The following is a 56,641-nucleotide window of genomic DNA, read 5'->3' on the forward strand; positions in this document are numbered from 1 at the left end:
CCACCGACAGCAACCCCGACAACGGCCGGCGGCAGAGAACACCCCGACCGCCGACCACCGACCGGGCAGGACAGGACCAGGGACGAAGAGACACCGACCGCAGGCCGGCGTCCTCACGCCCGACCAGGCCCGTGACGCACCGGCGTTCACCCAGGTCATGGCCCGATCACCGGTGCCCCGACGGATCGGCCGTCCCAGGACCACACCAGACGTGGTCCTGGCCGACAAGGCCCACTCGTCCCGGGCAATCCACCGACACCTGCGTCGGCGCCAGATCCGGGCGGTGATCCCGCAGCCCGCGCACCAGGCCGCGAACCGCAGGCGGCCCGGCCGACTCCGCGGCCGCCCTCCCACCTTCGACCCCGAGACCCACAAACAGCGGAACACCGTCGAGCGGTCCATCAACAAGCTCGAGCAATGGCGCGGCCCGGCCACCCGTTACGACAAGACCACCACCACCCACCTCGCAGAACTCCACCCCGCCGCCGTCTTCATCCGATCAGCGAGGATCCGAAGACAACGACCCGACCCCACACCACCCCACCATCACGCCACCCGCAACACACTCTTGCCACACGTGACACCCCCGGCCAACCGCCCCACCGCGGCGGCCACATCCCCCAACTCGAACTCCGCAGTCACATCCACACGCACACTCCCGTCCCCAACCAGACCCAACACACGCCGAACACTCCCCGCGAGACGCCCAGGACGAGTCCGCGCCAAAAGCTCACTGTTGTACGCCAACAACGACGCACCATTCATCAGGAGATCGCTGGAGTCGGCGGGAACAGGTCCGAAGCCGCCGAGTTCACCGAACACCACCAGACGCCCGTGCGCCGCCAACTGCCGCAGCGCGGCACGGCGGGTGGCGCCACCGACCGGGTCCAGGATCACGTCGAAGCGCTCCCCCTCGAGAGCGGCCGGAAAGTCCTCGCGCAGCACGACCCGGTCGTACCCGAACCCGGAGGCATAGTCGGCCCTCGCCGCGCTGCCCACCACACCGACCACCCGGCCGGCTCCGGCCAGGCGGGCGAACTGGGCGGCCAGAACACCGACCGACCCGGCCGCCGCATGCACGAGCACGCTCTCACCCGGCAAGACCCGCGCGACGGTGTTGACCAGGTCGTAGGCGGTCGGTGCGCCCCAGCCCAGGCCCGCCGCCGTCCGCAGCGGCAGGTCACCGACGTCCAGAGCGAGCTCGGCGGGCGCCAGGACCACCTCCGCGTAGGCGCCCCCCGTGGTCAGAGCGGTCACGGCGGTGCCGATGCGGGCGGCGTCGACGCCCTCACCGACGGCGGTGACGTACCCGGACGCCTCGAAACCGGGCACGAACGGACGCGGCACGGGGAAACGACCGTCACGGACCATGGTGTCCCCCCACTGGATCCCGGCATAGGCGACCCGGATCGCCACCTGGCCGGGGCCGGGAGCGGGCTCGTCGAGCTCGGCGAGACGGTAGTGGTTCTCGGCATCGAGAAGAACAGCCTTCATCTACACAACCCCTTGTGCTGACTCAGTATCCTTACAGTCGAGAACGGTAGGCATATAAGGTTCCTGAGTCAATCCATGAACCTGTTATTGGAGTGGGAGTGTGTGATGGAGACCCCGATCGAGGAGAGCCTCTGCACCCGGATCAGACGGTCGGAGCAGGCCCTGATGGCTCACCACGAAGCGGTGTTGCGCGGGTACGGGCTGACCATGACCCAATACACCGTGCTGCTGGCTCTCTCGCGTGAGGGCGGCATGTCCGGCGCCCAACTCGCCCGCTCCTGCGGCGTCACACAACAGAGCATGGGCAGTGTGCTGACCAACATGGAGGGCAAGGGGCTCATCCGACGCGAGACGTCCCCCGTCCATGCCAAGGTGCAGATCGCCACCCTGAGTGATGCGGGCCGGGCCCTTCTGGACCACGCTTACCAGGAGGTGGCCGTCCTCGAACAAGCACTGACCGAGGCGTTCACGCCCCACGAGCACGCCACCCTCTGTGAACTCCTCGACCGGGCCACCACCGTCCTGGTTGCCCAGACGCGCCAGACGAGAGCCTGAACTTCCCACCGGGGCGCGGGCACGGGCACGGGCACGTCCGCGAGTTGTTCACAGGGTTCCTACGGGAAGCTTCGCGGTGACCGAACGTGGCCGTGTACGAGAGAGGCAGTAGGGCACGCGGCCGAGGTCGAGGGCCTCGACCGCGGCTGCTGATTCCGCGGCGCGGGCGTCGGGCCTGCCCGCCGCATGGTCAGCGGGCCGCTTCGGCGGGCCCGGGTGCCTCATCGTCCGGGAAGGTGCCTGCGCCGTCGGCCTGGTCGGGGCTCGGGGGCCACGAGGCGACCAGCAGTTCGCCTGCGTCGTCGATGCCGTGGGCGGCCCGGTGGCGGGCGACGGCCTGGTCGCGGACGCCGACGGTCAGGGTGTGGGCCTTCTCGCCGAGTGCGGTGCCTTCCGTCACGGCGTCGCGGAGGCTGTGGCCGGGGCACATCGCGGCGGCGGGAATGACGATCTCGAAGTTGAGCGGTTCGGGGCCCGCTTGCAGTTCGCCGGCGAGCGACTCGGTTGCGAGTGTCACGGGCATGCTGTGGGCAGCCATCACGATGCCATCCGGGCCCTGGATCTCCACGCTTGGTCCTCTCCCGCCGAGAGGCTTGCCCAGGACCAGCGGTGTACTGCTTCCCGGGGCGATGGACAGGTTGATCGTGATCCGTCCCGGATCGGCGGCTCCTTCGCTGGAGTAGCCGTAGGCGAGCACCACCATCTGAGGGGTTGCGGCGCCCTTGGACGGGCGGGGGTCGGGGTCCAGAACGGGGCCACGTTTCCCGCACGCGCTCAGGGCGGCGCTCCGCCCCCGTCCAGGGGCCGGTCCTCCTGCTGCCCGGTCTCGGGCCGGGCGGTCGGCCCGGGGGCCGACGGGAGGCATCCTGTCGTGAGCAATAGCCCCGCGGCCCATGCCGCGGCCCGTCCGGTCCCTCGTCGTCCTGCCATGCCCCGCCCCCGTCGTGCTGCCGGCACCCAGTATCCGGGACCGGCCGGGACCGCCGGACGGCAGGTGGGGGCAGGTGCGAGTGTGGGGGGTAGGTGGGGGGCGGGCGCGTGGGGGTCGACCCCCGGAAGCAGGTGTGTCCCGTCGCCCTCGACGCGGAACGCGAGGAGTTGCCCGCGATACCCGACGAGGACACGGCGACAGCAAGGCCGAGTTCACCGCGGTGGCCCACGCGCCGGCGGACCTGTACCGCTCGCGCGAGATCCACCTCGCGTTGCCCGCACTGCTGACCGTCGTCGGCGACGACTCCGGCCTCCGCCGGCTTCTGACGGACAACCTGGTCGAGGGCCACAGGGCCCCCTCACCGAGGACACGGACATCTCTCCGGCCTGGATCGCCGGGCCGGAACGATCGTGTTCCGCGACCTCCACTTCGAGGGAAACCTCGACGACGACACCGTCCGACGGTTGGTCGAAGCCACCCTCGGCTCCGGCCCCGCCAACCCGCCGCCCCTCCAGCACCCCGGCGTGGGCCACCATCACGGCCCACCGGGTAAGGAACGGCGGCACGGTGGCGCCACGGGCCACCCGGTGAGACACGATCGGCCACCACAGCTACGGGGTGGCACCCGGTCGGCGGCCCCAGACCACGGCCTCCCCTCACGAGGTCACCCCGTTCGCCGACCACCTGGTCTACGCTCGGTCCGGTGATCGACCACGTGTACCAACTCGGCGCCGCCACAACTCGGAACGGGCCTGCGCCCACCCGCACTCCATGGCCCACGGGGACGTCACCCCGGTCCGGGATGGCCCGTCCCTGCTGCAGCGCATCCGCTTCCCCCAGCGACGACCTCGCCTCTCGCCCTCGCTGCCGGTGAGAGTCGGCGTGGACATCGGGACTCTATCTCCCTGCCCTGCCATCGCGGACCGACACCACAACCACCGCCGCTACCACCAGCAATGGGGACAAGAAACGTGATGATCACCGTGCCCGGCGGGCAGGTTACGCTCACCGACCGCCGCACCCAACACAGTTGGACCGTCGAAGTCGCCCCCTACCTCCTCGCCGCACACCCCCTCACCCAAGCCGCCCACACGGAGACAACCGCAACGCACCGGCAGGACAGCGAGCACGACGGCGGGCGGCTCCCGGCGCACAGCCTGTCCTGGTGGGACGCCGTCCGCTACTGCAACACCCTCTCGCAGCAGGAGGGGTTGACCCCCGCCTACCGCCTCCACGACGCCACGGACGACGGGACTGAGGCAGACGGAGCGGACGGCGGCATCACCTGGGATCGGACTGCGGACGGCTACCGCCTTCCCACCGAGGCCGAATGGGAACACGCGTGCCGCGCCGGCACCGAAGGCCCCCGCTACGGACCCCTCGACGACATCGCCTGGCACCGCGGCAACTCCCAGGAACGCATCCACGAAGTCGCCACCCGCCGCCCCAACTCCTGGGGCCTGTACGACATGCTCGGCAACATCTGGGAATGGTGCTGGGATCTCTACGACCCCGACGTGTACGGCTCCTACCGGGTCCTGAAGGGCGGCGGTTGGTACGACCCGCACTGGAGCTGCCGTACCTCGGTCCGCCGCCGCAGCCACCCCACGCTCCGCATCGAGGACATCGGTCTGCGCCTCGCCCGCACACCGCGCACCCACCCCTGACGCCGTAGGCCGTCGTGGGCCGTCCGTTCAGCTCGACGCAGTGTGCGCTGCTGTCAGCGGCGGCCCGTGGCCAGGATGACGAGGAACTGGCCGCCGCCCGCCTCGACGTGGGCGGCCACCGGCAGCCCCGGTGCCAGTCGGGCGAACCGGTCCACCAGCCAATCCGCCGCATCCTGGGCGCCCTGCCGGTCCGGGCAACGGCACACCACCTCGCGGCCCCCCTTGCGCTCCAGCCGCTCGGCAACAGTGATCAGCGGGGCGGGTTCAACCACGTACAGGCGGTCCGGCCAGGCGATGACCGCCTTGACGGCGCCCTTGCGGGTGTTGCACGCGCGGTGTGCGAGCCGCTCGGCGACCTTGGCCTTTCGGTCGGCGGTCCGGCTGTCAACGCTGGGCCCCTGCGGGTCGTTCACCGACTTGTCGGGGTCGACCGGTTCGTCGCACACCCAGCATCGCCAGCCATCGCGCTCAGCCACATCATCGAGGAGACTCATCCGAGCAAACTAACGCACCCGGCCGCCACCCCCGCCCACCGGACACCGCCGGCTCCTCACCGGACGTGCCTCGCCGGACGTGCCTCGCCGGAACACGTCATCCAGCCGTGAGCCGCTCGTACAGGTCCTGCCCGAAGCGCGTGCGGTACACGCCGTGGACGAGGGTGGCCGGGGACGCGTAGCCGGTGTGCTCCGGGCGGCGGACCTGGCCGTCCCACCACGTCACCTCCCCCATCAGGGACGAGGGGCGTCGCAGATACGCCTGCGCGGCGTCCGACAGGTCCCAGCTCCCCTCGATCGTCGAACGCCAGAACGCACGCCCCTGCCCGACCACCCACACGCAGAGGTCCTCGGTGCTGTCCTCGGACCAGACCTCTCCGTCGACCGTCACGCCTTCCGAGAAGTCGATCAGGGACTCGGCGGCCTCCAGGTACGCCACCGCGTAGGTCTCGAGAACGTCTCTCGGCTGTGCCTCCAGCCATGACTCCAAGGCGGACAGGCTGGGCCTGGCCGTGTCCAGGACCTCCCAGAACCAGCCGGGAACGACCTCCGGTTCCATCAACCCCTCCGGTGGGATCAAGGGCATTCGAGCCGTGCGCGCGCCTCCGCCTTCCGGCCGGTCGTACGCGGAAGGACAGCGTAGTCGTCCGTCGTCCGTCGTCCGTCGTCCGTCGTCCGTCGTCCGTCGACACTCGACCTCGACCTCGGCCTCGGCCTCGGCCTCGGCCTCGACGGACGATCCACGAACCAGGTGAAGCTCGCGTCACTCGGTGGCCCTGCGCCGGCCCCTTCTACGGCGGCGCGGGTACGGGAAGAGCCGCGGCGAGCGCTTGGCCGCGACGTCCTCGACCCAGCCGAAGGTCAGCACCAGCAGTCCGGTCAGCGGGATCGCCACCAGCAACATGAACCACTGGCTGGCCAGCAGCCACTGGAAGTTGTCGTAGAAGAAGGGGATGCTCCAGAGGGGGTCGATCAGCGGGACGGCGGCCACGAGCGCTGCCTGGTGCCAGAGATAGACGCTCACGGCTCGTGCGTTCAGCAGGCTCACCAGGCCGTTCCAGCGTTCCAGCGGTCTGGGCCGGCGCTCCCAGGACGGGCTGACGTGGAGGAGGATGGCGACGAAGCCGAAGGACCACAGGGCCTGAGCGATCGGCCAGGCCTCGATGTCCGTCGCCACGGTCGGATCGACCGGACGGGTCTGCAGGTACCAGAAGCCGGCCACCATGATCAGCGGTGCGATGGACGGCAGCACGTACTGAGGGATCTTCTTGAGCAGTCCCTCCTGGTGGGCCATGCCGAGGATCCAGCAGGCGCCGAACGTGGCGAAGTCGTTCGCGGTCTCCCAGACCCGGCTGTAGATGAACTCCTGGTCGACGAAGAACGCGTTCATGACGATCACCATCGCCGGCGGAGCGGACAGCGTCAGCACCGGGAAGCGTCGCAGTGCCCGGAGCAGCAGCGGCGAGAGCAGGACGTACCAGAGGTAGGCGCGGAGGTACCAGAGCGGGACGATGACCTGCGTGGCCCAGCCGGCTTCCACGTGCTGGAAGCCGGCCAGCTCCTCCGCGTACGGCGGGGTGCTCAGCGGCAGGATCCAGAAGGCCAGCTTGGACCACCACCAGGTGGGGTGGCCTTCGGAGTGAGGGCCCCAGCCGTCGAGGATCTGGAGGGCGATCAGGACGGCGCCGAACACCCACATCGGCGGCAGCAGACGGCGCAGCCGGCCGCGGATCACGGCGAGAGCGGGACGGCTGAGTGAACGAGCCATCAGCGAGCCGGCCAGGGCGAACATGACGCCCATCGACGGGAAGACGAGCGGCAGCCAGAACCAACCGAAGGTGTGGTAGAGCATCACTCGGCCCAGCGCCAGGGCGCGCAGCAGGTCGAGATAGCGGTCCCGGCCTCCCTTGCCGTCGGCCGGCGCTTGGGCCTGTGGTTCAGGAGTGGGCTGCCGATCCGGCTCCGGATCCGGATCCCACGACGGGTCCGATCGCAGAGCGGCCGGGACTCTCAGTTGCATGGTGTCCCGAGCGCGGCCGAGGTCGAAGGATGCGGTCACGGTCAGGCCTCCACCGGTACGGCGACCTCGCCGGTGCGCCGGAGCTTCTGCCAGCGCAGGCGGCCACCGGTCATCGCCGTGATCGCGGACTGCAACAGGACGATGTACATCAGCTGCCGGTAGACCAGTTGTTGGATCGGAAGGCTGATCAGATGCCAGGACTTCTCGCGGTCGAGTCGGAAGGCGTACCAGGACAGCGCGGCCTGGAGCAGGATGAAGCCGCCCCAGCTGGTGAGGGTGATCGGAGCGTCCCCGAACAGCACGCCGTAGAGCAGGAACAGGTCGACCAACGGCGCCAGCAGCGGGGCGATCACACCGAACAGCACGACGAGCGGAAGTCCGAGCCGGCCGAAACGCCCGGCCGGGCCACGTGAGGTCACGGCACCGCGGTGCTTCCACATGGCCTGCATGCTGCCGTAGCTCCAGCGGTACCGCTGGGACCAGAGCTGCTGGAGGCTGGCGGGCGCCTCGGTCCAGGCGCGGGCGTGCTCGGCGTAGACGATCCGCCAGCCGTCGCAGAGCATCGCGATGGTGATGTCGGTGTCCTCGGCGAGGGTGTCGTCGCTCATCCCGCCGACCCTCCGCAGGGCCTCCTTGCGGAACGCGCCGACGGCGCCGGGGATGGTCGGGATGACCCCCAGCATGTCGTACATCCGGCGGTCCAGGTTGTGGCCGAGGACGTACTCGATGTGTTGCCAGGCGCCGATCAGGCTCTCCCGGTTGCCTACCTTGGCGTTGCCCGCGACGGCGCCGATCGCCGGGTCGCCGAAGGGCTGGACCAGCTCCCGCACGGTGGACGGCTCGAAGACGGTGTCCCCGTCCATCATCACGATGATGTCGTACGAGGCGGCCGCGATGCCGGTGTTGAGCGCGCTGGATTTGCCGCCGTTGACCTGGCGGATCAGCCGGACGAACGGTAGGGCCATCTCCTCGACGATGTCCGCGGTGCCATCCGTGGAGCCGTCGTCGATGACGATGACCTCGATGGGATGGTCACTGGCGGCGAGCGAGTGGAGCGTGTTGGCTATGCACTCGCGTTCGTTGTAGGCCGGGACGAGCACGGTGACCGGCTCGGCGACGGGCGGTCCCCAGGCATCCCGCCGTTTGGAGCGGCGCGCGTGGATCGGTGCGAGCACGAGCATCAGCGCGAAGCGGCCGAAATTGAGGAAGCCGACGACGGCCAGCAGCCCGACCAGTACCGGCAGGGTGCGCACGGCGAGCTGGGTGGCCCAGCTGAATCCCTTGCCGGCCCACAGCTGGAATCCGTCCACGGGGACGGTCGCACTGGACGCGCCGAGGGCCTCGGAGATCGTGGTGAAGCGGTAGTCCTGTGCCTGCAGATCGTCGATGATCCGCACGAGCGCGGTGAGGGTCTGCGTACGGTCGCCACCCGCGTCGTGCAGCAGGATCAGCGCGCCCGCACCGGGCTTGGCGGGCATCGCGGCCTTGACGATCGAGTCCACGCCGGGGCGCTTCCAGTCGTCGGTGTCGCGGTCGATGAACGCGGTGAGGTAGCCGCGCGCCCCCACGTACTTGATCACCGGGTAGTTCCAGTCGTCCATCGCCGTGGCGTCCGAGGAGTACGGCGGACGGAACAACGCGGAGTGGACGCCCGCGACGCCGGCCAGCGCGAGCTGCGTCTGCGCCAGCTCCCAGCTGATCCGGGCGTGGGACTGGTACACCAGGTCGGCGTGGGTGAAGGTGTGTACGCCGAGCTCGTGGCCGCCCGCGACGATCTGCCGGATCAGTTCCGGGTTGCGCGTGGTCATCGCGCCGGTCACGAAGAAGTCCGCCCGCACGTTGCGGGCCGCGAGCACCTCGAGGACCTTCGGGGTCCACTCCGGTGAGGGGCCGTCGTCGAAGCTGAGCACCGCGGTGCGGTCGGGGATGTGGTAGCTCACGGGATGCTCGTTCTTGGCTCCCCGCGCGTCGATGACCGGACCGCCTTTGAGGAGGTCGACGGGCACGGTCGTCTTGTCGACCGATATCGCGATCCGGGAGTCGTGGAACGCCTCGTTGGTGGCGAGGCCCCGCAGGACCAGCAGAGCGAGCAGGCAGGCGAGCAGGGACAGCGGCATGAAGAAGCGCAGCGGCGGCGCCGCAAGTCGGCGCGGCCTCAGCGGGGACTGCCGGCGGCGCTGGTGGCGGGACAATGACGCTCCTGGAGACGGTGGTGCGGGTGATCAGGGTTGCTTGGCGGCCGGACGACCCGAAGGCTTCGCCCCGCGCTGCGCGGTGGCGGCGGGCTTCGGCGGGGTGGCGGCCGCCTTCGACGGGGCGGACGCGGTCTTCGCCGGGGTGGCCGAGGTCTTGGGCGTCGGGGCCTTCGTCCCGGGAGTCGCGGACCGTGCGACCGCCCGAGGTGACGATGTCGAGGGCGACGCCGACGAGGTCGGCCGGGACGACTGGCGCGGCGACGGGACGGGTGAGCGCGAGGCCTGCGCGGGTATGCCCATCGCGGGGGCGTCCGCCTGCACACCGATCAGGCTGCCGCCCATGGCGACCGCCAGGACCGCGCCGACCACGGAGACCGGCCAGCCGAAGCCACGCAGCAGACGGCCGCGCAGACCTGACTGGTCGACCTGGTCGGGCCGCCGGTGCCGGTTTCCCCGCCGACACGACAGCCCAGGGTGGCAGGGCTCTGCGACTGCAGTCCTCCACCGACGGCACCGAGCGGGGCACCCGTCAGGTCGAGATGCAGGGCACCGGCAAGAACCTCTTCACGGGGACCTACGCCGCTCGGGTCCACCTCAGCGACAAGCCCACGAGCGGCCGCAACGGGGACCACGTCGTCCAGACCTTCTTCCCGATCGCCCCCGCGGACGACTCGGCGAACTACAGCGAGCTCGACTTCGAGTACCTGCCGAACGGCGGCTGGGGTACGGCGGGTCCGCGACTCGACAACGTCAGCTGGTACACGGCCGATCCGCCGGACCGGGTCAGCCACACGGTCAAGCAGCGCGCCGAGGGCTGGCACGTCCTGATGGTCACCGCCATGAACGGAAAGGTCACCTACTCCCTCGACGGAAAGGAGCTGTTCACCAGCTCCGGCAAGTACGTCCCGCGCGAGAAGATGGACATCCACTTCAGCAACTGGTTCATCGACACACCGCCACCGGCGGCCCGCGCACCTGGGACATGAAGGTCAACTGGGTCTACTACAAGGCTGACGAGGTCGTGTCCCCGGCCGATGTGCAGAAGACCGTGGACGGCTTCTACAACTCGGGCACCGACTACGTGAACACCTTGCCCAAGGCCTGACCTGCGGAACGCGCAGGGCGCCGCGGGGGTATCGCACCGTCTCGGGATCGCTCGCGAGACGGTGCGTACGTGGCGGCGCCGGTTCCTCGACCGCGACGGCGAGGCACGCACGGCGAGCCACGATCAGGTGGCTCTCAGCAGATCACCGATGCGGATCCAGGTCCTCGGTCCTGGACCGTCCCGGCCGGTATCAGCCGGTCCCGGCGGGTCCGGACGCTGAGCAGGGCGACGTGGCTCACCTGGTGGAATGCCGGTACGCCGCGCTCACGCAGGAGAAGGTGGCGCCACTCACCTGTCGGAGCCTGCATTTCACCGGCGACGTGCGCAGGTCCAAGCGCCCATGCCCTGGATCTTGGCGAGTCTCTTCGCGGTCGCGATCTGCTCCGCCTTGGTGGCGAGGTCCGCGCGCGGTGCGTACCGGCGGCCACCTGCCGCGTTCCAGCTCGACTGCGTGAACTGCAGCCCACCGTAGTGTCCGTTGCCGGTGTTCGCCCGCCAGTTCCCGCCGGATTCACACCGTGCGATGGCGTCCCAGTCCCGGTTCGGTTTGGAATGCACCGCAGCGGCATTGGCTCCAGAGGCGTTGAGCAGGGATACGGTCAAAAAGACCGCAGAGAGGCAGAGTTGGCCGAGCAGGATCAGGCCTCGCCGGTCCTCGCGTTGAGGTGACATCGGTCCTCCTTCGCTGTGGACGCGGGCCTACCGGGAAGAACCGGCGGCCCACGTGACGACCCTCTTCGAGCCGTTGCCACAGCACAGCACGGACCGGCGCCCCTTCAGCAGCACTTGCCGTCGGCGAAGGAGTGACACCCCCCGAACGGACGCTCCGTAGCCCCTCGGGAGGCCTCTTCGCCCGGAAGGAACCCGCCTCGAAGCGTGACACCCCGGGGTGTCACTTCGACCGGTGCGTCCTGAGCGCCGAACGCGGCACTACCATCGCCGTCGTCGGCGAACGCCCCCCGGCCCCGCCCCGCGCCACGGGCGCTCGCCGAACTCCAGCTCCATCAGATCGACTTGGCCGACGGGGCCGGGCCTCGCTGCCGCTGGGCCGCCCGCTCCGGGGCGACTCTCCCCCCTTGGTCCAGGGCGATCGTGGCCCGTCCGTGGGCCCGGCCTCGGGTGGCGGTGTCCCCCGGGGCCGCAGGGGTCCCGTTCGGGAGGCTGGTGTCCGACCCGGTGGAGCCGAAAGGGGGCGGGGTCAGCACTCACGCAGGCCCGGCGCGGGGTCGACCGAGGTGTGGACGTCCACGGCCGCGACGTTGCCCCACTGGCCGTTGTCCAGCTGGGTCCAGTACCAGACGTTGTTGCCGCCGGCGTGCTGGTCACCGCGGCCCCAGCACTGGAACCAGCTGGGGCTCGTGTTCAGCGGCCCCCGCACCGCGGAGTTGTAGCGGCGGTGCTCGTATCCCTTGGCGCCGACCCGGTTGCCGCACCACAGCTTGCCGTCGGCGCGGACACCGCACTCGGCGGCTGCGCTCTTCCCCGTGGCGGGCGTCGCCTGGGCCGGGCCGGTCACGGTGGCCATACCACCGGCCAGTGCGGCGGCGGTGAGAGCGAGAGCGATCTTCCTGCTTGCGGACATGCTTCCTCCTCGAAGTGGCTCCCTGGGGAGCCGGATGACGGGGGGTCGATCATTGGTGGCACGAGTGCTCAGGGGCAGGTAGGGACGCCGTCCAGCCAGGCGGGGCCCTTGAGGTAGATGTTGGTGATCCACGCCCCGTACTCGGGCAGGTAGGACCAGGCGTCGTTGGTATAGCCCTCCGCCGTCACCGGTTCGGCGTGCTTCTGGCATGCGACGCGCACCATCGTCGGGCGGGGAAACCGGTGTACCCGCGGACTGCTGGTGGACGGCTCCTTGTGGGTCCACACGTCGGTACCCCACGTGCTGAACGTGCCGGGCGCAGTAGCCGGCGCGATGCGGACCGCCCCCGCGTAGTCCCCGCCCAGCCGTACGTCGCTGACGGTGATCCGGGTGCCGGACTCCCGAGCCTCGACCATCTTCCCCGCGCCCAGGTAGATCGCGATGTGGTGGATGGAGCCCTCCGACCCCCATGCCAGCAGGTCCCCGGGAAGCAGCGGTCCGGTTCCCTGGGCGGCCGTGAAACGCTGGTTCACCTGCGGCGAATGGAACTGGTGGTACGCGTTTCCGGACAGCGGATCGCCGCCGAGCGCGCGAGCGTAGGCATACCGGACCAGGCCCGAGCAGTCGAAGCCCAGCCGCTCCGGGTCGTGTGCGCTGTCCGGGTCACTCGGGTCGACCTGGCCGTACGTCGGCCCCGGCTGCTGCCCGTGGCCGCCGCCCCAGGTGTACCAGACGCCGATCTGTTCGCACGCGGCCGCCACGGCCTTCTCCGCCGCCGCGGAGGCACCCGGGGCGAGCACTCCGCACGCCTGCGCCGCCTTCCGCGTCGGGGCCGGCGCGGCCGCTGTGGCGCTGCCGGCACCTCCCCACGCGGCCAGGAGGGTGAGTGCCGCCACCGCCACCGCCGCCGATCTCCGCATCCCCATCTCCGGTCCCCCGTCCCGCCACGCGGTGTCCCGCGGGGCGTCATGCTCGTCGTGGTGTTCGCACGGTGCTCGTCGTACGGAGCCCGTACCGGCCGTCCGCCGGACACTCCGAGCCTGTGGCCCAGCACCCCGCCGTGTCGAGGAGGCGCGGGTCGCCCACTGGAACGGGAAACGGGAAACCCTCGGGAAACCCCCTCTCACCAGGCGCTTTGAGTATTCGTCAACACACCGCTCGGTTCCCGGCGCGCCCGCTCGGACACCCCTGGGGCGGGGCGAGTCCGGTTCAGCGGGTGCAGCCACCTTTCACGGCCACGCCCGGTCGCCGCCGACGCGGCCCACGGCGCGACCGAAAGCGGACCCGGACCCCCTACGCGCCGACCGACTCCCCCGTCTCCGAACGGAGATCGCGAATCGGGAACGTCACGGGTGAGGGATCTTCCTTGCACGCTTTGCCGTGCGGTTCTTCGGGCCGCAACACCCAGGCCATGGCCTCACCCGGACCGCAGAACGAGGGGTCGAGGTGGAATGTCATCCGGGACCCGAACGGCGTGTCGGGCGCCGGGAACTCTTCCGGCGCGCCTGTCGGACTCATCCCGACCAACTCCTGAACAATCTCGGTGGGAAGTTCGACGCTTCCCCGCTCCACCCGCAAGTACGTCGCCGGGCTGCGTCGAACGTGCTCCACGAAGTCATCCCTTCGAAGCGGCTCGACCCCGAACTTCTCCACGTTCCCTCGCCGTCCCTCTTCGCGCTGTCAGGTGGCGGCCGGGTTCGGGCCCCGTTCGGCGCTGGTGAGTGGGGCCAGCACACGCCAGCCCATGCTCTCGTAGAGCGCCCGGCCTTCGGTCGTCGCGCCCAGCACTCCCGCCGTGGCCCCTTGCTCCGAGGCGGCCTCGGTGAGCCTGTGCATCACCAGGTGTCCCAGGCCTCGGCGCCGGTGGGCCTGGTCGGTCTCCACCTGGTCGACGACGGCGGTGTGGCCGGTGACCGCGATCTGGCCGCGCGCGGCGAAGACGCCGTCGGCGGTACGCACCAGAGCGCGGGTGACGCCGTCCCGTGTCCACGTGTTCAGCCGGTAACCCGCGGGCATCGGGCCCGGGGCGCGGGTGGGGGCGACGGGCAGCGCTGCGCACATCAGATAGCCGGACCCACCGGCGAGATGCCAGCCGGGGGCGAGCCAGGGTTCGAGCGTTTCCGGTGGAACGAAGGCCTTCAACCAGACGCCGGGCGCGGTGACATGCTGGGTGATCTTGTGGACGGTCGCTTCGTCCGCGGAGTGCAGGACGTGGCGCATGACATGTCCGGGGAGGCCCACGTCGACGGTGAAACCCCAGGCAGAGGCCTCAGGTTCAGCTGCGCCCCGCGAGGCGGACCAACCGTGGACCCAAGCCCGCACGGCCTCGGCCGTGTGCGAGAAAGGCAAGACTTCCCCCCAGAAGTAATAGATGCAATCGTGGAATGAATCTTACATCCGAGGGGGCGGAGGATTGCGGAGCCACGTGTTGTCAGGATCGCGCCCGTCGCCCCGCGGCCCCGCGCTCATCGCTCCAGTCGTCGCACGGCCGTCACCACGGCTTCCTCTCCGTCCTCCGTGCCCATGTGCCGCGCGGCGGCCTCCGCCGCCTGCGCGTACGAGGGCTCCCGCACCACCGTAGTGAGCGCGTCGGCAAGGAGTTCCTCGGTCAGGGAACGGAAGGGGATCGGCTTCGGCGCCGCGCCGATCCCGGCGAGTCGCGCGGCCCAGAAGGGTTGGTCGGCGGCCACCGGAACGGTCACCGACGGTATCCCGGCGCGCAGAGCCGCCGCCGTGGTTCCGGCCCCGGCGTGGTGCACGACGGCGGCGAGGCGAGGGAACAGCAGGGCGTGCGGTACGTCGCCGACGGTAAGGACGTCGTCGCCCGCGTCGGCGGCGAGTCCGGCGCTGCCCGACTGGAGAATGCCGCGCAACCCTGCCTTTCGTAGGGCGCGTACGGTGATCTCGCTCAGACGTTCCCCTTCCCCGCCGGCCATGCTGCCGAAGCCGACGAGAATGGGTCGGGACCCGGCGGTCAGAAAGTCCTCCAGCTCCGCGGGGAGTTGTGCGGACGGGTCGAGGTAGGGCTGCCAGGCGCCGGTGACCGTGAGGTGGGGTGCCCAGTCGGCGGGGCGCGGTACCAACGCCGTGCTGAAACCGTGCAGGACGGGCCAGGCTGCCTCGCACTGCCGCCGGCGCATCGCTGCGGCGGTGAGCGGGGGCAGCAGCAGCCGCGCGCGCAACCGCTTCACCGCCGGCTCGTAGACCCCGTCGGCCATGCGCAGGGCGAAGTGGCCGAGGGCGCGGTTCCCTGCCCGGCCCAGCGAACGGGCTCCGGTGACGGTCGGGGCGAAGTCGCCGGTGGGTGCGGTGGGCTGGAGATAGGCACCCAGGCCGGGTATCCCCGTGGCCTGCGTCAGATGCCACCCGAGGGGCGCGGTGGTGGCCGACAGCAGGAGCAGATCCGTGTCTTCAGTGAGCACATCGGCGATTCCCTCGCCGATGTCGGTCATGAACGCCGAAGCGGCGCGGAGGAGGTCGCGTTTGCGCTGGACACCGCCGTGGGAGCGGTGGTCCGCGGGCAGTGGTCCGAAGTCCAGCCCGGCGCTTTCGGCGGAGGTCGCGAAGCCCTCCGTAGCGGCGAGTGCGACCTCGTGTCCGGCCTGCCGCAGTGCGGCGCCCAGGCCGGTGTAGGGAGCGACGTCGCCGCGCGAGCCGGCCGTGGCGATCAGAATTCTCATCTCTTCCTCGACTGTGATGAATCGTTCGGCGCGGCCGCCGACGTGGACAGGGACGTGGTCGCGGGCACGGCGCCGAGGTGGCGGGCTGCGTTGGCGTCCACGGACCGGCCGAGATAAGCGGCCAGGCCCGGGCGTTGCTGCGATGGCGGAACGAAAAGGGCGAAGGCGCGCGGGTCGGTGGTGATGTCGTCCGCGATGCGTCGGTGCATGCCGGGTGGGCAGGGTACGAACCAGCGGGTCAGGTGCAACCGGTGGGCTTCGGCTATGTCCATGGCCCGTTCGCCGTCGGCGGGTTCACCGTCGTCGAAGGCGGACAACAGGTCCCTCCGCCAGGCGGCGGCCTCTGCCATCAGCAGGCGCCAGTCCTCCTTCGAATGGGCGCCGGCTCGGGCCATCGCCTCCCGGTGCCCCGTCGAATCCCCCCACTTCCGCTGTGCGTCGACGGCGTAGCTGAGGTCGAAGGTGATCTCGCCGAACACCTCGAAGCGCTCCTCGGGGGTCATCACCACACCCGTCTGCTGCACCTCGATGGCTCGCTCGGCCTCCTCGGTCAGCCGCCGCAGCCGGCCGATCTCCTGCGTCAGCTGCCGCTGTCGGGCCCGCAGGTGATCCAGGGCGTTCGCCTGGGGATCCGCGAGGATCTCGGCGATCTCGTCCAGGGGAAAGCCCAGTTCCCGGTAGAAGAGGATCTGCTGGAGCCGCGCGAGGTCGATGTCCCCGTAGCGGCGGTAGCCGGCCGGGCTGCGCTCGCCGGGGGCGAGCAGTCCCGCCTTGTCGTAGTGGTGGAGCGTGCGTACGGTCACCCCGGCAACGGCCGCGACCTGACCAACGGTGTAGCTCATGGACCTGCCCTTTCGTTCGCTCACAGCCTCAACCCTGACGTAAGGGGGGAGTCAACCGGCCGGGGCTCTCGGTACGGGGACTCCTGCTCCCACGGGTCACCCGCCGCGATAACCGCCGGCGGGCCCCGGCGACCTCCTGCTACCTTTCGGGAGGCCGTGCGAGAGAACGAGGAGGTGGTACCCGTGAACGCAGTTTTGACATGGGTGCTCCCCTCCGGGGTCACGGTCGGACGATAGGCAGGTCGTCCGGGAGCGCCGATCACGAACACTCCCGAAAGGCACGACCATGCGTTTCACTTCCGAACACCGCCTCGACGACGGCGTCCTCGAACGCGAATTCACGCTCGGCGAGATCCCCGGCACCTTGTGGACTCCCGAAGCCGCCGCAGCACCGGTACCGCTGATCCTGATGGCCCACAACAACGGCCTGCCCAAGGGCGCGGCCCGGTTGGTGGCCCGGGCCCGGCACTCGGCGGCGTGCGGCTACGCGGTGGCCTGCATCGACGCCTCCGGGTGCGGGGACCGGCCCCGTTCCGCCGCCGACGAGGAGGCGCGTGCCGAACTCCGCCGGGCGATGCGGGCCGGCGAGCCGGTCGACGAGATCTTCGAGTCCTTCATCGGCCCACTGGTCGAGAACGCGGTCCCGGAATGGCGGACCACCCTGGACGCCCTCCTCGCGATGCCGGAGATCGGCGGCCCGGTCGGGTACTCGGGGTGGACCGCCCTCGGCATCCGCCTCGCGGTGGTCGAGCCACGCATCGCGGCGGCCGGCCTCTTCGCCGGGGGGTACGTGCCCCACGCCCAGCGTGAAGAGGCCCGGCAGGTCACCATTCCGCTGTTGTTCCTGCTCCAGTGGGACGACGAAGGGAACCCCCGGCAACGGGCCCTTGACCTGTTCGACGCCTTCGGCAGCACGGAGAAGACGCTGCACGCCAATCCGGGCGGGCACACCGGCACCCCGTGGTTCGAGGTGGAGGACGGGAACCGGTTCTTCGGGCGGCACCTGAACTGAGGCCGGGCCGCCGGAGCGCTGTGCGGTCGGCGTCGGCTCGGTGTCGGTTCGCCGTCGGCCGGCCGTGGGGGCTGTAGGTCGGCCGTCGGCGGCTCGTCGGCGTTTCGTCGGCGGGGCCCGGCACCGTTTTCGGAGACGGCCGGCCCACCATCGGGCGGCCAGTTCCCGAAGGAGCAACCACCATGGACACACCCGTCACGATCATCGGTGCCGGACTCGGCGGGCTCACCCTGGCCCGCGTGCTGCACGTCCACGGGATCCCGGTCACGGTCTACGAGGCCGAGACCTCCCCCTCGGCGCGCCGGCAGGGCGGGCTGCTCGACATCCACGACTACAACGGGCAGCTCGCCCTCAAGGCCGCCGGGCTGATGGACGAGTTCCACGCCATCGTCCTGGAGGGCCGTCAAGCGACGCGCGTCATCGATCCGGACGGGACCGTCCTGCTCGACGAGGCGGACGACGGCACGGGCGGTCGCCCCGAGGTGCAGCGCGGCGAGTTGCGGCGGATCCTGCTCGACTCGCTCCCGGCCGGAACTGTCCGGTGGGGACGCAAGGCCGGCCGTGTCCGCGCACTGGGCGAGGGCCGCCACGAGGTGGAGTTCGACGACGGCGGGAAGGTCGTCACCGGCCTCCTGGTCGGAGCGGACGGTGCATGGTCCCGGGTCCGGCCGCTGCTCTCCACCGCCACACCCGAGTACGCCGGCACGTCGTTCGTCGAGATGTACCTGTTCGACGCCGACACCCGTCACCAGGCCGCCGCGAAGGCGGTCGGCGGCGGGATGCTGATCGTGCCCTCGCCGGGCCGGGAGATCTTCGCCCACCGGGAAACCGGGGACACCCTCCACACCTACGTGGCGCTGGCCAGGCCGCTGGACTGGTTCGCCGCCATCGACTTCACCGATGCCGCCGCGGCCACCGCGCGTATCGCCCGGGAGTTCGACGGCTGGGCACCGGAACTCACCGCGCTGATCACCGACGGCGACACGGAGCCGGTCCTGCGCCCCCACTACACTCTGCCCGCCGAGCACCGGTGGGACCGGGTGCCGGGGGTGACTCTGGTCGGCGACGCCGCCCACCTCGCGGCCCCGAACGGTGAAGGCGCCAACCTCGCCATGCTGGACGGCGCCGAACTCGGCCAGGCCCTCGCCGCCCATCCCGCGGACATGGAGGCCGCGCTCACCGAATACGAGCGGGACATGTTCCCCCGCAGCAGCGAGGTCGTCACTTTCGAGGGTGCCGAGCTCCACGGGATCGACTCCGAGGGCAACACGGTCCACGCCCTGATCGACATGATCACCAAGAAGGATCGATGAGCCGCCGGCCGAGGTCGCGGCGGGTGGCGTCACCTCGCGCGAGGGCGCAGGATGCCCTGGCATCAGCTGCCTTCGGGTTCCCCGTCGAACGGCGCGGGATCGGCCGGGGCGCCGTCCCGCCGGACGTGCCCCACCCACGAATCCGGTGTCAGGACGGACCACGTAACGCCGATCTCGGCTCCGTGGAGGCTCCGTGCGAGCTCCGCCAGCGGCGTGAAGACCGCGGCCTGCACGTCCTCTACGGCCGCATCGCCCGGCATCGCGACCTTGCCGCATGCGCCACCGCCCCCATCGGCGACAAACGTGTAGGGCCACACGTCGCCCCGTCCCGTCAGCAGGATGAGCTCCCTCGGTATGCCGAGATGAGGCCTCTGCTTCTTCGTCCTGGGTGGTCTCGCCATGGCGCCATTCAACAGGCAACCCGGCAGCGCATCCAGGTCGCTGCCGCAGTGGAACCCGCCCTTGCCCTTGTCGCAGACCTTGCCCTCCAGCGCCGCGCGGTGCGGTCGGGCAGCGCGGGTCCGTCAAGATCCCTAAGAGACAGCTCGCACTCCTACGGGGTTCGGCCGGAGCGAGGCGCCGCGTCCAGAAGAGCCCACAGCCGGCGGCCGTCATCGGCCAGGTCGTCACCGCAGCTGTCGACGGTGGCCAGGACCTGAAGGGTGGCGAAGACCTCCCCCTCGGGCGCGGTGCCGGGCCGGTGGCTGAGGGCGACCACCAGGATCTTCTCCTCCTGGTCTGCGAGGTGCACGCTGACGCGGCGTCCGCCGTCCTTCACCGCCGCGGCGACCAAGAGCTTCACCGCGGTCTCCATGTCCTGCTCGTCCAAGCCGGGACAGCCCCACCCGCGCACGACGGCCAGGGCCTGGCGCGCGGCTTTCGCCGGCGCCCACTCGTCCGCGCGGAACGTCAGCGCCGCCGTCTGCCGGTTCCGGATCCGCATGCGCGGCCGGGGCAGACCCGGCAGGCGTGCTCCGGGCTCCCTGGCCGGCTGCGGTCGAGGCGATTCGGTCGGCCGCTTCTGCGGCACGGGCGACTTCGGCGGATACGTCGGCGACAGCTTGGGCCCGTTGGCCTCGGGACTGGTCAACTCGTTCTCCTCGCACCGTGCATCAGAGGCTCCACCATCCTGGCAGGCTCCTTCCACCATCGGGAGCGAATCATCCGGCCCTGCGCGGACCAGGACGCCCAGGGCGGAGACGACGTCAGCCGAAAGGGTGGATGACCGTACGGGAGGCGCAGGGCCACGCCACGCGCGCGACGACGCCGTGAACACGAAGGCGCCGACGCGGCGAAGCCTCGTCGGCATGGCGAAACCGCGCCGGCGGTGCACGTGGTCCGTGGGGTGGAACGAGGGCCCTCGGCGTTGCGGGGCAGGCGGGCGGGCGGTCGGCAGGACCGGAGTGCGTGACGTGGACGATCCTCAAGGGGATGGGTCGGGTGCGTCGGCACGAGTCGACGCATGCGTACGGCCAGCGGCAGAGGTTCCGGGCCGACTGTCGGGAGTGGCGTGGGGCGACGCCCGGACCAGTGCTTCCGCATTGCGCGATCTCGGTCTGTGGCTCGGTGAGTTGGCTGTCTTCGACGCGACCGTCGCGGCTGTTCCGTTCCTGTGGGATCTCGCGGTGACCGACTCCGTCACCGGTCGGTCCGGCGTGATCGAGTTGCTGCTGACCATCCTCGAACACGCCGACCCGCCAAGGATCGAGGTGCGGTACGAGGCTCACCATGCCGTGCTCGAAGGCAGGATCATGGCGGAGCGTCCGGCCCGTGACGGGGATGTCGCCGTTCGGGATGCGGCTCGTGAGCCGGTGACCGCGATCGACCGCCACGCTTGCGAGTCCTGCCGTCCGGCCTGACGGCAGGTCGGTCTTCGCTGCGCCCGGTCCCGCCCCCGCGTCGGGTCGCCGCACCGGCTGAGTACGATCGCCTACGCCGGTCCGGGTACGCGAGCGGTTGCCCGCCACGCACGGCACCGGAAAGGTGAAGACATGCGCCGACTCCTGTTCCTCGCACCGCTGTTGCTGTTCGCCGTCGGATGCGGGGTGGTGCAGTCCTCCGAGGGCGAGGCGACCGACGCCGCACGGGAAGCAGCGCGAAAAGTCGGCGAACGGCTCCACGGCCAGCGCCCGCGCACCGCCGAGGAGGTCGGGCGTACCGCTTCCGGCATCGACGGCGTGGAGGTCCTGCGGTTGACGGGTACGTCGACACATGACGGGGACGGCGTCGACGTGGTGGTCCGCACATCCGGGTCGGCCTACAACAGTTGGTTCGACCTCGAGGAAGTCACCGTGCTGCGCTGTTTCACGGTTCGGGCGTCGCCCAAGTCCGAATGGCGTGCGGATCCCCGTGACGTGGACTGCCCGGACAGCCCTCCGCTGACCTTCGCCCCGCCGCCCGAACCGCCCCGGCTGCCGGCCGAGGAGCTCCGCGCGAAACTCCCCCGGGTACCCGAGGGCGGGCAGGTCGATGAGGCCGAGGTGCACCGTACGCTCGCCACCCTTGGCCTGGATCCGGCGGTCCTCACCGAGGTGAAGACGGAGGGCGGCCGGATCGGCGTTCTCCTGGCGGTGAAGGGCAACCACTTCGACCCGCAGGAATGCCTGCTCGCCCGCGTCAGCCCCGGCGCCACCGAGGTATGGGTGCCACCCCGGATCCAGCGGATGCCGGGAGAGGGCGGCTGCACGGTCGGCAACGCCCTGAACCCGGCACCGCCACCGCACTGAACGAAGCCGGCCCCGGCCCGGCGAAACACCGGAGTGCACGGCGGTCCGCGCGGCCGATCGCCGCCGTGCTCACCAAGGGCTCCGCACCCGGACACCGAGGGCCCGAACGCGGTCCTGGGCCTGCGGGTCGAGCTTCGACAGCAGGTCCTCGCCCACCACTCCGTCGCGCCGCCAGATGGTGCAGAGGGTCTCCAGACCGGCTTCGGCCACCTCCGGCTCCGCGTCGGCCGAGGTCTGCACCAGGGCTTCGACGACCGGCCTGCCCTCCAGGCCCGCGACCGCCCGTGCCATCCGCGCCCGCTGTTCCGCGGGGACGGACGGGTCGGCGAGCGAGCGCAGCATGTCCGCCGTGTCGCGGGCGTCCTGACAGGGCAGCACCCACACCAGGTACACGAGCTGCGCGCCGAGCACGATCAGGTACTGCAGTGGCGCGAGCAGGGCCACGGGCATCAGCAGGAGCAGGGGCAGCACCATCAGCCAACCGCCCCGGATCCGCGAGGGACCACCGGTCGGCGGCTCGAACCGCCGACCGGCCAGCAGGACGAGTACGAACATGGTCACGAGCGTCAGGAGCGGCACCACGATCAGCCCCGCTCCCAGCCCCGCCCCGAACGACGACCAGAAGGGATCGTCGCCCAGGACGGGCAACACCAGGGCCGCGGCCGGCCAGCCGACAGCCATGGTCATGACGTAGCGCCGTAGGCAGACCCGGAGCCATGTGCCCGTACTCATGGCAGCTTCCTCATCTCAGCGACTCTTGGCCGGCGGTCGACAGTCGACGTGCGCCCGTCGACCACGCCGGGGACACACCGTGCCGATCAGCATCTCAGCCTCCCCCGCAGCGCGGGAACGCGCCCCGCGTCACACGTCCGCGGCCCGCCGTCAGAGCCCGTAGCGCATCCGCCCCAAGGCCGTCATCGGCCGGTCGTGCGCCGCGACCGGGGCCGGGAGGCAGGTGGACCCCGTCAGGTAGCGGTCCACGGCGGCGGCCGCCGCCCGGCCCTCGGCTATGGCCCACACCACCAGCGACTGACCCCGGCCCGCGTCACCCGCCACGAACACTCCCGGCACTCGTTCCTCACCCACCGCGAAGCCCGCGTCCCGCGCGAAGTTGCCCCGCTCGTCGAGCTCCAGCGCCAGCTGCTCGCGCAGACCGCCGGCCCGCTCGGGGCCCGAGAAGCCGAGGGCGAGCAGGACCAGGCCGGCCGGTATGACGTCCTCGGTCCCGGCGAGGGGGCTGCGGCCCACCGGCTCGACGGCGGTCAGGTGCAGCGCCCGTACCCGGCCCGCCTCGTCCCCCTCGAAGCGCAGGGTGGCGCAGGCGAACAGCCGGGGGTCCCGCCCCGCGCGCCCACGGGCCTCTTCGTGGGCGTGGGAGATCCGGTACGTCCGTGGGTACACCGGCCAGGGCTCGCCGTCGGGGCGGCCCGCGCCGGGCTCCGGGTTGATGTCGAGCTGGAGTACGGAGACCGCGCCCTGCCGCAGGGCCGTCCCGAGGCAGTCGGAGCCGGTGTCGCCGCCGCCCACGATGACCACATGTCTGCCTTCGGCGGTGACGGGCGACACGGCGTAGTCGCCCTCCCGTACCCGGTTCGCGCAGGTCAGGTAGTCCATGGCCTGGTGGATACCGTCCAGCGAACGGCCTGGGACCGGCAGCTCCCGGCGCTCGCCGGCCCCGATCGCGACGACGACGGCGTCGCACCGGCTCCGCAGCTCGTCCGCCGCGGTACCGGAGGCTCCGCCGATGTCCGCGCCCGTGAGGAACACCGTGCCCTCGCCCCGCATCTGCTCGATACGGCGGTCCAGGTGGGCCTTCTCCATCTTGAACTCGGGGATCCCGTAGCGCAGTAGTCCGCCGATCCGGTCGGCCCGCTCGTGGACGGTGACGCGGTGGCCGGCCCGGGTCAGCTGCTGCGCCGCGGCCAGTCCCGCGGGGCCGGAGCCGATGACGGCCACCGTCCTGCCGCTGTGCTTCTCCGGTGGTCTGGGTGTCATGTAGCCGCGCCGTCGGCCCTCGTCCGCGATCGCCTGCTCGACGTTCTTGATCGTCACCGGGTCCGCGTTGATCGTGAGGACGCACGCGTCCTCGCAGGGGGCCGGGCAGAGCCTGCCCGTGACCTCGGGGAAGTTGTTGGTGGCGTGGAGCCGCTCGTACGCCGCCTGCCAGTCGCCGTGGGCGGCGTACGCGTTCCACTCGGGGATGAGGTTTCCCAGGGGGCAGCCGGTGTGGCAGAACGGTATGCCGCAGTCCATGCAGCGGTCGGCCTGCCGTGAGACGAGCGGCAGCAGCGCCTGGCCCGCGTAGACCTCGTGCCAGTCGCCGAGTCGTTGCTCGACGGGGCGTGCGGGGACGGCCTCGCGGGGGACCCTGAGGAAGCCGAACGGATCGGTCACGCGCCGCCTCCCTCGATCGTGGGCGCGGCGAGGTGCACGGACCGCGCACCGTGCCACTCGCACGCGCATTCTGTGGCGGTTAAGTCAGATTACGCCGCCTTCGCCGCTCCGCCCTGGGCGACCGGAGCGGGTGCGGGACGAGTGACCGGGCGGGTGCGGAAGGTGACGGCCACACGATGATCCACCGCGACTGAGAGCGCTCTCGGATTCGGCCTGCGTTCATTTCATCCTCTGTCAATGGCTCGGCTGACACCCCCCGGTCCGCGAGCCGACCGGTCAGAACGGCGCGGGCGCGCGGGTGAACCGGTCCGAGATGTCCCCGACGAGGTCGATCCGGTCGGGGTCCAGCACCATGACCGGAGCGCCGGGCGACAGGTCGAAGCGGGTCGATCTCGGCCCACAGGAGGTTCGGGCTGGTGGAGAGTTCGAAGAAGTAGCGCTTGCCGGTGAGGTCGCAGACCGTGCGGTATTCGGTGTTGTAGGTGTGGAACCTCCCTTCGCGGTACGGCGCGCCGAAGGGCACCGAGGCGTTGCGGGTGACGGCCAGGATGCCGGCGACCGCCTGCCGGTCGTCCGCCGGCTCGGGCAGCAGTGAGCTGAAGTAGGCGGCGCGTTGGAAGCGGTCGACGGCGTTCACGTTTCCGGGCAGGGGTACCTCGCTGCTCGGCCGGTCATGGCCGAGCCCCTGCACGGCACGCACCTTCTCCCGCAGGAGGCGCAGTTGTTCCTCGTAGGAGGGTTCGTTCGTCATGATCGTGTAGCTGCGGTCGTGGTGCACCTGCCGTTGGCCCTCGATGTACTCGACGATCGCGGAGTCGCCCGACGCGTCCTCCAGGGCAACGTGCACGGAGGCCCGGAAGCCCCGGAGCTCCACCGGCACCAGCCGGCAGGTGTCGAGCAGGTCCAGGGCTTCCTGGACGGTGTGGGCGCGGTCCAGCAGGTACTGGATCCACAGGGCGATCTGGAGGCCCGGCCTGCCGGGGTCGCGGGGGCCGAGATCGGTGCTGTCCAGGTAGAGCATGTGGGCGGCGAGGCCGGCTTCGTTGAGGCCGTCGGCCGTGCCGGCACCGTAGACGGTGGTCACGATGCTGCCCAAGCGGCTCGTCCACAGCAGGGGGTTGTCGTCGACGACGGTGCCCGCCAGTGTGCCGCCGTCGCGCTCGATCCCCCGGGGGAACACCGTCAGGACCGGCTCGGTCGATTCCGGCCAGTCCATCGTCCGGCCGGCGAGAACGGCGTGGTCGTTGGTGTTCCACAGGATCCGTGTGCACACGAGTGATCCCTCATCCCTCTCTTCGTGGGCCGTACGCGTCGCTCGGCTCCCGTCCGGGGACCGAGCGGGCGCGGGCCCGGTCGCGGAACCACGCGCAGACGCCGACCAGCACCGCCACCCCGACTCCGTACACGGGCAGCCACAGGGTCGTCGTGGCCGCCAGGCACTCGGCGACCGCCTTGCGTGCCTGGTCCTGTTGCCAGAACGCCACGGCGGCGCCGTCACCGGCGGTCAGGTCCCCGAGGGCGGCCTCCACCTGGAGGGCCTGGTACCTGCCCGCCAGTACGCAGTCGGCGCGCGTGCCCGGCATCGGGAACAGCCAGGCCCGGCGCTGCAACAGCGGGGCGAGGGCGATCGCCACGCACAGTCCGACGACCAGCGCGTACGCGACCAGTCCGCGCAGGTACGGCGAGCGGATGTTCGGGGACCACTCCGCCCGTCGCTGGAAGGCGAGCAGTACCGCGAGCAGCGTCACCCCGATGAACGTGGCGAACCATTGCCACGAGCCCTGGGCCAGCGCGAACGTCAGCACCGCGGCGAGTCCGATGCCGATGACCCCGGGAGCGGGAATGCCGTCGGCCGCCGTGGCGGACGGCGGCTTCGTGACGGTCACTCGCGGTCCGGGATCACTCACAGGCCTCTCCTGCAGGGCGGGGAGACCCAGCATGCGCCGCGGGCCGCCGCGGCCCCGGGCGCCATGCCGGAGGCGGTCCGGGCCCCGCCCGGATGGCCCGCCCCGATGGCCCGCCCGGGCGGACGGCCCGTGGGCTGCCCGGCGCGTATCGGCCCGTACGGGGCAAGGGCGCCCGCGCCGGCCGTTCTCGGCTCGGCTACTCTCGGCGCCACCGACGTTCGCGCCGCGGTCCGGGCGCGTCGCGATCGAACCGCCCCTCGGGAGACGCAGACGTATGCGTAGTACGCCACCATCACCGCCTGCGACCGGGCGGTCTGACGGATCGTCCGTCCGGATCGGCGCCCTCGTTCCGCTGAGCAGGCCTGGCTGGGTCGAGGCGGGCCGGCATCTGCTCGCCGGACTCGAACGGGCCGTTCACGAGGTCAACGACGCCGGCGGGATCGCGGGCAGGCCGCTCGAACTGCTGGTCCGGGACACCGCGGCCGATCCGCACAGGGCCGCGGCGGCCGTGGACGAGTTGGCCCGTCTCGGGGTGGCCGCTCTGGCGGGTGAGTACCACAGCGTCGTCGCGCGCGCCGCCGCGGCCCGGGCCGACGCCCTCGGTCTGCCGTTCCTCTGCTCGTCGGCGGTTCTCGACGCGCTCACCGAACAGCCGACGCGGTGGGTCGCGCGCCTCGCCCCGGCGCAGTCCCACGGCTGGCGGATCTACGCGGACTTCCTCCTCGGCGCGGGCCACCGCCGTATCGCCGTGGCGACGCAGTCGAGCGTCTACTGGGCCTCCGGGACCCGTGTCCTGAGGGAGTACCTGGCTCCGCGCGGCGGTTCGGTCGTCGAGCTCGACATGAACATCTTCTCCCCCGGCTCGGTGTGCGACGAACTCGTCGATCGGCGCGCGACTGCTCTCCTTCTTCTGGTCGGCACCCCGGAGCCGGCGGTACCGCTCGTGCGGGCCGTCCGCCGCGACCGACGACTCGCCGAGATCATGATCGGTGCTCCGGCCGGGCAACCGGAGTTCCCGGAATGGGCGACGCTGCTGGGCGAGGACGGTGCCGGCGTCCCGTTCCTGCGCTACCTGCCGGAACGTCTCGGCCCGCTCGGTGCACGGGTCGAGACGGCCCTGCGCGAGCGGCTGGGCGTCGCGCCGTCCTTCGTGGCCTTCGAGGGGTACGACACGGTGGTCGTCCTGGCCGATGTGCTGCGTTCGCGTGGCGCGGACGAGGCGCGCGCGGCGGATCCCTGGCCGCGGGTCGCGGTCGAGGGCACCCGCGGCCGGATCCGGTTCTCCCGTGTGCCGGGCATCGGCGTTCCGCAGTGGGCCTGGGCCCCCACCCAGGTCGTCGATCGGGACCCGGCGCGACCCGATCGCTTCCGCATCCTGCACACCGGCTGAGCGGACGGGGCCGGTCGCGGTCTAACCGGTGGTGGCCGTTCCGGCGGCCTGTTCCAGGACTTCCAGGACGGTGTTGCGGAACAGCTTCGCCTTGTAGCCGGTCTGCGGCAGTGGCCGGCAGCGGGCGAGGACCGTCTCCGCGGCTGCGGCGAGGACGTCGGGGGTTGCCTCGCGGCCGATCAGGGCGGCCTCCACTTCCGTGAGCCGCAGCGGTACGCGGGCCACCCCGCCCGCCGCGACGGCGGCGTGCGTGACGGTGGAGCCGTCGAGCACCAGCCGGGCGGTGGCCTCGACCAAGGGCCATTCGGCGTGGGCCCGGCTGATGGCGCGGTGGTGGGCGGCACGTTCGCCGGCCAGGGGTGCGGGCAGGTGGACCGCGGTGAGGATGCGGTCCGGCGGCAGCAGGTGGTCGGCGTGGAAGAGGCGGTCGCCGTCCCCGTAGAGGTCGGCGACGGCGCGCGGGGAGTCGCCGTGGACATGGACCTCGGCGTCGTAGGTGAGCAGGGCCGTCGCGAGGGTGGAGGGGTGCGGGGCCACGCACGGGCCGTCTCCGGCGACCACGCCGAAGAGGTGGTCGCCCTGGCGTGCGGGGCAGCCGGTGCCGCCCTTCTGGAGGCAGCTGACGTGTGGATTGCGGTAGTACCAACAGCGGTTGCGTTGGAGCAGGTTGCCGCCCACGGTGCCGGCGGCCCGGATCTGCGGGGTGGCCGCGGTCCCGGCCGCCAGGGCCAGGGCCGGCCAGCCCGCCCGTACCCGCGGATCGGTGGCCAGCTCGGTGAGGGTCGTCAGGGCACCGATCCGCAGCCCGCCGTTGGGCAGGGGGCCGCAGCCGCGCAGGTGATCGACTCCGCCGAGGTCGGTGAAGGGTCCGGCGGATACGCCGCTGCGCTGCCGGGCGGTGGTGTCGGTGCCACCGGCGCGCAGCTCCCCGCCGCGGGCCAGGACGGCGGCCGAGAGGTCGGTGAGGGCGGTCTCGGTGCTCACGTACCCAGTCCTTCCAGGAGCCGGTCGGGGCGGATGGGCATGTCGTACGGGCGCCAGCCGGTGGCGTCGTGCACCGCGTTGGCCAGGCAGGCCGCGGTGGGCAGGGTCGCGATCTCGCCGAGGCCGACTCCGCCACCGGGCACGTGGTCGAAGCCCTCCTGGTGGAAGTGGATGGTGATCTCGGGGGTGTCGCCGATGCCGGGGATGCGGTAGTCCTCCAGGTTCTCGGTCAGCACCCGCCCGGTGACGGGGTCGGTGCGCCGCTCCTCGTAGAGGGCGTAGCCGAGGCCCTGTACGACGGCTCCTTGGCACTGGCCGCGGGCGAGGCGGTCCTCGTGGATGCGGCCCGCCGCGATGCCGCTCCACACGCTCAGCGGGCGCACGCGGCCGAGGCGGGTGTCCACCTCGACCTCGGCGACCTGGACCGATCCGGTGAATCCTCGGCCGATCGCGATACCGGCCATGGTGAAAGGGGTCACGAAGCCCCGGCGGTCGCGGGGGCGCCGGCCGGTCACCCGTACGCCGTTCGCGGTGTCCAGTCGGGCGGCGACGTCACCGCCGCCGAGCGCGTCGCGCAGCCGGGCGGCGGCGTCGGCGGCGGCGGGCACGAGGGAGGGTGTGGTGCGGCTGCCGCCGGAGGTGGGCCCGTGCACCGTGTCGCTCCGGCCGACGTCGGCGCGCACCCTCGTCTCGGGCAGGCCGAGCCCCGCGGCGACGGCTCGGCGCAGCACGGTGCGCGAGCCGGTTCCCATGTCCTGGACGGCGCAGCGGGCGACGACGATCCCGTCCTCGACGGTGAGTTCGACCTCGGTGACGGGGTCGAGGAAGTACATCCAGTTGGCCGCCGCGACGCCGACGCCGCGGCGGAACCGGCCGGTGCCGCCGCGGGGGCCCGACCAGACCGGGAGCGCGGCGGCCCGTTCGTACAGGGCGTGCCGCTTGGGGTTGCCGTCCCAGCGGCGGCGCAGGGCGATCGGGTCCTGGCCGAGCCGGTGGGCCATCTCGTCGACGGCCTGTTCCAGGGCCCAGCACATCGTGGGTCCGCCGGGGCCGCGGAACGGTGCGCCCGGAGGCCGGTGGGTGACCGTGTCGAAGTCGCGGAGCCGGCGGGGGGCCTTGCCGTACATGAACCGGGCCAGCGCGGCCACGGTGCCCCCGATCGCGACGCCCCCGTCGTTGTCCACGTCCATGGCCAGCGCGCTCAGATCGCCGGCTTCGTCCGCGACCATCGCCAGCCGGATCCGGGTGCCGGGCCGGTATCCGCCGTCGGTGAGTTCCTCGTCCCGGTCGAGCACCACCCGTACGGGGGCGCCGTGCAGCCGGGACAGCTCGACGGCGGCGACGACGTCGGAGGTCAGTCCCATCTTGCAGCCGAAGCCGCCGCCCACGTGAACGGCCCGCGCCACCACCCGGTCGACGGGCAGGCCGAAGCGTTCGGCGGCCAACTCGGCCGTGTGTTTCACCGACTGGGTGGACACGTCCAGATGGAGGGTGCCGTCGATCCATCGGGCGAGGCAGGCGTGCGGTTCGAGCGGTGTGTGCGTCTGCGCGGCGGTGGTGAAGACGCCCTCCACCACCCGTTCGGGGGCGCGGCCGCGCGCCTCGGTGATCCGGCGTACGGCCGTGGCGGGACGCTTGCTCATGGCGGACGGGCCCCGGAGGTTGCCGCGCCAGCGGGCCGGTACCAGTTGGGGGGTCTCGCCGGAACCGGGCGCCCGCTTGCGTGCCGCCTTGTCCTCGTAGACCGGCGGACCCTCGCCGGTTCGGGCCTGGCGCGCGTCCAGCGCCGCCGGCAGCACCTCGTAGTCCACCCTGACGCGCGCTGCCGCGGCTCGTGCGGAGGCCCGGTCCGGCGCCGCGACCGCGGCGACCGGCTGTCCGACGTAGCGCACCACACCGTCCGGGGGCAGCAGCGGTACCAGGGGCAGGTCCCCGGCTTCGAGGGAGCGTACGTGCGCATGCGCGTGGGGCGAGCGGATGATCACCCCCACCAGCAGTCCCTCGGGGCGCAGGTCGGTGGTGTACCGGGCCGATCCGTCGGCCTTCTCCGGGGCTTCGGTGCGCGGGACCGCCGGCGCCTGGCCGTCGGTCGGGGCGGTGTCGTAGTCGCCCGCGCAGGCGGCGGCCACCGCGGTGAAGATGCCCTCGTAGGCACCGCACCGGCACAGGTGGCCCGCGAGTGCGTCGGCGATCGACTCCCGTCCGGGCCGGGTGCGGCCGTGGGCGGCCCGCCACCGCTCGTAGAACGCCGCAGCCTCGACCACGAACCCGGGCGTGCAGTAGCCGCATTGGAGGGCGTCCTCACCGGCGAAGGCACGCCCGACCGGGTGGTCGGCGAGGCCTTCCACGGTCGTCACGAGCCGGCCGGCCAGCCCGACCGCCGGTGTCAGGCACGACACCCGGGGTTCACCGTCGACCTGGATCGTGCAGGCGCCGCACACCCCTCCCGCGCAGACGAGCTTGGTGCCGGTCAGACCCAGTCGGTCCCGGACCACCTCGACGGCGGCCGGGTCGTCGTCCACGTCCACCGCGTGCCGGGTGCCATTGACCTCGAACTCCACGAGACGTTCTCCTCACCGCGGGGTGGCGCCTGTCAGACCTCGCTCCGGCCTTCACGCTCCTTGATATCCCGCTCGCGGCTCGCGCGCAGTTCGGCGTCCGGCGGGCCGGGCCGTCCGATGGCGGTGGCAGGGGTCAGGCAGGGCCGGTCGGGCGGGGGGCGAGGCAGGGCGGTGCCAGGAGCCGTCGGCGCTCAGCGGGAGTCGTCGGGTGTGGCGGTCGCGGCGGTCGCGGCGGTCGCGGCGCGGCGGAACTCCGCGTTGATGCGCTGGGCCTCTTCGAGCTGGTCCTCGAGGATGACGATGCGGCAGGCGGCCTCGACCGGGGTGCCCTGGTCCACGAGTTCGCGGGCGCGGGCCGCGATGCGGAGCTGGTAGCGCGAGTACCGGCGGTGTCCGCCCGGGGAGCGCAAGGGTGTGATCAGACGGGCCTCGCCGATGGCGCGCAGGAAGCCGGGGGTCGCGCCGAGGAGTTCGGCGGCCCGGCCCATCGTGTAGGCGGGGTAGTCATCGTCGTCCAGCCGACTGCCGAGCGAGTCATCCGCTGTCATCTGCACCTCTTCTCAGAACGCGTCGAAGGGCCTTGGTGCCGTACGGCACCAAGGCCCTGAAGGGAATTCAACACCATCTGTCGGCCTCAGCGCTGCGCCGACCTTCTGTTTCCGCGGTCGCGCCCGGGAGACGGGCGGGAGTGCGGGGATCGTGGATGCCTGACCGGGGACCACCTGCCGTTCGGGGTCGTGCGGTACCCGAGCGGTGTACTCCTCGCTCGGGCGATCCTGATGGTGTCTGCTTCCTCCCTTCCTTGGATCTTGGCTACGGAAGAAACCCTAGGCACTTCGGAACCGGATGTCTACTGTGGCGGCGATAGATTTTCTTGTGTTCGGCCGCAAGAGATCTTCTTTCCATCGATACAGCACCGAGGGCCCGACCGGATGTGCCGGTCGGGCCCTCGAGGGTGGTGCGGGTGATGGTGCGGGTGGTGGTGCGGGGGTGCTGCGCGGTCAGCCCGCGGCCGAGACGCGCGCGGGCTCGCCGAGCATCGCCGACGCCCGCTGCACTGCGGTGAGGCCGGGCGTGCTCGCGGGCGCGGCGGCGGCCTGTGGCAGGCCGCGGCATGTGAAACCGAGCAGGGTCATGGCCCGTACGACCTCCGCGGCGCTGAAGTCCCGGCGGTCCTGACGGGTGACGACCTGGCCGACCTGCTTGACCGGGTAGTGCCGGCGTCCGATGATCACGGACTCACCGTCGACGGGCTCGGGCTTGACGCCCTTCATCGACTCCAGCACCCCGCCCTTGGTCAGGTCGAAGGGGAATCGGGCGATGACGACGCGCATGATGCCTCACAAGGGGAGAAGAAGGGTTGACGCTACGGCGTCGCCGCCGGACCGCCGTGCCGGCCCGCGCAGGGCGGCCGCCGCCGCGGGGCGTCGCCGGTTGCGCGAGGCGGGACCGCCGCGCCCGCGCCGCTCGGCCGCCGGGGCCGTGATGACGACCGGGATGCCGGAGGGGGCCTGAGCACCGGTGATCCGGCTCAGGGCCTCTTCGCCGGAGCGGACCTGGGTGGTCTGCGGAGTGATCCCGGCGGCTGCCATCAGCCGCGCCATGCCACGGCGCTGGTTCGGGGTGACCAGGGTGACGACGCTGCCGGATTCCCCGGCACGGGCGGTACGTCCGCCGCGGTGCAGGTAATCCTTGTGGTCGGTGGGCGGATCCACGTTGACGACCAGGTCGAGGTTGTCGACGTGGATGCCGCGGGCGGCGACGTTGGTGGCGACGAGCACGCTGACGTGCCCGGTCTTGAACTGCGCCAGGGTGCGCGTGCGCTGCGGCTGTGACTTGCCGCCGTGCAGGGCGGCGGCCCGCACCCCGCTGTTCAGCAGGTGGCTGGTGAGCTGGTCCACGGCGTGCTTGGTGTCCAGGAACATGATGACGCGGCCGTCGCGCGCCGCGATCTCGGTGGTGGCGGCGTGCTTGTCGCCACCGTGGACGTGCAGCACGTGGTGCTCCATCGTCGTGACGGCGCCCGCGGACGGGTCGACGGAGTGGACGACCGGGTCGGTCAGGTATCGGCGCACCAGCAGGTCGACGTTGCGGTCGAGGGTGGCGGAGAACAGCATCCGCTGGCCCTCGGGGCGCACCTGGTCGAGCAGCGCGGTGACCTGCGGCATGAAGCCCATGTCGGCCATCTGGTCGGCCTCGTCCAGGACCGTGACGGCCACCTGGTCGAGCCGGCAGTCGCCGCGGTCGATGAGGTCCTTCAGCCTGCCCGGCGTGGCGACGACGACTTCGGCGCCGCCGCGCAGCGCGCCGGCCTGCCGCCCGATGGGCATCCCGCCGACGACCGTGGCCAGCCGCAGCGCGACCGAGCGGGCGTACGGGGAGAGGGCATCGGTGACCTGCTGGGCCAGCTCACGGGTCGGTACGAGGATCAGCGCGAGCGGCCGGCGGGGCTCGGCGCGTCGGCCGGCCGTACGGGCGAGCAGCGCCAGTCCGAAGGCCAGGGTCTTGCCGGAGCCGGTGCGGCCGCGGCCGAGCACGTCACGACCGGCCAGGGTGTTCGGCAGGGTGGCGCCCTGGATCGGGAACGGTACGGTCACGCCCTGCGCGGTGAGCGCGGCGAGCAGTTCCCCGGGCATGGCGAGGTCGGCGAAGGCCTCGACGGCGGGCAGCGCGGGAGTGATCGTCTTGGGCGGGGCGAACTCGCCCTGCACCGCGGCGGGCCGGCGACCGTACCCGCCGGGGCGGCTCGGGCCGCCCGAGCGGCCGGGGGCCCCGGAACGGCCGGGGGCCCCGGAACGGCTGGGGGCCGAACCGCCGAAGCGGCCGCCGCTCGTGCCGGATCCGGCGGTGCCGTTACGCGTGCGGGCGAATCGGTCGTTCGTGCGTGTGCGGTTCATGCGGAACCTTCCTCGATGCGGCGCATATCAAGGAATTCCCGCCGACATGCACGGAGCGGAGAATTGCAAGAAACAGGCCGAATGAAAAATATGAAGCGGGCCTGCCCGGCCGGATATCCCTGGCGGGTGCAGGTACTGGAAAAATAGACGACGCCGTCCGTCGGGGTGCGCGACCAGACGTATCGACCGTGATGCGATCCGCGTACGAAGGACTGCGGATCCCTCGGCGCCGCACCCGGACCCGATATCAGGGCGGGGGTGGGCAGTGACAGGACGGGGCGAAAATGCGTGCAGCTGGGGCCCGCACCCCGAAGGATGCGGGCCCCAGCTACGAAGTGCGCGTCAGCGTCAGGCGGGAACGATGTTCTCGGCCGTCGGACCCTTCTGGCCCTGCGCGATGTCGAAGCTGACCTTCTGGCCCTCGAGCAGCTCGCGGAAGCCCTGGGCGGCGATGTTCGAGTAGTGGGCGAAGACGTCGGCGCCGCCACCGTCCTGCTCGATGAAGCCGAAGCCCTTTTCCGCGTTGAACCACTTCACGGTTCCAGTAGCCATGTCATATCTCCTTCGGGGCAGTACATCGGGATCCACGAGGTGAGGATTCCGTGTCGCCGCGATGATTACCCCGACCAATCATGACTGACCGGAAAGTTAAAGCACTCCTAGGGGCGTTGACACCGGCTGGGAGGGCTTGAAATTTTGGGAACCACAACTGCAACTGAGATCGACAGTAGCACGAATCGACATCCCTTGTACGGTGAAACATTTCACGTACATCGCTGCGGAGAAAAAGCTCATGGCGCGGTTCGTCCGATTCTCATCGCGCGGGCACAGATATTGACCCGATCCGCGCGGCGGGTGGCCCGCGCCCTGCTGTCGGGCCCGCTCGCGCGGCTCGCCGTACGGCCGTGACCGTCCGTCTTTCGTGTCAGGTGGGTTACGGTCCGTTACCTGATCTTCGCGTCACGTGGACGTCGGACCCGCTTCCCCCGGAGACCATCGTGTCCCAACTCCCCCGCCCCGCCCGCGCCCGGCGACGCAGGGTGGCCGCCGTGGCCCTGGCCTTGCTGGGCCTGTTGCTCACCCCGGCCACCCCGCCCTCGGCCGCGGCCCCCCGGTTCCCGGCCGATCCGCGTTCCGCGCCCGCCGCGACGACCGCAACAATCGCGACGACCGCGACGACGGTGGCGCCGGGCGGGACCGCCGCGCTGACGGGGTACGCGATCCGGTCGGCGGCCGAGGTGACCGACACGGCGGCCGCCGTGTCCACGCCCGGGTATGCGACGTCCGGCTGGCACCGGGCCGGGCCCCGCTCCACCGTGCTCGCCGCCCTGGTCGCCGACCGCACGCACCCGGACCCGTTCTACTCCACCGACCAGCAGCGCATCCCGCGCCGTGACTTCGCCGATCCGTGGTGGTACCGCAGCGACTTCACACTCCCCGGCACCTCGGAGCGCACCTCGCTTGACTTCAGCGGGGTGGTCTCCGCGGCGGATGTGTACGTCAACGGCCGGCAGGTCGCCTCGGCGGCCGAGGTGGCCGGTGTGTACACGCGGCACGAGATCGACATCACCCGCCTCGTACGGGCCGGCACCAATACGGTCGCCTTCCGGATCCGGCCCAACGATCCGCGCAAGCACCTCACACTGGGCTGGTTGGACTGGCTGCAGCCGCCGCCCGACGCCAACATGGGCATCGTCCGTGACGTGCTGGTGCACCGCCGGGGACCTGTCTCGCTGCACGACGCGCACGTCGTGACCGACCTGCGCGTGCCGGCCCCGGCGACGGCCGCGGGGCCGGCCACGCAGCCGCCCTCGGAGCCGCCCTCGGAGCCGCCCTCGGATGCGGCCACCGTATCGGCCCCGGCCGAACTGACCGTGAAGGCGCGGATCCGCAACGACTCCCCTGAGACCACCACCGCGACCGTCACCGCCGCCATCAGCGGCACCAAGATCGTGCTGCGTGAGGACGTCACCCTGCGCCCGCGGGAGATTCGTACGCTCGTCTTCGCCCCGGACCGCCACCCTCAGCTGCGCCTGAAGCGGCCCGCCCTGTGGTGGCCCGCCGGTATGGGACCCCAGCACCTGTACGGACTCCAGGTGACGGCCACGGTGACCGGCCGCCGCTCGGACTTTGTAGGCCACCCCTTCGGCATCCGCGACGTGAAGGCACCCCTCAATTCCGCCGGCGCCCGCCGGTACACGATCAACGGCCGCCCCCTCCTGATCCGGGGCGCCGGTTGGTCGGCCGACGAACTGCTGCGCTGGGACAGCACGGCCGCGGAGGATCGGATCAAGGCCGCGCTCGACGCCGGTCTGAACGCGTTCCGCCTCGAAGGGCACATCGAGCCGGACGAGTTCTTCGACCTCGCCGACCGGCACGGCATCCTGGTGCTGCCCGGCTGGGAGTGTTGCGACAAATGGGAGGGGCAGGTCAACCCCACCGGTACGGGCGAGAAGTGGAACGCCGCCGACCGTGTCACCGCGCGTGCCTCCATGGCCGCCGAGGCCGCCCGGCTGCGCGATCATCCCAGCGTGCTGTCCTTCCTCATCGGAAGCGACTTCGCACCCGACGCGCGGACCGAGCGGGACTACCTCGACGCCTTGCGCGCCGCCGACTGGCCCACCCCGGTGATTCCGGCCGCCTCCGCCGTCACGACGGCGCTGAGCGGCCCGTCGGGCATGCGGATGACCGGGCCCTACGACTGGGTCCCGCCCTCGTACTGGTACGACAAGCGCGAGGGCGGCGCGACGGGCTTCAACTCCGAGACGAGCGCCGGGCCCTCGATCCCCACCCTCGACACCCTGCGCCGCACGCTCTCGCCGGCCGAGCTCGACACGCTGTGGCGGTCGCCTTCCGCCCCGCAGTACCACCGCTCCCCCTCCCGCACCTTCAACACGCTGAAGCTGTTCGACGACGCCCTCACGCACCGCTACGGCGCGCCGCGCAGCCTGTCGGACTACGTGGCCAAGGCTCAGCTCGGCCAGTACGAGAACGTCCGCGCGCAGTTCGAGGCCTACGCCCGCAACGCCACGGACTCCACCGACCCGTCGACCGGGCTGGTCTACTGGATGTTCAACAGCGGCTGGACCTCACTGCACTGGCAGCTCGTCGACCGTTACCTCGACCAGGGTGGCGCCTACTACGGCGCGAAGAAGGCCAACGAGCCCCTGCACATCCAGTACTCGTACGACGACCGGACGGTGGCCGTCGTCAACCGTCGGGCAGCCGCCGTGTCCGGGCTCACCGCCCGGGTCACCCTGTTCGACACCGCCGGGGCCTCCCTCTACGACCGCACCGTGCGCGGGGTGCGGGTCGGCGGCAACGGCGCGTCGACCACCGCGGCCACCGTTCCCGCCGTCGTCGCCGCCGCGGACGGACCGGATTCCACGTATCTGGCCCGACTCGTCCTCACCGACGGCGCCGGCCACGAGGTGAGCCGCAACGTCTACTGGCTCTCCACCCTCCCGGATGTCCTGGACTACGAGGCCACCGACTGGTACCACACCCCCACGACCACCTACGGCGACCTCACCGGGCTGAACTCCCTCCCGGCCGCCACCGTGACCGCGACCGCCCGAACGACGCGCCACCCCGGCTCGGTCTCCACCACCACGGTCACCCTCCGCAACACCGGCCGCGGGAACACGCCCACGCTGCTGACCGATCTGCATCTCGTCGACAGCCGTGACGCACCCCTGCTTCCGGTGCGCTGGAACGACAACCAGATCAGCCTCTGGCCCGGTGAGAGTGCCGTCCTGACGGCCGAGCACCGGACGGCCGGCCCGGCCGGCGGGGAGTTGCGGGTCCGGATCTCGGGCTGGAACACCCCCACCACCCACATCACGCCGAGCTCTCACTGACACCGGTGGCCCGCACCCACGTGACCGCCCTGCCCGATATTCACTTGCGTACCGCCCACCACGACCGCCAACGTCGGGTGACACCGCACGAAGGCAGAGACGATGACCACCGCACTCCCCCACCCCGTCGACCACGAACTCATCGCGGCCGCGACCCATGTCGCGCGCACCCGCTGCCGCGGCGACAACCACACCGTGGCCGCCGCGGCCCGCGCCCGGGACGGCCGGATCATCACCGCGGTGAACGCGTACCACTTCACCGGCGGCCCCTGTGCCGAACTGGTCCTCATCGGCGCCGCTGCCTCCCAGGGCGCGTACGAACTGGACACGATCGTCGCCGTCGGCGACAGGGACCGGGGCATCGTTCCCCCGTGCGGCCGGTGCCGCCAGGTGCTGCTCGACTACTTCCCCACGATCGAGGTCATCGTCGGCACGGCCGACCTGCCCCGGGCGTTCTCCGTGGGCGACCTGCTCCCGGAGAGTTACGTCTGGGCGGACCAGCAGCTCGACACGGCCTGAACCGCCCTACGCGACCCAGCGGTACACGGCCCGGCCCTGGGCGTCGGGCACGGCTGACAAGGTCGGCCAGACCACCGACGACGGCGCCGGCGGTGTCCGTGTCGACGGCCTCGCCGTCCTGGCCGGCCAGCGTGCTGCTTCGGTCGGTCCCGCTCCTGGAAGGGCGAGTTGAGCGTGCACGGCGGCCGACCGTCACCGGGCCGCGCCGCCGTCCGGCAGAATCTGGATCATGACTGATGCACCGTACGACGCCGTGCTCTGCGACTTCGACGGGGTTCTGCGCCTGTGGGATCCCGATGGGATGGCCGGGCTCGATCGGAAGGCCGGACTGACGCCGGGGACTCTCGCGTCGGCCGCGTTCCGCCCCGGGCTGCTGGACGCCGCCGTCACCGGTCGGATCAGCGACGAGCAGTGGCGGCGGCGAGTCGCGGAGGACCTAGCCGAGGCATGCGGGTCACTGGCCGGTGCCCTGGATCTCGTCAGCGGCTGGACGGCGCTGAGCGGCCGTGTCGACACGGCTGTCCTGGAGCTGCTGACCGCGATCCGCAGCCGGGTGCCGGTGGTTCTGGTGTCCAACGCAACCACGCGGCTGGAGGACGATCTCGGCGCACTGGGACTGGCCGACGCGTTCGACGCGGTGGTCAACACCGCCCGCATAGGCGTGGCCAAACCCGATCGGCGGGTCTTCGAGGCCGCAGCGCAGGCGGTGGGAGCGGTACCGCAGCGATGCCTGTTCGTCGACGACACGCCGGGGCATGTCGCCGCGGCACAGGCGGCCGGGCTGACCGCGATCCACTACCGGAACGTCGATCAACTGAGGGTGGCGACCGCGCCGTTGCAATCGGGTGGACGCACACCCCGACCTGGTCGAGAATGACCGGCATGACGACTTGAAGAGCACCGGCCGGGCGGCAGCACTGGCGTAAGGTCGGCACCTGGGACACCCTCCCCGACGGGGACGGACGTGTCTGCGCCGCGTGCGGGAGACCCGTCCGCTCGTACCAGTACCGCCACTACCCTCCGGACTCCTCACTGTTCGAGCGGTGCATCGGATTCGCCTGGTGTTCGGAGTGCCGGATCTACAGCGCCAACATGGTGTACGTCCACCGGGAGCGCGTCCTCGTCGATGCCTTCGCTTCGCTCCCCTGCGATCAACGCGAGCGGATCTACCGTTCGGAAACACGGTTGGTCGAGTTCCTGGATCGACGCGTCCGCGACGGCGAGTCTCGTACAGTGCGGCCATGTCGACCGTACGAATGATGACCGAGGCCGATGTCGCGGCCGTGTCGGAGATACGAGTGACCGGCTGGCAGGCCGCGTATGTCGGGATCGTCCCCCAGTCCTACCTCGATGGGATGACGATCGAGGCGGATGCGCGCCGGCGCCGGCAGTACGTGACGGCGCCGGACAAGGTCTCCCTCGACCTGGTGGCCGTGGACACCCGGGGCACGGTGGTGGGTTGGGCTTGCCTCGGGCCCTCTCGTACGGCCGGGGGTGGTGGTGAGCTGTACGCCCTGTACGTGCGGCCCTCGCTCATCGGGGCCGGCGTCGGTCGCACGCTCCTTCACGCCGTGCACGCCCACGCTCGGGACCGTGACTTCGACTCGGTCCTGTTGTGGGTGCTCACCGACAACGCCAGGGCGCGTCGCTTCTACGAACGAGCCGGCTATGTCGCCGACGGTGCCGTCCAGTCGGACGACTACGACGGGGTGTCCCTCACCGAGGTGCGCTACCGCCTCGCCCTGTAGCGAGGTGGGGCCGGTGGAGACGGTGCGCCGGGCACCGTGGCGCCGGCCGGAATGCGGCTGGACAGTTCGCCCGCGCCATCGGAGCATGGCGCGCAGGTGCGAGGCCTTTCCAGCGGAAGGACCGTCAGGATGAACGCGGACGATGGGGAATCGGGCGGCCGGCGCCCCTGGGAGCGCTCGCGCGCGCACGGCAACCCAGGACCGATGGAACCGACCGGACCTGTGGGTCCTGTGGGACCTGTGGGACCTGCCGGCCCCGGAGCGCCAGGAGGACTCCCCCAGGGGCCGATCCCACCCGGCGCGCGGATGCCGGACGCCGTACGGAACCTTCGTGTGCTGATGATGGTCCTGGGCGGCATGCAGGCCCTCCTCGGACTCGCCCTGGTGACCAACAGCGTGGCCGTGGCCACCTCCATCTGGGGCGAGGGCGACGCCGACACCCCGTGCTGCACCACGCCGGGCGAGGATCACGCCGGGATGGTCGTGTTCGCCGGCCTGCTCATCCTCGGGGTGGCCGCATGGGGTGTCACCACCGCGCTCAAATTCCCCACACGTCATGAGACCCTGCGCGTCTCCGCCTTCGTCTACGGATGGACGGCCCTGCCCTTCAGCTGGGCGTTCTTCCAGGTGATACCCCTGCTGGGATTCGCCTGGCTCGTGCCGGCGATCCTGGCGATCGTCCGCCCGAACCAGCCGGAGAGCCGCGCCTGGTTCAACCACCGGCCGACGTGACCCCGGGCGGCGGACGGCGGACGGCCCGGCCGGGCGTACCGGCGTACGGCGGGAGCCTCCGAGGGTTCCTGCCGGCAGGAACGATCCTCTGCGGGGCCTCCCGGGTGACACCGGGCGGCGCCCGGCCCGGCATACCGACATGCGGCGGTCCGCTTCACCACCATGTGCCCGTGATCCCATCCCACTTGATCGGTGCGCTCTCCGCCCTCGCCCTGCTCGCGCCCGCCTCCGCGTACGCGGCCTCCTCCCCCACCGTGGCTCCGGCCCCCGGCCCCGACCGGCCGGGGGAGTTCTTCGCCGACCTCCCCAAGGGCGGTGATCTGCACAACCACCTGTCCGGAGCGGTCACCACCGAGTTCCTGATCGAACTCGCCGCGGAGGACGGCCTGTGCATCACCACCGACACCACCACGGCGGTACCCCCGCCGTGCGGTGCGGGGACCCGGCCCGCCGCCGACGCGGTCACCGACGCGGCTTTCCGGCGGCAGGTCATCCAGGCCTGGTCGATGCAGGACTTCCCGGCGGACGGCAACGGCCACGACCACTTCTTCGCGACCTTCGGCAAGTTCGGCGAGGTGACCTGGCGGCACCCCGGCCGGATGCTCGCGGAAGTCGCCAACTCCGCCGCCCGGCAGCACCAGTTCTACCTGGAGACGATGATCTCCCCGGCCTCGGGGCAGGCCCGTACCCTCGCCGACCGGGTCGGCTACGACGCCGATCTCGACCGCATGCACGACAAGCTCCTCGCCGACGGGGGCCTGGACGCGGTGGTCCGGCAGGCCCGCGCCGACGCCGACAGCACCGACGTGGAGTTCCGCGGCGCTGCGCACTGTGACACACCGCGGCCCGACGAGGCGTGCTCCCTGCCCTACCGGTGGATCTCGCAGGTCGCCCGCGCCGGCACCCCGGAGCGGGTGTTCACCCAGATGGCACTCGGCATGCGGCTGGCCGAGCGCGACCCGCGCTTCGTCGCCGTCAACCTGGTGCAGCCGGAGGACGACCCGGTCGCCCTACGCGACTACCGCCTGCACATGCGGATGCTGAACTACCTGAAGACCCAGTACCCGAAGGCGCACATCACCCTGCACGCGGGTGAGCTCGTGCCGGGTCTGGTCAAGCCGGAGGACCTCACCTTCCACATCAGGGAGGCCGCCCAGACCGGTCGCGCCGAGCGGATCGGGCACGGCGTGTCCGTCCTGCACGAGGACCGCTGGGAGTCACTCATGCGGTACATGGCGGAGCGGCGCATCGCGGTCGAGGTCCCCTTCCACAGCAACGAGCAGATCCTGCGCGTATCCGGTGACGCGCACCCCTTCGCCACCTACCGCCGCCACGGCGTGCCGGTCGTCCTCGCCACCGACGACCCGGGCGTGTCCCGGATCGAGATCACCGACGAGTACCGCCGTGCCGCGGAAATGTACGGACTCGGCTACCCGGAATTGAAGGACCTGGCCCGGGCTTCCCTGGAGCACTCGTTCCTGCCCGGCCGGGGCCTGTGGAACCGTGACGTCCGCACCGGATACCGGCCGACCGGCGCGTGTGCCCGCGAGGTCCAGGGCGCCGAGCACCCGAGCGAGCGGTGCGCCCGATTCCTGAAGGCCAGCCCGAAGGCGCAGGTCGAGTGGCGGCAGGAGGCGGCCTTCCAGCGCTTCGAGACCCACCACGCCCGCTCCACCCGTCCCGGCTCCCACTGATCGCGGAGTTCGGTGGGACCGGCCCGCGCTCCTCAGGGGCGCGGGCCGGCCTGCACCGCTCGTGCGATCAGGTCGTGGATCAGGAACTCTCCGGGGAGCCGGTTCTCCTTGAGGCGGTCGAGGTCGTCGGGCCCGAACCATCCGTAGGCGGAGTGCTTGGTCCACTCCAGCAGAGGATGATCCAGGTCGCCCTCGACGTCGACGAGGCAGTCGGCCTCATGACGGAGCCCGGCGCCGTCGTCCCCGGTCCAGGTGGTGGTGCCGAGGAAGCGCCGTACGCGGCGCAGGCGCCAACCGGTCTCTTCCTCGATCTCGCGTGCGAGGGCCTCCAGCAGGGTTTCGCCGTCCTCGACGTGGCCGCCCACGATGTCCCAGCTGTCGGGGAAGAGACGGCGATCCGGGCTCCTCTTCTGGGCGAAGGCTTCGCCGTCGCCGTTGAGGATCACGGCGCCGACGGTCCAGAGCTCGCCGGGGGCGGGTACGGGCAGCTCGACGTCGGGGTCCACCAGAAGCCGGTGATGTGTCGTCATGGTCGCGAGCCTAGGCAGCACTTGTCGGTCCAACCCCCGCGGGGTTGTGTCGTGCTCCCGGTCCGGCCGTGACGACCTCGATTTCCGCTTCGTTCTTCAGGGCAGTTGTACGGGCGGGCGTCCCCTTGCGTCCACTCGCGTCCCGCCGCGCTCCCGTCGCGCCCCGTCCCCCGAAGGAACCTTCGATGACCGAATCCGTCGAACCGCACGGCACCGCCGCGCTGCTGGTCGACTCTCAGGGCCGGTACCTGTTGCACCTGCGCGACGCGAACAAACGGATCTGCGATCCGGGCACGTGGTCGATCCCGGGCGGAGGCCGGGAAGGCGAGGAGACGCCGGCGCAGGCGGTCGAGCGGGAACTCCTCGAAGAGACCGGTCTGACGGTCGCGTTGGAACCCTTCACCGTCGTCGACGCCCACGGGCCCGCGCCGCGGGAACCGGGCGAGCCCGACCAGGACCGCATCCAGGTGTACCTGGGGGCCTGGGACGGCGACGCCGATGAACTCCCCTGTCCCGAAGGCATCATGTTCCGCCACTTCGACGCGGCCACGATCCCCTTCCTGACGATGTGCGCGTGGACGAAGGAGGTCATCGACCTCCACCAGGCCCGTGGCCTCGCCCCGGCAGGCGTCCCGGCCCAGGCCCGGCCCGTCGGTGGCCGGGCCCGCCGGAACATCGTCGGCGTGCACCTCTACCTCGAACGGAACGGGCAGGTCCTGCTCGGGCTGCGTCATCCGGACTCCGCCTTCGCCGCGTCCACCCACCACTTCCTCGCCGGACACTGCGAGCAGGAATCCGCCGTCGCCTGTCTGGTGCGGGAAGCCTCGGAGGAAGCCGGGCTGGTCATCGACCCGGGTGAGGTGGAACTGGTCCACGTCGTGCACCAGGTGAACGAGCCCGGCGGCCGGCCCCGTATGCAGCTCGTCTTCCGCGCCCGGCGCTGGCAGGGCACGCCCGAGGTACGCGAGCCCGACCGCTGCCTGTCCTGGAGTTGGTGGCCCGCCGACGACCTTCCCGAGCCCGTCGTCCCGTACACCCGGGCCGCGATCGAGGGCATCCGAACCGGACGCCTCTACACCGAGCTCGGCTGGGCATGAGTCACCCATGACCACCGAGGCTTCCTTGAACACGATCCCCCCGTCCGCGCCGTGAGCGGCGGCCCCCGGCACACGGTGCCGGTCGACGTCCACCTCGTCCTGCGCCGCGACGGCGGCCGCGGCCCGGAGGTACTGCTGTCGCGCAGGGCCGGGCCCGTGTACGCGACCGGGCTCTGGCACCTGCCCTCCGGGCACCTCGACCCGGGCGAGGACATGGTCGAAGGGGTGATCCGGGAGGCCCGGGAGGAGACCGGAGTCCTCATCGCGGCGGCGGACGTGACCGCGGCGGTCACCGTCCACCACCGCCCTCCCCGGGGCGGCGCATCCCGGATCGGCGTCTTCTTCGAGGTCCGACGGTGGGAGGGCCGGCCCGGCGTGAGGGAGCCGGACCGGTGCGACGGCATGGGCTGGTACCCGCTCGACGCCCTGCCGGATCCGATGGTGGCGTACTGCCGGGCCGGGCTGGACGCCTACCGGGCCGGTATGCCGGCCGCCGTGCACTTCCAGCGGCTCGGAGACCTCGTCGAGTACGCGGCGGACGGCGTCGACCGCACCCGCCTCCTGCCCGGCCCGCCCCCTCCCCCGCCGCCGCGCCCGAGCGACGGGGCGGTCCTTCCCGACCCGCTGCGGGTGTTCGCCGAGCGGGCCGTCGGCCGGATCACGCGGACGGACGACGTCTCCTGGGCGCGCGCCGGTGGCCGGGTCTGGCGGCTCACCGGAGCCGGTGGCGGCACCTGGTACCTCAAGCGGCACAGCGGGGTACGGCTCCACGAGCGGGAAGTGGCCGCGTACCGGACGTGGGTTCCGGAACTCGGGCGCCAGGCTCCGCGCCTCGTCGCCCGCGACCCGGTCGCGCGAGCCGTCGTCATCACCGCGCTGGCGGGGCGATCACCGCACGGCAGGGACCTGGACCCGGCGACCGAGGTCCGCGTGCAGCGGGGGCTGGGTCGGCTCGCCGCCGCCCTGCACCGCGCCTGCCCGGAGCGGCCCGCCGGGCCGTTCTCGGCCGTGGACATCGTGAAGCGGCGACTGGAGGAGGCCCGACCGTATCTGGCCGCCGGGGACGCGGAGCTGGTCCGCGCCCTGGCCCACGCCCACGAGGACCTGCCGCCGCCGGTTCTGGTACCCACGCACGGGGACCTCCAGTACCGCAACGTGCTCCTGACGGACGACGGCGAGGTGCGGGTCTTCGACTTCGAGCGGTCGGAGTACGCCACCGCCACCCGGGACCTGGTGCGTCTCGGCGACACCTGGACCGGGCGGCCGGACCTGCGCGCCGCCTTCCTCGACGGCTACGGCAGACCGCTCACCTCGGTCGAGGAGCTCCGGCTGGACTGCGAGGCCGCGCTCGACGCGGTCTCCGGGATCGCCTACGGAGTGGCCCACGACGACCCGGAGGTCGCCGAGCGGGGCCACCGCACCCTGTACCGGCTCCATGCCGCGCGAAGGCGGTGACCCCGGAGCGTCAGAGTGTCTCGCTGAGCGAGTCGGCCGGCCGCCGCCGTGCCGCCCGTGCCGCGGGCAGTGCCGCCGCCACCACCGCGCCCAGCACCGCTCCGACGATCACGGTCGCGAGTACGGCCGGTGAGGGCGGTTGGGCGACGCCCGCGCCGATCCCGCTGGAAGCCCCCTGGGTGTCCACCAGCCATCTGCCGAGCAGTGCCCCCACAGCCGTGCCCACCACGGCGGAGGCCAGTGCCGTCAGTCCGGCGGCCGTCACGATCATCGAGCCGATCTGCCGGGGGGTCAGCCCGATCGCCTTCAGCGCGAGCAGGTCCCGGCCCCGGTCCCGTACGCCCGTACCGATCAGCGTCAGCAGCTCGATCAGCCCGATCAACGCGAGGACCGCGATCAGGGCGGCGATCACCGCGCGCGCCGGTTCCAGCCGGTCGACCGGGTTCGGCGTCTGCCGGACCTCCAGGCTGCCGCCCGCGGTCGCGGCGAGCGCGGCGCTGACGGCCACGGGGTCGGCGCCCTCGCGCAGGACGAGGGCGTGGAAGTCGGGACGCAGCTCCGGATCGCGCTCCCGCAGTGCGTCGATGGTCGTGGTGATCACCCGGCCCCCGGAGTCGGGTTCGATGGTGCGGCCGACGACGTGCAGGATCTGCGGCCGTCCCTCGACGGTCATCCGTACCCAGGCGCCGACGCGGACCCCGAGGAGGTCGAGCAGCCCTTGCCCGGCGACCGCCTCGTCCGGGCCGGCGGCCGCGCGGCCTTCGACCACCTTGGAGGGGTACGGGTGCTGGGCGGTGCCCAGGCCTCGGAGCGTGATCGTGCCGGTCTGTCCCGGGACGAGCGCGGCCATCTCGGCGCCGGGGTGGACCGCGGCGACGCCCTGGACGGCCGCGAGGGCCCGCTCCTGCTCCGCGTCGTTCGCCCCGGCCGACTGTCCGGCCCGTACGGTCAGCGCCGCGGGCAGTCCCATCTGCGCGGGCCGGGTGCGGAACTGGTCGAGGGTCGACCAGGCGACGAGTGCGACGCTGATGAGGACCAGCGGCAGGGCGAGCCGGGCCACGGCGGCGAGCGTCCGGCCGCGCCGGGGGAAGGCGGCTCGCCATCCCAGGACCAGGGCGGGGGGCACGCGGACGCCGAGGGCTCGTCTGCCGAGCGCGGTCATCGGCGCGGCGGTCGGCAGCGCCGCGCGGGCCACCGGCACCGGGGGGACGCGGCCGGCCCGCCAGGCCGAGATCCCGGTCGCGGCGGCGATGAGCAGGACCGCGCCGCAGGGGATGCCGATCATGAGCGCGGTGTGGCCGGGCAGGTCCTGCCATACCGTGGTCGCTTCCCCGATGCGCCCGGGTATCCGGGAGCCGAGCAGGGCGATCGCGACCGTGCCGAGGGTCACGCCGAGCAGGGCGAAGGCCAGGTGCTGTACGAGGAAGCCGCGGGTCACCTGGCCGGGGGTGAAGCCGACGGCCTTGAGGACGGCGATGTCGCGGAGCTGGCCGCGGACGCGGGCGCCGACCGCTCCGGCGGCGGCGAGCGCCGCCGCGAGCAGTGCGCCGAGCCCGAAGACGGCGAACATCTGCCCGAGCAGCCGGTCGTCGCCGCCTGCCTCGTCGCGTGCCTGCTGCCACTTGGTGACCTGGGCGACCCGGTCGGCTCCGAGGAGTGTCACGGCCCGCTGGACCGTGAAGTCGGTGTCGTCCGGGTCGCTCAGGCGCAGGCCCACGCTCTGCCCGGTGTCGCCGTGGGCGACCTCGTCGAGGGTGCCGTCGAGCACCCAGCCGATGCCGGGTCCGCCGCCCGGGTGGTAGCGGGGCTCGGCCACCTCGGCGATCCCGGCGACCTCCAGCGCGTGCGGCGCGCCGTCCGGGCCGGTGACCCGTACGGTGTCGCCCGGTTCGGCCCAGAGGGCTCGTGCGACGGAGGCCTCCAGTACGACGGCGCCGTTGCCGGCACCGGGGCCGCCGGTGGCGGTGTCCGGTGCGGTGAGCCAGCTGCCGTCGGTGACGAGCGGCCGTCCGGTCTCGGGGGGCGTCGCTCCGGCCGCGCGCAGCGTCACGCCGACGCGGGCGCCGCGCGACTCGACCGTCGTCGCCGTCGTGCGGTAGGGCCCGGAGAGGGCGGCGACTCCGTCCACGCGGGACAGGGCGGCGGTGTCCGCTCCGGCGCGGGTGTGCAGCCAGATGTGTGCGCCGTGGGACTGGTTGAAGACGCGCTGCCAGGGGTTGGCGGCGTAGCCGAACAGCGCGCCGGCCAGCAGGAGCGAGGCGATGATCCCGGCGCTGGCCAGGACGACGAAGAGGGCTTCGCCGCGGTGTGCGCGGAAGTCGGCGTGCGCCCAGCGCAGCGTGGCCCGCACGGTCACTCCTTGCGTTCCAGGTCCAGGTCCAGCACGCCGGAGACACCGCGGGCCGGCTCGCGGCGGCCGCCGCCGAGCTGGGCGTCGTCGGCTATGCGCCCGTCGAAGAAGCTGATGACGCGGTCGGCTGCGCTGGCCATCCGGGCGTCGTGGGTGACCATCACGATCGTCTGGCCGCGCTGGTGGAACCGGGAGAGCAGCCGCAGCACCTCGCGGGTGCCCTTGCTGTCGAGACTGCCGGCCGGTTCGTCGGCGAGCAGCAGTGCCGGGTGGTTGACCAGGGCGCGGGCGAGTGCGACCCGCTGCTGTTCGCCGCCGGACAGCTCGCCGGGCATCGCGCGTTCTCGGCCTTCGAGGCCGAGTTCGGAGAGCAGTTCGGCACGGGAGGCGCGGGCGGCCTTCGGGGAGGCTCCGGCGAGCAGGGCGGGGAGTTCGACGTTGTCGGCGACGGTGAGGTTGGAGACCAGGTTGAAGAACTGGAAGACGACGCCGATGCTGCGGCGCCGCAGGACCGCCCAGCGAGCCTCGCGGTACTCGTCGACCCGCTCTCCGCCGATCCACAGCTTTCCGCTGTCGGGGCGCTGGAGGCCGCCGATGAGGTGCAGCAGTGTGGATTTTCCGGCCCCGGAGGGCCCGGTGACGGCGACGAACTCGCCGGGTCGGACGGCCAGGTCCACCCCGCGTACGGCGTGCACCGGTACGCCCTCGCCGTGGTGTGTCTTGGTCAGGCCCTCGGCGCGCACGATGGGCTCGGCGGGGGCGCCGGACTCGCCGGGAGCGGCGGTGGTGGCGTCGTCGCTCATTCCAGCTCCTCCTGGCAGCGTTCCAGCCAGTCGAGGTCGGCCTGTAGGTGCAGCATGGCGCCCTCGATCAGCAGTTGGGAGATCTTGTTGTCGCGGTCCTCCGCCGCGGCCAGCTTGGACAGGTCCCGCATGGTGTTGAGGTACTGCCGTCGCTGCTTGTTGATCAGCGCGACCGGGTCGGCCAGACCCGATCGGGGTGCGAGGGCGAGTTTCATGAAGAACTCGTCCCGTACCCGGGGTTCCTCGGCGGTGTCCTCGAACCAGGCCTGCACGGCCTCGCGTCCGGCGTCCGTCAGCCGGTAGGTGCGCTTGTTGGGGCGTCCCGACTGTTCGACGTCCTCGCCTTCGATCAGGCCGCTCTTCTCGAGCCGTCCGAGGGTGACGTAGATCTGGCCGACGTTGGGCTGAGGGTACGCGGCGCCCAGGAGCTTCTCAAGGTCCTGCTTCAGCTCGTAACCGTGCGCAGGGCTACGGGTGAGGAGCGCAAGGAGCGCCAGCCGCACTCGCTCCCCCTCCTTCCCGCTCCGTAGTCAACGGTTCACTCGGCAGCGGGCCGAGTTGCGCCGCCGTCCGTCTCGTCTGCCTGGGCGTCTAGTATCGCCCATGCCTAACGGGTATATATAGGCCACGATGGTCGGCGACGCAGCCGGATCGTGCACGGGAGGAATCTATGCGGTGGATGCGTGCCGCGGGTAGAGCTCTCCTGGTCGGGGCGGTGGTCCTGGCGGGATACACCGGTCTCGGCGCCCGCGCCGACGCGGGTCACGCGTCCGAGGACCGCGGTCCGCTGACGCTCGTGACGGCGGGCGATCTGACGAACTACCTTCCTCCGCTGCTGGAGGACTGGAACGAGGCCCATCCCGACGAGCGCGTCACGCTCGTCGAACTGCCGGACTCGGCGGACGAGACCCGGGCCCAGATGATCAGTGAGCTGCGATCGGGCCGCGACCGGTTCGACGTACTGAACATCGACGTCGCCTGGACGTCCGAGTTCGCGGCGGCCGGTTGGATCTCTCCGCTCCGGCGGGAGCGCTTCCCGCTGGATTCCTTCCTGCGGCCCGTCGTGGACACCGCGACCTTCGACGGTCGGCTGTACGCGGTGCCGTACGTCACCAACGCGGGGCTGCTCTACTACCGCAAGGACATCCTGGAGCGGGAGGGCGAGGAAGCACCGCGCACCTGGGAGGAGCTGGCCCGGCAGGCGCGCACGATCGCCCCGAAGTACGGACTGGACGGTTACGCCGGTCAGTTCCTGCCGTACGAGGGGCTCACGGTCAATGTCACCGAGGCGGTGCACTCGGCGGGCGGATCGATCCTGCGCGACGACGGGGCCCGTGTGAGCGTGGACTCGGACGCGGCGCGCGCCGGCCTGCGGTTCCTCGCGGACGGTGTGCGGGAGGGGTGGATCTCCCGCGACGCGCTCGGTTACAAGGAGGAGGAGTCGCGGCGGGCCTTCCAGGACGGCCGGCTGCTCTTCCTGCGGAACTGGCCCTACGTGTACGCGGACGCGAGCGCGGAAGGGTCGAAGGTCGCGGGCAGGTTCGGTGCCGTGCCGCTGCCCGGACCCGACGGGCCCGGTACCAGTGTGCTGGGCGGCTCCAACCTCGCCGTGAGCAGCCGTGCGCGGCATCCCGCGTCGGCGGCCGACCTGATCTCCTACCTCACCAGTGAGCGGGTCCAGCGGCAGGTGCTGACCAAGGGCTCGCTGCCTCCGGTGCGGGCCGCGCTGTACGAGGACCCCGAGCTGGTCCGGGCGTATCCGTACCTGCCCACATTGCGCCAGAGCGTCCTGTCGGCGGTGCCGCGCCCCAAGAGTCCGCGCTACGACCAGGTGAGCCTCGCCGTGCAGGCCGTGGCGCAGGACCTGCTGGCACTGCGCCAGACGCCGGAGCAGGCGGCGGCTCGGCTCGCACGTGAGCTCGGCACCATCTCCCGCGCGGGCTGATCGCACTTCTCCGCTCCCTCCTCCAGGGCCTCTACTTACATGTTAAGTAGAGGCCCTTCGTCATGCATGTGGTCAATCAGGGACAAAACACCCCAGCTTTTCGCTGTTTCTGGACACATCGTTGACACCTTCCGGTCGCTGCTACTTAACATGCATGCATAACAGCGCACCGATCCGGGGCGCTCTCGCATTCAGCAGACAGGTCGACGCGAGATGCTCAGCACCCTTCCGGCCGCCACCGGCCACCCCTCCCCCGCCTCCACCACCTCGGCCCCTTGGTGGCGTGACGCGGTGATCTACCAGGTCTACGTCCGCAGCTTCCTCGACAGCACCGGGGACGGCATCGGTGACCTGGCCGGCGTCCGTGCCGGGCTCCCCTACCTGCGCAAGCTCGGGGTCGACGGCATCTGGCTCAGCCCCTTCTACCCGTCGCCGCAGCACGACCACGGCTACGACGTCGCCGACTACCGCGGCGTCGACCCGGTCTACGGCGACCTCGCGGAGTTCGACCGGCTGGTGGCCGACGCCCGCCGGCTCGGGCTGAAACTGCTGCTCGACATCGTTCCGAACCACTGCTCCAGCGAGCACCCGTGGTTCCAGGAGGCGCTCGCCGCGGGGCCGGACAGCCCGGAGCGCGCCCGTTTCCACTTCGCTCCCGGCCGGGGCCCGGACGGGGCGGAGCCTCCGAACAACTGGCGTGCCATGTTCGGCGGTCCCGCCTGGAGCCGGGTCGCCGGATCCGACGGCGCCCCCGGCGAGTGGTACCTGCACCTCTTCACGCCCGAGCAGCCCGACCTGAACTGGCGTGATCCGGTGGTGGGTGACGAGTTCGAGGGGGTGCTGCGCTTCTGGCTGGACCGCGGGGTCGACGGGTTCCGCATCGACGTCGCCGCCGGACTGTTCAAGCACCCCGCGCTGCCCGACTCGGACGACCCCGGGGCCGACGAACGGGCCCGCGACGCCATCAACCAGCTGGCCTGGAACCAGCCCGAGGTGCACGGCGTGTGGCGGCGCTGGCGCTCGGTCTGCGAGGAGTACACCGCTCGGGACGGGCGCGAGCGGCTGCTGGTCGGCGAGGTGTCCGTGCCCACCGCGCGGGAGCACGCCGAGTACGTGCGCCCCGACGAACTGCACCAGGCGTTCTTCTTCGACCTGCTCAGCGCCCCCTGGGACGCCGACGCCTTCCGGACGACGATCACCGACGCGATGCGCGACATCGCCGGCACCGGCTCCAGCGTCACCTGGGTGCTGAACAACCACGACCAGGTCCGCACCGTCACCCGCTACGCCGGTGAGCCCGGGGTGGAAGGCAGCGGTCTGGGAGCGGCCCGCGCCCGCGCCGCGGCCCTCCTGATGCTCGCACTGCCCGGCGCCGCCTACATCTACCAGGGCGAGGAACTCGGCCTCCCCGAGGTGCTCGACCTGCCCGACGAAGTCCTCACCGATCCGATCTTCCGCCGTACGGGCAGCCGCGCGCGGGTCCGGGACGGCTGCCGCGTGCCGCTGCCCTGGTCCGGGCACGCCTCGCCGTTCGGCTTCTCCGGGGAGGCGGCCGGCGCCAAACCGTGGCTGCCGCAGCCCGAGTGGTTCGCCGAGCACGCCACCGACCGGGCCCTGGCCGACACCCGGTCCTTCTGGCACCTCTACCGCGACGGGCTCCAGCTGCGGCGCACCCTGCCGCAACTGGGCGAAGGCCCCCTGCACTGGCTGGACACGCCTCCTCAGGTGCTCGCGATCAGCCGCGGCGACGGCCTCGTCTGCGCGGTGAACTTCGGCACCGAGCCGGTACCCGCCCCGGTCGCCGGCACTCCGCTGCTCGCCAGCGGTCCCTGTCCCGACGGGGTGCTCCCCGCGGCGACCGCTGCCTGGTGGACGGCCGACTGCCCGACCCCGTGATCCCCGGCGCCTGACCTCCCCGCTCCTCTCCCTTCCGCGCACCCCCTCCCCGTACGTCCGGACCCCGCCCCGAGCCCGGACCTCCAGACAAGGACTCCCTCATGCGACGACCCAGCAAGACGACCCGGCGGACCGCGGCCACCGCATCTGCGGCCCTCACCCTCGCCCTCGGTGCCACCGCCTGCGGCGGCGGCACCACGGGACCCGCGAGCGGCGGCGAACTCAGCGGTCAGACCGTGACCGTGGCAGGCGTCTGGACCGGCGGCGAGCAGCAGAACTTCAAGAAGGTCCTGGACGCCTTCACCGAGAAGACCGGTGCGAAGACGGTCTTCATACCCTCCGGCGACAACGTCTCCACCTTCGTCGGAAGCAAGATCGAAGGCGGCAACGCGCCCGATGTGGTGATGGTCCCCCAGGTGGGTGTCCTCCAGCAGTTCGCCGGCAAGGGCTGGCTCCAGCCCCTGTCCGACCAGGCCGCCGGTAAGGCCGGCTCCACCCTCGCCCCGGTGTGGAAGAACTACGGCACCGTCGACGGCACGTACTACGGCCTCTACTTCAAGGCCGCCCACAAGTCGACCGTCTGGTACGCCCCCGAGTCGTTCGCCCAGGCCGGTGTCGCCGAGCCCACGAGCTACACCGACATGCTGAAGGCCGGCCGCACGCTCGCCGACTCCGGCCGCCCCGCCTTCGCCGTGGCAGGCGAGGACGGCTGGACCCTCACCGACTGGTTCGAGAACATCTACCTTTCCCAGGCCGGACCGGAGAAGTACGACCAGCTCGCCCAGCACGAGCTCAAGTGGACCGACGAAAGCGTCGTCAAGGCCCTGACCACCCTCGGCGAGCTGTTCAAGGACAAGCAGCTCGTCGCCGGCGGTGCCCAGACGGCTCTGAGCACCGACTTCCCCACGTCCGTCGCGCAGGTCTTCGGCCCCGAGCCCAAGGCGGGCATGGTCTACGAGGGCGACTTCGTCGGCGGGGTGGCCAAGGACCAGTTCGGCAAGAAGCTCGGCAAGGACGCCAAGTTCTTCCCCTTCCCCGCGGTCGACGGCGGCAAGGCGCCGGTCGTCAGCGGCGGTGACGCGGCCGTGGTCCTCAAGGACGCGAAGAACAGCAAGGCCGGCATGCGGCTGGTCGAATACCTGGCCGGCTCCGAGGCGGCCGAGGTCTGGGCCCGCGCCGGTGGCTTCCTGTCCCCCAACAAGGAGGTCGACATCGCCTCGTACGGCGACGAGATCACCCGCAGCACCGCCAACTCCCTCATCACGGCGGGCGACTCGATCCGCTTCGACATGTCGGACCAGGCCCCGGCCGCGTTCGGCGGCACCAAGGGCGCGGGTGAGTGGAAGCTCCTCCAGGACTTCCTGCGCGACCCGTCGGACCCGCGGGGCACGGCCGCGAAGCTCGAGGCCGAGGCCGCCAAGGCCTACGGGAACTGAGGCGACGTCCATGGCTGACACCGTGACCGCCGCCCGCGGCCCGGCCGACGGGCGGCGCCTGGCCCGGCGCAGAAGGCGCCGACTCGCCATCGTCTTCGTCCTGCCCGCCCTGCTGCTGCTCGGCGCGCTGGTCGTCTACCCGGTCCTCTTCTCCTTCGGCCGTAGCCTCTTCGACGCCGACGGCGACCGTTTCGTCGGGGCCGCCAACTACGCGGCGATCGTGCAGGACCAGGCCACGCTCAAGGCGATCCGTAACAGCGCCCTCTGGGTCGTCGTCGCCCCCACCCTGCTGACCGGACTCGGGCTGATGCTCGCCGTGCTCACCGAGAAGGTGCGCTGGGCGACCGCGTTCAAACTCGTACTCTTCCTGCCGATGGCCGTGTCGTTCCTCGCCGCCGGCATCATCTTCCGGCTCGCCTACGAGCAGGACCCGTCCCGCGGCGTGCTCAACGCCGCCGTCGTCGGCGTCCACGACAGCTTCGGGGACACCGCCGCCTATCCGACGGCCCGGGTCCGGGAGGGCCACGGCCTCACGGGCGGGGCCGGCGGCCCGTACAGCACCGAGAACACCGTACGTCCCGGCCACGCGGTCGGGCTGGGCTTCATCGGGGTGGCGCCCGACGCGATGCCGGCCGGGGCGAAGGCCGCGGCCCCCGCGAAGCCCGAGCCGGGCAGCATCGGGGGCGTCGTCTACCTCGACTTCGCCCCCGGCGGCGCCGGCACCCCGGGCCGTATCGACCCGGGCGAGAACGGGCTGCCGGGCATGACGGTCGAGGCCGTACGGGACGGCCGGGTGGCCGCCACCGCCGTCACGGCCGAGGACGGATCGTTCCGCTTCGACGGACTGGCCGACGGCCCGTACACGGTGAAACTGCCCGCGGCCAACTTCGCCGCCCCGTACCAGGGGGTGAACTGGCTCGGTCCGGCGCTGGTCACTCCGGCCATCATCGGCGCCTACCTGTGGGTGTGGACCGGCTTCGCGATGGTCCTGATCGGCGCCGGCCTCGCGGCCATCCCGCGGGACGCCCTGGAGGCCGCGCGGATGGACGGTGCCTCGGAGGGCCAGATCTTCCGCAAGATCACCGTGCCGCTGCTCGCTCCGGTGCTCACCGTCGTCTTCGTGACCCTGGTGATCAACGTCATGAAGGTCTTCGACCTCGTCTACATCATCGCGCCCGGACCGGTCCAGGAAGAGGCCAACGTACTGGCCACCCGCATGTGGCTGGTCTCCTTCGGCGGCGGCAACGACCAGGGGCTCGGCAGCGCGCTCAGCGTGGTGCTCCTCCTGCTCGTCGTCCCGGCGATGGTCTTCAACATCCGGCGCTTCCGAAGGAGTGGAGCATGAGCAGCGGCCACGGCACGATCGAGCGCCGACGGCCCCGGCGGACGGCGGATGTCCGCCCGCTCCCCGGCCCGTCGGCGAAGCGGCCCGGCCCCGGGCGCCGGCGCGGGAATCGGCTGTCGCGCCTGCTGAGCAGCTCACTCGTCCAGGGTGCGCTGCTCCTGGTGGCCCTCGTGTGGATCACCCCCCTGGCGGGCCTGCTGATCTCCTCGCTGCGTTCCGAGGGCGACAACGCCTCCGACGGCTGGTGGACCGCGCTCGGCGATCCGTCCCAACTGTCCCTGGACAACTACAGCGCGTTGCTCAAGGACTCCGGCATCGCGGAGGCGTTCGGGAACACCGTCCTGATCTCCGTGCCGACCACCGCCCTGGTCGTCGCCATCGCGGCACTCGCCGGATACGCCTTCGCGTGGCTGGAGTTCCCCGGCCGGGACGCCATCTTCCTGGTGGTCGTGGGACTGCTGGTGGTGCCCGTGCAGATCGGACTGCTGCCCGTGGCCAAACTCTTCGGCGCGGTGGGGCTGTTCGGCACGGTCGCGGGGGTCGTCCTCTTCCACGTCGCCTACGGGCTACCGTTCGCGATCTTCCTGCTGCGCAACTACTTCGCCGAGATACCGCGCGAAATGTTGGAAGCCGCCCGGATGGACGGTGGCAGCGAATGGCGGATCTTCTCGCGGCTGGTGCTGCCGCTCGGCCGTCCGGCCATCGCGAGCCTGGCCATCTTCCAGTTCCTCTGGGTCTGGAACGACATGCTCGTGGCGCTGCTCTTCGCGGACAGCGGGTCCCAGCCGCTCACGGTCGCGCTGCAGTCCCAGATGCGGCAGTTCGGAAGCAACATCGGCGTCCTCGCGCCCGGGGCGTTCCTGTCCCTGGTGGTCCCGCTGATCGTCTTCTTCGCCTTCCAGCGGCACTTCGTCCAGGGGGTGATGGCGGGCTCGGTGAAGTAACCGCCGACCGCCACGCCTTGCTACGGCAGCGGGCCCCACGGCCGGTCGACAGACCGCGTCCGTGGGGCCCGCTCCGGTGTCGTCGTACGGGGCCCTCGGCCGAGCCTCGCCTCGCGCACGGCCGGGTGTCCCACCGGGGCCGACCCTCCCGGGCCGCCGCGGCCTGTCGCCGATGCTGGATAGGCTCCCGGCATGTTCGAATACCACGGCTGGATCACGGTCCACGAGAGTGCCACGGACGACGACGATCCTGCCCGGCAGGCCGAGATCGCCGAGAGTCTTCAGCGCCGCGTCGACGAGATCACCGGCCCCTACCTGCTCGACCTGCGCTGGATGAACGGCGAGCTCTTCCTCCATCTCGGGGGCTTCTCCAACCATCGCGCACCCGAGATCCTCGACCTGTTCCGGCACGTCGGCACGGTGGCACCCGGTTCGTACGGCCTGCTGCACGTGCGGGACGACGAGGATCCCCGGCACGAGAACGAGGTCCGTGTGCTGAGGCTGGTTCGGGGGAACGTCACCCAGCACACCGAGAAAT

The 56,641-nt window shown here is 71.6% G+C and carries 53 protein-coding genes and 1 pseudogene (1 of these 54 cut by a window edge); 24 read left to right on the forward strand and 30 right to left on the reverse strand.

All coding sequences use genetic code 11. The features are described 5' to 3' along the window. Positions 1 to 436 (forward strand): annotated as a pseudogene (locus ACGFYY_RS27580) (transposase); the annotation flags it as partial. A 110-nt stretch (positions 437 to 546) separates the two neighbouring features. On the opposite strand, the gene ACGFYY_RS27585 reads toward ACGFYY_RS27580, so the two are convergent. Next, positions 547 to 1,494: a zinc-binding alcohol dehydrogenase family protein gene (locus tag ACGFYY_RS27585; RefSeq protein WP_393713341.1), complete on the reverse strand. Its 948-nt coding sequence runs from the start codon at positions 1,492 to 1,494 to the stop codon at positions 547 to 549. Between the two features lie 75 nt (positions 1,495 to 1,569). Here ACGFYY_RS27585 and ACGFYY_RS27590 point away from each other — a divergent pair, with 75 nt between their 5' ends. Next, positions 1,570 to 2,049 carry a MarR family winged helix-turn-helix transcriptional regulator gene (locus ACGFYY_RS27590; protein ID WP_393713343.1) on the forward strand — a complete coding sequence of 160 codons (480 nt, stop codon included), beginning with the start codon at positions 1,570 to 1,572 and terminating at the stop codon, positions 2,047 to 2,049. A gap of 190 nt (positions 2,050 to 2,239) precedes the next feature. On the opposite strand, the gene ACGFYY_RS27595 is transcribed toward ACGFYY_RS27590, so the two are convergent. Beyond that, a complete protein-coding gene (locus tag ACGFYY_RS27595) occupies positions 2,240 to 2,566 on the reverse strand; it encodes a hypothetical protein (RefSeq protein ID WP_393713345.1) in 327 nt (108 codons plus the stop codon). Between the two features lie 1,388 nt (positions 2,567 to 3,954). Here ACGFYY_RS27595 and ACGFYY_RS27600 point away from each other — a divergent pair. After that, positions 3,955 to 4,647 (forward strand): formylglycine-generating enzyme family protein, encoded by a 693-nt coding sequence (locus tag ACGFYY_RS27600; protein WP_393713347.1) that lies wholly within the window; start codon positions 3,955 to 3,957, stop codon positions 4,645 to 4,647. A gap of 53 nt (positions 4,648 to 4,700) precedes the next feature. Here ACGFYY_RS27600 and ACGFYY_RS27605 read toward each other — a convergent pair whose 3' ends face one another. The 5 genes from ACGFYY_RS27605 to ACGFYY_RS27625 form a co-directional block, all read right to left on the reverse strand. Next, on the reverse strand, positions 4,701 to 5,141 hold the full coding sequence (locus ACGFYY_RS27605) for a hypothetical protein (RefSeq protein ID WP_393713349.1): 441 nt from the start codon (positions 5,139 to 5,141) through the stop codon (positions 4,701 to 4,703). 97 nt (positions 5,142 to 5,238) lie between these two features. Further along, complete coding sequence (locus ACGFYY_RS27610; RefSeq protein WP_393713351.1) at positions 5,239 to 5,700, reverse strand: hypothetical protein; 462 nt, start codon at positions 5,698 to 5,700, stop codon at positions 5,239 to 5,241. A gap of 204 nt (positions 5,701 to 5,904) precedes the next feature. After that, the gene (locus tag ACGFYY_RS27615) at positions 5,905 to 7,200 is read right to left on the reverse strand and encodes an acyltransferase (protein WP_393713353.1); all 1,296 of its coding nucleotides are present in this window, start codon (positions 7,198 to 7,200) and stop codon (positions 5,905 to 5,907) included. A 2-nt stretch (positions 7,201 to 7,202) separates the two neighbouring features. Continuing rightward, on the reverse strand, positions 7,203 to 9,353 hold the full coding sequence (locus tag ACGFYY_RS27620) for a bifunctional polysaccharide deacetylase/glycosyltransferase family 2 protein (RefSeq protein ID WP_393713355.1): 2,151 nt from the start codon (positions 9,351 to 9,353) through the stop codon (positions 7,203 to 7,205). A gap of 30 nt (positions 9,354 to 9,383) precedes the next feature. Beyond that, on the reverse strand, positions 9,384 to 9,725 hold the full coding sequence (locus tag ACGFYY_RS27625) for a hypothetical protein (RefSeq protein WP_393713357.1): 342 nt from the start codon (positions 9,723 to 9,725) through the stop codon (positions 9,384 to 9,386). 170 nt (positions 9,726 to 9,895) lie between these two features. Between ACGFYY_RS27625 and ACGFYY_RS27630 the strand changes: the two genes are divergently transcribed. Further along, positions 9,896 to 10,342: a glycoside hydrolase family 16 protein gene (locus ACGFYY_RS27630; protein ID WP_393713359.1), complete on the forward strand. Its 447-nt coding sequence runs from the start codon at positions 9,896 to 9,898 to the stop codon at positions 10,340 to 10,342. After that, a complete protein-coding gene (locus tag ACGFYY_RS27635) occupies positions 10,339 to 10,461 on the forward strand; it encodes a hypothetical protein (RefSeq protein ID WP_393713361.1) in 123 nt (40 codons plus the stop codon). Before ACGFYY_RS27630 ends, ACGFYY_RS27635 begins: the two co-directional genes overlap by 4 nt. A 309-nt stretch (positions 10,462 to 10,770) precedes the next feature. On the opposite strand, the gene ACGFYY_RS27640 is transcribed toward ACGFYY_RS27635, so the two are convergent. From ACGFYY_RS27640 to ACGFYY_RS27670, 7 genes are all read right to left on the reverse strand, one after another. Then, on the reverse strand, positions 10,771 to 11,133 hold the full coding sequence (locus ACGFYY_RS27640) for a transglycosylase family protein (protein ID WP_393713363.1): 363 nt from the start codon (positions 11,131 to 11,133) through the stop codon (positions 10,771 to 10,773). Positions 11,134 to 11,659: 526 nt separating this feature from the next. Next, positions 11,660 to 12,043, reverse strand: a complete 384-nt coding sequence (locus ACGFYY_RS27645) for a hypothetical protein (protein WP_365273151.1) — start codon at positions 12,041 to 12,043, stop codon at positions 11,660 to 11,662. 68 nt (positions 12,044 to 12,111) lie between these two features. Further along, on the reverse strand, positions 12,112 to 12,963 hold the full coding sequence (locus ACGFYY_RS27650) for a C40 family peptidase (RefSeq protein WP_393713365.1): 852 nt from the start codon (positions 12,961 to 12,963) through the stop codon (positions 12,112 to 12,114). A 373-nt stretch (positions 12,964 to 13,336) separates the two neighbouring features. Then, positions 13,337 to 13,696 carry a hypothetical protein gene (locus tag ACGFYY_RS27655; RefSeq protein ID WP_393713368.1) on the reverse strand — a complete coding sequence of 120 codons (360 nt, stop codon included), beginning with the start codon at positions 13,694 to 13,696 and terminating at the stop codon, positions 13,337 to 13,339. Positions 13,697 to 13,723: 27 nt separating this feature from the next. Next, on the reverse strand, positions 13,724 to 14,263 hold the full coding sequence (locus ACGFYY_RS27660) for a GNAT family N-acetyltransferase (RefSeq protein ID WP_393713370.1): 540 nt from the start codon (positions 14,261 to 14,263) through the stop codon (positions 13,724 to 13,726). A 245-nt stretch (positions 14,264 to 14,508) separates the two neighbouring features. Beyond that, a complete protein-coding gene (locus ACGFYY_RS27665) occupies positions 14,509 to 15,723 on the reverse strand; it encodes a glycosyltransferase (RefSeq protein WP_393713372.1) in 1,215 nt (404 codons plus the stop codon). Beyond that, on the reverse strand, positions 15,720 to 16,565 hold the full coding sequence (locus tag ACGFYY_RS27670; protein ID WP_393713374.1) for a MerR family transcriptional regulator: 846 nt from the start codon (positions 16,563 to 16,565) through the stop codon (positions 15,720 to 15,722). The genes ACGFYY_RS27665 and ACGFYY_RS27670 overlap by 4 nt, the downstream gene beginning before the upstream one ends. Before the next feature lie 286 nt (positions 16,566 to 16,851). Between ACGFYY_RS27670 and ACGFYY_RS27675 the strand changes: the two genes are divergently transcribed. Beyond that, on the forward strand, positions 16,852 to 17,577 hold the full coding sequence (locus tag ACGFYY_RS27675; RefSeq protein ID WP_393713376.1) for a dienelactone hydrolase family protein: 726 nt from the start codon (positions 16,852 to 16,854) through the stop codon (positions 17,575 to 17,577). A gap of 182 nt (positions 17,578 to 17,759) precedes the next feature. After that, positions 17,760 to 18,890 carry an FAD-dependent oxidoreductase gene (locus ACGFYY_RS27680; protein WP_393713378.1) on the forward strand — a complete coding sequence of 377 codons (1,131 nt, stop codon included), beginning with the start codon at positions 17,760 to 17,762 and terminating at the stop codon, positions 18,888 to 18,890. A 62-nt stretch (positions 18,891 to 18,952) separates the two neighbouring features. On the opposite strand, the gene ACGFYY_RS27685 is transcribed toward ACGFYY_RS27680, so the two are convergent. Further along, the gene (locus ACGFYY_RS27685; RefSeq protein ID WP_393713380.1) at positions 18,953 to 19,291 is read right to left on the reverse strand and encodes a hypothetical protein; all 339 of its coding nucleotides are present in this window, start codon (positions 19,289 to 19,291) and stop codon (positions 18,953 to 18,955) included. 152 nt (positions 19,292 to 19,443) lie between these two features. Next, positions 19,444 to 19,980: a hypothetical protein gene (locus tag ACGFYY_RS27690; RefSeq protein WP_393713382.1), complete on the reverse strand. Its 537-nt coding sequence runs from the start codon at positions 19,978 to 19,980 to the stop codon at positions 19,444 to 19,446. A 415-nt stretch (positions 19,981 to 20,395) separates the two neighbouring features. On the opposite strand from ACGFYY_RS27690, the gene ACGFYY_RS27695 reads away from it, so the two are divergent. Together ACGFYY_RS27695 and ACGFYY_RS27700 are read left to right on the forward strand one after the other, a co-directional pair. Beyond that, positions 20,396 to 20,749, forward strand: a complete 354-nt coding sequence (locus ACGFYY_RS27695) for a hypothetical protein (RefSeq protein ID WP_393713384.1) — start codon at positions 20,396 to 20,398, stop codon at positions 20,747 to 20,749. Between the two features lie 132 nt (positions 20,750 to 20,881). After that, on the forward strand, positions 20,882 to 21,616 hold the full coding sequence (locus ACGFYY_RS27700; protein ID WP_393713386.1) for a translation initiation factor IF-2: 735 nt from the start codon (positions 20,882 to 20,884) through the stop codon (positions 21,614 to 21,616). Between the two features lie 69 nt (positions 21,617 to 21,685). Here ACGFYY_RS27700 and ACGFYY_RS27705 read toward each other — a convergent pair whose 3' ends face one another. The 4 genes from ACGFYY_RS27705 to ACGFYY_RS27720 all read right to left on the reverse strand — a co-directional run bounded on the left by ACGFYY_RS27705 (position 21,686) and on the right by ACGFYY_RS27720 (position 25,917). Next, complete coding sequence (locus ACGFYY_RS27705; RefSeq protein ID WP_393713388.1) at positions 21,686 to 22,348, reverse strand: hypothetical protein; 663 nt, start codon at positions 22,346 to 22,348, stop codon at positions 21,686 to 21,688. 150 nt (positions 22,349 to 22,498) lie between these two features. After that, the gene (locus tag ACGFYY_RS27710; protein WP_393713390.1) at positions 22,499 to 24,010 is read right to left on the reverse strand and encodes a glutamate synthase subunit beta; all 1,512 of its coding nucleotides are present in this window, start codon (positions 24,008 to 24,010) and stop codon (positions 22,499 to 22,501) included. A gap of 79 nt (positions 24,011 to 24,089) precedes the next feature. Next, complete coding sequence (locus ACGFYY_RS27715) at positions 24,090 to 25,283, reverse strand: linear amide C-N hydrolase (protein ID WP_393713392.1); 1,194 nt, start codon at positions 25,281 to 25,283, stop codon at positions 24,090 to 24,092. A 10-nt stretch (positions 25,284 to 25,293) separates the two neighbouring features. Next, positions 25,294 to 25,917, reverse strand: a complete 624-nt coding sequence (locus tag ACGFYY_RS27720; protein ID WP_393713394.1) for a hypothetical protein — start codon at positions 25,915 to 25,917, stop codon at positions 25,294 to 25,296. A gap of 274 nt (positions 25,918 to 26,191) precedes the next feature. Between ACGFYY_RS27720 and ACGFYY_RS27725 the strand changes: the two genes are divergently transcribed. Continuing rightward, a complete protein-coding gene (locus tag ACGFYY_RS27725) occupies positions 26,192 to 27,307 on the forward strand; it encodes an ABC transporter substrate-binding protein (protein ID WP_393713396.1) in 1,116 nt (371 codons plus the stop codon). Between the two features lie 21 nt (positions 27,308 to 27,328). On the opposite strand, the gene ACGFYY_RS27730 is transcribed toward ACGFYY_RS27725, so the two are convergent. From ACGFYY_RS27730 to ACGFYY_RS27755, 6 genes are all read right to left on the reverse strand, one after another. Next, the gene (locus ACGFYY_RS27730) at positions 27,329 to 28,291 is read right to left on the reverse strand and encodes an FAD binding domain-containing protein (RefSeq protein ID WP_393713398.1); all 963 of its coding nucleotides are present in this window, start codon (positions 28,289 to 28,291) and stop codon (positions 27,329 to 27,331) included. Beyond that, positions 28,288 to 30,852, reverse strand: coding sequence for a molybdopterin-dependent oxidoreductase (locus ACGFYY_RS27735; protein ID WP_393713400.1), 2,565 nt, complete (start codon positions 30,850 to 30,852; stop codon positions 28,288 to 28,290). The genes ACGFYY_RS27730 and ACGFYY_RS27735 overlap by 4 nt, the downstream gene beginning before the upstream one ends. A 191-nt stretch (positions 30,853 to 31,043) precedes the next feature. Continuing rightward, complete coding sequence (locus tag ACGFYY_RS27740) at positions 31,044 to 31,400, reverse strand: MerR family transcriptional regulator (RefSeq protein WP_393713402.1); 357 nt, start codon at positions 31,398 to 31,400, stop codon at positions 31,044 to 31,046. Positions 31,401 to 31,853: 453 nt separating this feature from the next. Further along, positions 31,854 to 32,186: an SCO5918 family protein gene (locus tag ACGFYY_RS27745; protein WP_393713404.1), complete on the reverse strand. Its 333-nt coding sequence runs from the start codon at positions 32,184 to 32,186 to the stop codon at positions 31,854 to 31,856. Between the two features lie 6 nt (positions 32,187 to 32,192). Then, positions 32,193 to 33,749 (reverse strand): DEAD/DEAH box helicase, encoded by a 1,557-nt coding sequence (locus tag ACGFYY_RS27750; protein ID WP_393713406.1) that lies wholly within the window; start codon positions 33,747 to 33,749, stop codon positions 32,193 to 32,195. Between the two features lie 348 nt (positions 33,750 to 34,097). Further along, positions 34,098 to 34,301: a cold-shock protein gene (locus ACGFYY_RS27755; protein ID WP_004986771.1), complete on the reverse strand. Its 204-nt coding sequence runs from the start codon at positions 34,299 to 34,301 to the stop codon at positions 34,098 to 34,100. A 446-nt stretch (positions 34,302 to 34,747) separates the two neighbouring features. Here ACGFYY_RS27755 and ACGFYY_RS27760 point away from each other — a divergent pair, with 446 nt between their 5' ends. The 6 genes from ACGFYY_RS27760 to ACGFYY_RS27785 all read left to right on the forward strand — a co-directional run bounded on the left by ACGFYY_RS27760 (position 34,748) and on the right by ACGFYY_RS27785 (position 42,302). Continuing rightward, positions 34,748 to 37,609, forward strand: a complete 2,862-nt coding sequence (locus ACGFYY_RS27760) for a sugar-binding domain-containing protein (protein ID WP_393713409.1) — start codon at positions 34,748 to 34,750, stop codon at positions 37,607 to 37,609. Between the two features lie 102 nt (positions 37,610 to 37,711). After that, positions 37,712 to 38,128: a cytidine deaminase family protein gene (locus ACGFYY_RS27765; RefSeq protein ID WP_393713411.1), complete on the forward strand. Its 417-nt coding sequence runs from the start codon at positions 37,712 to 37,714 to the stop codon at positions 38,126 to 38,128. Between the two features lie 229 nt (positions 38,129 to 38,357). After that, entirely contained in the window at positions 38,358 to 39,005 is a 648-nt protein-coding gene (locus ACGFYY_RS27770; protein ID WP_393713413.1) for an HAD-IA family hydrolase, read from the forward strand. Positions 39,006 to 39,369: 364 nt separating this feature from the next. Further along, a complete protein-coding gene (locus ACGFYY_RS27775) occupies positions 39,370 to 39,876 on the forward strand; it encodes a GNAT family N-acetyltransferase (RefSeq protein ID WP_393713415.1) in 507 nt (168 codons plus the stop codon). Between the two features lie 333 nt (positions 39,877 to 40,209). Next, a complete protein-coding gene (locus tag ACGFYY_RS27780) occupies positions 40,210 to 40,608 on the forward strand; it encodes a hypothetical protein (RefSeq protein WP_365278503.1) in 399 nt (132 codons plus the stop codon). A gap of 170 nt (positions 40,609 to 40,778) precedes the next feature. Next, positions 40,779 to 42,302, forward strand: a complete 1,524-nt coding sequence (locus ACGFYY_RS27785) for an adenosine deaminase (protein ID WP_393713417.1) — start codon at positions 40,779 to 40,781, stop codon at positions 42,300 to 42,302. Between the two features lie 32 nt (positions 42,303 to 42,334). Here ACGFYY_RS27785 and ACGFYY_RS27790 read toward each other — a convergent pair whose 3' ends face one another. Next, entirely contained in the window at positions 42,335 to 42,832 is a 498-nt protein-coding gene (locus ACGFYY_RS27790) for an NUDIX hydrolase (RefSeq protein WP_393713419.1), read from the reverse strand. A 185-nt stretch (positions 42,833 to 43,017) separates the two neighbouring features. Between ACGFYY_RS27790 and ACGFYY_RS27795 the strand changes: the two genes are divergently transcribed. Both ACGFYY_RS27795 and ACGFYY_RS27800 read left to right on the forward strand, forming a co-directional pair. Further along, the gene (locus tag ACGFYY_RS27795) at positions 43,018 to 43,929 is read left to right on the forward strand and encodes an NUDIX domain-containing protein (protein ID WP_365278494.1); all 912 of its coding nucleotides are present in this window, start codon (positions 43,018 to 43,020) and stop codon (positions 43,927 to 43,929) included. Between the two features lie 51 nt (positions 43,930 to 43,980). Then, a complete protein-coding gene (locus ACGFYY_RS27800) occupies positions 43,981 to 45,384 on the forward strand; it encodes an NUDIX domain-containing protein (protein WP_393713421.1) in 1,404 nt (467 codons plus the stop codon). A gap of 10 nt (positions 45,385 to 45,394) precedes the next feature. Here ACGFYY_RS27800 and ACGFYY_RS27805 read toward each other — a convergent pair whose 3' ends face one another. The 3 genes from ACGFYY_RS27805 to ACGFYY_RS27815 are packed head-to-tail and all read right to left on the reverse strand — an operon-like array spanning position 45,395 to position 49,040. Further along, positions 45,395 to 47,734 (reverse strand): ABC transporter permease, encoded by a 2,340-nt coding sequence (locus ACGFYY_RS27805; protein ID WP_393713423.1) that lies wholly within the window; start codon positions 47,732 to 47,734, stop codon positions 45,395 to 45,397. Positions 47,735 to 47,736: 2 nt separating this feature from the next. Then, a complete protein-coding gene (locus ACGFYY_RS27810; protein WP_393713425.1) occupies positions 47,737 to 48,537 on the reverse strand; it encodes an ABC transporter ATP-binding protein in 801 nt (266 codons plus the stop codon). Then, complete coding sequence (locus ACGFYY_RS27815) at positions 48,534 to 49,040, reverse strand: PadR family transcriptional regulator (RefSeq protein ID WP_266385967.1); 507 nt, start codon at positions 49,038 to 49,040, stop codon at positions 48,534 to 48,536. The genes ACGFYY_RS27810 and ACGFYY_RS27815 overlap by 4 nt, the downstream gene beginning before the upstream one ends. Positions 49,041 to 49,207: 167 nt before the next feature. On the opposite strand from ACGFYY_RS27815, the gene ACGFYY_RS27820 reads away from it, so the two are divergent. From ACGFYY_RS27820 to ACGFYY_RS27845, 6 genes are all read left to right on the forward strand, one after another. Continuing rightward, a complete protein-coding gene (locus tag ACGFYY_RS27820; RefSeq protein ID WP_365268316.1) occupies positions 49,208 to 50,482 on the forward strand; it encodes an ABC transporter substrate-binding protein in 1,275 nt (424 codons plus the stop codon). A gap of 213 nt (positions 50,483 to 50,695) precedes the next feature. After that, the gene (locus ACGFYY_RS27825) at positions 50,696 to 52,378 is read left to right on the forward strand and encodes an alpha-amylase family glycosyl hydrolase (RefSeq protein ID WP_393713428.1); all 1,683 of its coding nucleotides are present in this window, start codon (positions 50,696 to 50,698) and stop codon (positions 52,376 to 52,378) included. Between the two features lie 101 nt (positions 52,379 to 52,479). Next, positions 52,480 to 53,814: an ABC transporter substrate-binding protein gene (locus ACGFYY_RS27830; protein ID WP_393713430.1), complete on the forward strand. Its 1,335-nt coding sequence runs from the start codon at positions 52,480 to 52,482 to the stop codon at positions 53,812 to 53,814. Between the two features lie 10 nt (positions 53,815 to 53,824). Next, entirely contained in the window at positions 53,825 to 55,159 is a 1,335-nt protein-coding gene (locus ACGFYY_RS27835) for an ABC transporter permease subunit (RefSeq protein ID WP_393713432.1), read from the forward strand. Beyond that, complete coding sequence (locus ACGFYY_RS27840) at positions 55,156 to 56,103, forward strand: carbohydrate ABC transporter permease (protein ID WP_393713434.1); 948 nt, start codon at positions 55,156 to 55,158, stop codon at positions 56,101 to 56,103. The genes ACGFYY_RS27835 and ACGFYY_RS27840 overlap by 4 nt, the downstream gene beginning before the upstream one ends. A 192-nt stretch (positions 56,104 to 56,295) precedes the next feature. Beyond that, positions 56,296 to 56,641, forward strand: partial view of an Imm7 family immunity protein gene (locus ACGFYY_RS27845; RefSeq protein ID WP_393713436.1) — the 5' portion only. The gene runs 47 nt beyond the window's last position; 346 of the gene's 393 nt are visible here — the first part of the coding sequence; the start codon lies at positions 56,296 to 56,298; its stop codon lies beyond the right edge, outside the window.

The sequence above is a fragment of the Streptomyces sp. NPDC048331 genome (assembly GCF_043201215.1).
Classification (GTDB): domain Bacteria; phylum Actinomycetota; class Actinomycetes; order Streptomycetales; family Streptomycetaceae; genus Streptomyces.

Coding starts and splice junctions, on each gene's coding strand:
- ACGFYY_RS27685 (WP_393713380.1), bottom strand. CDS start 19,291: ATGGCGAGACCACCCAGGACGAAGAAGCAGAGGCCTCATCTCGGCATA.
- ACGFYY_RS27755 (WP_004986771.1), bottom strand. CDS start 34,301: ATGGCTACTGGAACCGTGAAGTGGTTCAACGCGGAAAAGGGCTTCGGC.
- ACGFYY_RS27605 (WP_393713349.1), bottom strand. CDS start 5,141: ATGAGTCTCCTCGATGATGTGGCTGAGCGCGATGGCTGGCGATGCTGG.
- ACGFYY_RS27590 (WP_393713343.1), top strand. CDS start 1,570: ATGAACCTGTTATTGGAGTGGGAGTGTGTGATGGAGACCCCGATCGAG.
- ACGFYY_RS27810 (WP_393713425.1), bottom strand. CDS start 48,537: ATGAGCGACGACGCCACCACCGCCGCTCCCGGCGAGTCCGGCGCCCCC.
- ACGFYY_RS27820 (WP_365268316.1), top strand. CDS start 49,208: ATGCGGTGGATGCGTGCCGCGGGTAGAGCTCTCCTGGTCGGGGCGGTG.
- ACGFYY_RS27705 (WP_393713388.1), bottom strand. CDS start 22,348: ATGAGTACGGGCACATGGCTCCGGGTCTGCCTACGGCGCTACGTCATG.
- ACGFYY_RS27750 (WP_393713406.1), bottom strand. CDS start 33,749: ATGAACCGCACACGCACGAACGACCGATTCGCCCGCACGCGTAACGGC.
- ACGFYY_RS27645 (WP_365273151.1), bottom strand. CDS start 12,043: ATGTCCGCAAGCAGGAAGATCGCTCTCGCTCTCACCGCCGCCGCACTG.
- ACGFYY_RS27830 (WP_393713430.1), top strand. CDS start 52,480: ATGCGACGACCCAGCAAGACGACCCGGCGGACCGCGGCCACCGCATCT.
- ACGFYY_RS27610 (WP_393713351.1), bottom strand. CDS start 5,700: ATGGAACCGGAGGTCGTTCCCGGCTGGTTCTGGGAGGTCCTGGACACG.
- ACGFYY_RS27635 (WP_393713361.1), top strand. CDS start 10,339: ATGAAGGTCAACTGGGTCTACTACAAGGCTGACGAGGTCGTGTCCCCG.
- ACGFYY_RS27675 (WP_393713376.1), top strand. CDS start 16,852: ATGCGTTTCACTTCCGAACACCGCCTCGACGACGGCGTCCTCGAACGC.
- ACGFYY_RS27835 (WP_393713432.1), top strand. CDS start 53,825: ATGGCTGACACCGTGACCGCCGCCCGCGGCCCGGCCGACGGGCGGCGC.
- ACGFYY_RS27790 (WP_393713419.1), bottom strand. CDS start 42,832: ATGACGACACATCACCGGCTTCTGGTGGACCCCGACGTCGAGCTGCCC.
- ACGFYY_RS27765 (WP_393713411.1), top strand. CDS start 37,712: ATGACCACCGCACTCCCCCACCCCGTCGACCACGAACTCATCGCGGCC.
- ACGFYY_RS27795 (WP_365278494.1), top strand. CDS start 43,018: ATGACCGAATCCGTCGAACCGCACGGCACCGCCGCGCTGCTGGTCGAC.
- ACGFYY_RS27825 (WP_393713428.1), top strand. CDS start 50,696: ATGCTCAGCACCCTTCCGGCCGCCACCGGCCACCCCTCCCCCGCCTCC.
- ACGFYY_RS27700 (WP_393713386.1), top strand. CDS start 20,882: ATGCGCCGACTCCTGTTCCTCGCACCGCTGTTGCTGTTCGCCGTCGGA.
- ACGFYY_RS27840 (WP_393713434.1), top strand. CDS start 55,156: ATGAGCAGCGGCCACGGCACGATCGAGCGCCGACGGCCCCGGCGGACG.
- ACGFYY_RS27775 (WP_393713415.1), top strand. CDS start 39,370: ATGTCGACCGTACGAATGATGACCGAGGCCGATGTCGCGGCCGTGTCG.
- ACGFYY_RS27630 (WP_393713359.1), top strand. CDS start 9,896: ATGCAGGGCACCGGCAAGAACCTCTTCACGGGGACCTACGCCGCTCGG.
- ACGFYY_RS27585 (WP_393713341.1), bottom strand. CDS start 1,494: ATGAAGGCTGTTCTTCTCGATGCCGAGAACCACTACCGTCTCGCCGAG.
- ACGFYY_RS27600 (WP_393713347.1), top strand. CDS start 3,955: ATGATCACCGTGCCCGGCGGGCAGGTTACGCTCACCGACCGCCGCACC.
- ACGFYY_RS27725 (WP_393713396.1), top strand. CDS start 26,192: ATGCGTAGTACGCCACCATCACCGCCTGCGACCGGGCGGTCTGACGGA.
- ACGFYY_RS27745 (WP_393713404.1), bottom strand. CDS start 32,186: ATGCGCGTCGTCATCGCCCGATTCCCCTTCGACCTGACCAAGGGCGGG.
- ACGFYY_RS27740 (WP_393713402.1), bottom strand. CDS start 31,400: ATGACAGCGGATGACTCGCTCGGCAGTCGGCTGGACGACGATGACTAC.
- ACGFYY_RS27650 (WP_393713365.1), bottom strand. CDS start 12,963: ATGCGGAGATCGGCGGCGGTGGCGGTGGCGGCACTCACCCTCCTGGCC.
- ACGFYY_RS27670 (WP_393713374.1), bottom strand. CDS start 16,565: ATGAGCTACACCGTTGGTCAGGTCGCGGCCGTTGCCGGGGTGACCGTA.
- ACGFYY_RS27665 (WP_393713372.1), bottom strand. CDS start 15,723: ATGAGAATTCTGATCGCCACGGCCGGCTCGCGCGGCGACGTCGCTCCC.
- ACGFYY_RS27680 (WP_393713378.1), top strand. CDS start 17,760: ATGGACACACCCGTCACGATCATCGGTGCCGGACTCGGCGGGCTCACC.
- ACGFYY_RS27660 (WP_393713370.1), bottom strand. CDS start 14,263: ATGCGCCACGTCCTGCACTCCGCGGACGAAGCGACCGTCCACAAGATC.
- ACGFYY_RS27770 (WP_393713413.1), top strand. CDS start 38,358: ATGACTGATGCACCGTACGACGCCGTGCTCTGCGACTTCGACGGGGTT.
- ACGFYY_RS27640 (WP_393713363.1), bottom strand. CDS start 11,133: ATGTCACCTCAACGCGAGGACCGGCGAGGCCTGATCCTGCTCGGCCAA.